General features: G+C 58.4%; 51 protein-coding genes and 1 tRNA gene (1 of these 52 cut by a window edge). 26 read left to right on the top strand and 26 right to left on the bottom strand.

Translation table 11 applies throughout. The features are described 5' to 3' along the window. Positions 1 to 665: 665 nt before the first annotated feature. Complete coding sequence (locus tag E4633_RS17100; RefSeq protein ID WP_135871991.1) at positions 666 to 1307, top strand: hypothetical protein; 642 nt, start codon at positions 666 to 668, stop codon at positions 1305 to 1307. Positions 1308 to 1523: 216 nt separating this feature from the next. Here the strand turns inward: E4633_RS17100 and E4633_RS17095 are convergent, their stop codons facing one another. The 7 genes from E4633_RS17095 to E4633_RS17065 form a co-directional block, all read right to left on the bottom strand. Next, entirely contained in the window at positions 1524 to 2222 is a 699-nt protein-coding gene (locus E4633_RS17095; RefSeq protein ID WP_135871990.1) for a class I SAM-dependent methyltransferase, read from the bottom strand. A gap of 170 nt (positions 2223 to 2392) precedes the next feature. Then, positions 2393 to 3310 carry a hypothetical protein gene (locus E4633_RS17090; protein ID WP_135871988.1) on the bottom strand — a complete coding sequence of 306 codons (918 nt, stop codon included), beginning with the start codon at positions 3308 to 3310 and terminating at the stop codon, positions 2393 to 2395. Positions 3311 to 3660: 350 nt separating this feature from the next. After that, entirely contained in the window at positions 3661 to 4323 is a 663-nt protein-coding gene (locus tag E4633_RS17085; protein WP_135871986.1) for a hypothetical protein, read from the bottom strand. Positions 4324 to 4813: 490 nt separating this feature from the next. Continuing rightward, positions 4814 to 5554 (bottom strand): hypothetical protein, encoded by a 741-nt coding sequence (locus E4633_RS17080; RefSeq protein ID WP_135871984.1) that lies wholly within the window; start codon positions 5552 to 5554, stop codon positions 4814 to 4816. Positions 5555 to 5744: 190 nt separating this feature from the next. Then, positions 5745 to 6680 carry a 5'-nucleotidase gene (locus E4633_RS17075; protein WP_135871982.1) on the bottom strand — a complete coding sequence of 312 codons (936 nt, stop codon included), beginning with the start codon at positions 6678 to 6680 and terminating at the stop codon, positions 5745 to 5747. A gap of 187 nt (positions 6681 to 6867) precedes the next feature. Then, a complete protein-coding gene (locus E4633_RS17070; RefSeq protein ID WP_198419467.1) occupies positions 6868 to 8034 on the bottom strand; it encodes a M48 family metallopeptidase in 1167 nt (388 codons plus the stop codon). A 281-nt stretch (positions 8035 to 8315) separates the two neighbouring features. After that, positions 8316 to 8576: a hypothetical protein gene (locus E4633_RS17065; protein ID WP_135871980.1), complete on the bottom strand. Its 261-nt coding sequence runs from the start codon at positions 8574 to 8576 to the stop codon at positions 8316 to 8318. A gap of 89 nt (positions 8577 to 8665) precedes the next feature. Here E4633_RS17065 and E4633_RS17060 point away from each other — a divergent pair, with 89 nt between their 5' ends. Together E4633_RS17060 and E4633_RS17055 are read left to right on the top strand one after the other, a co-directional pair. Beyond that, positions 8666 to 9640, top strand: a complete 975-nt coding sequence (locus E4633_RS17060) for a hypothetical protein (RefSeq protein WP_135871978.1) — start codon at positions 8666 to 8668, stop codon at positions 9638 to 9640. A gap of 98 nt (positions 9641 to 9738) precedes the next feature. After that, positions 9739 to 11394 (top strand): ankyrin repeat domain-containing protein, encoded by a 1656-nt coding sequence (locus tag E4633_RS17055; protein ID WP_135871976.1) that lies wholly within the window; start codon positions 9739 to 9741, stop codon positions 11392 to 11394. Positions 11395 to 11477: 83 nt separating this feature from the next. Here E4633_RS17055 and E4633_RS17050 read toward each other — a convergent pair whose 3' ends face one another. The 3 genes from E4633_RS17050 to E4633_RS17040 all read right to left on the bottom strand — a co-directional run bounded on the left by E4633_RS17050 (position 11478) and on the right by E4633_RS17040 (position 14360). Beyond that, positions 11478 to 13286 (bottom strand): hypothetical protein, encoded by a 1809-nt coding sequence (locus tag E4633_RS17050; RefSeq protein ID WP_135871974.1) that lies wholly within the window; start codon positions 13284 to 13286, stop codon positions 11478 to 11480. 1 nt (position 13287) lies between these two features. Then, a complete protein-coding gene (locus E4633_RS17045) occupies positions 13288 to 13530 on the bottom strand; it encodes a hypothetical protein (RefSeq protein WP_135871972.1) in 243 nt (80 codons plus the stop codon). Positions 13531 to 13781: 251 nt separating this feature from the next. Further along, positions 13782 to 14360 (bottom strand): recombinase family protein, encoded by a 579-nt coding sequence (locus tag E4633_RS17040; protein WP_135871970.1) that lies wholly within the window; start codon positions 14358 to 14360, stop codon positions 13782 to 13784. Between the two features lie 624 nt (positions 14361 to 14984). On the opposite strand from E4633_RS17040, the gene E4633_RS17035 reads away from it, so the two are divergent. After that, a complete protein-coding gene (locus E4633_RS17035) occupies positions 14985 to 15170 on the top strand; it encodes a hypothetical protein (protein ID WP_135871968.1) in 186 nt (61 codons plus the stop codon). Between the two features lie 15 nt (positions 15171 to 15185). Here the strand turns inward: E4633_RS17035 and E4633_RS17030 are convergent, their stop codons facing one another. After that, complete coding sequence (locus E4633_RS17030; protein ID WP_135871966.1) at positions 15186 to 16556, bottom strand: site-specific integrase; 1371 nt, start codon at positions 16554 to 16556, stop codon at positions 15186 to 15188. An 83-nt stretch (positions 16557 to 16639) separates the two neighbouring features. Beyond that, positions 16640 to 16737 (bottom strand) — tRNA-Sec (locus E4633_RS17025). Between the two features lie 246 nt (positions 16738 to 16983). Between E4633_RS17025 and E4633_RS17020 the strand changes: the two genes are divergently transcribed. The 7 genes from E4633_RS17020 to galU all read left to right on the top strand — a co-directional run bounded on the left by E4633_RS17020 (position 16984) and on the right by galU (position 20956). Beyond that, a complete protein-coding gene (locus tag E4633_RS17020; RefSeq protein WP_135871964.1) occupies positions 16984 to 17313 on the top strand; it encodes a YggT family protein in 330 nt (109 codons plus the stop codon). After that, positions 17310 to 17756 (top strand): DivIVA domain-containing protein, encoded by a 447-nt coding sequence (locus E4633_RS17015; protein WP_135871962.1) that lies wholly within the window; start codon positions 17310 to 17312, stop codon positions 17754 to 17756. The genes E4633_RS17020 and E4633_RS17015 overlap by 4 nt, the downstream gene beginning before the upstream one ends. After that, positions 17757 to 18071, top strand: coding sequence for a DUF167 domain-containing protein (locus E4633_RS17010; RefSeq protein ID WP_135871960.1), 315 nt, complete (start codon positions 17757 to 17759; stop codon positions 18069 to 18071). Next, entirely contained in the window at positions 18068 to 18526 is a 459-nt protein-coding gene (locus E4633_RS17005; RefSeq protein ID WP_129127656.1) for a CBS domain-containing protein, read from the top strand. Before E4633_RS17010 ends, E4633_RS17005 begins: the two co-directional genes overlap by 4 nt. A gap of 85 nt (positions 18527 to 18611) precedes the next feature. Beyond that, a complete protein-coding gene (locus tag E4633_RS17000; RefSeq protein ID WP_135871958.1) occupies positions 18612 to 18851 on the top strand; it encodes an FmdB family zinc ribbon protein in 240 nt (79 codons plus the stop codon). Between the two features lie 182 nt (positions 18852 to 19033). Then, positions 19034 to 19879 carry a bifunctional methylenetetrahydrofolate dehydrogenase/methenyltetrahydrofolate cyclohydrolase FolD gene (folD, locus tag E4633_RS16995; RefSeq protein WP_135871956.1) on the top strand — a complete coding sequence of 282 codons (846 nt, stop codon included), beginning with the start codon at positions 19034 to 19036 and terminating at the stop codon, positions 19877 to 19879. A 210-nt stretch (positions 19880 to 20089) separates the two neighbouring features. Beyond that, entirely contained in the window at positions 20090 to 20956 is an 867-nt protein-coding gene (gene galU, locus E4633_RS16990; protein WP_135871954.1) for a UTP--glucose-1-phosphate uridylyltransferase GalU, read from the top strand. On the opposite strand, the gene E4633_RS16985 is transcribed toward galU, so the two are convergent. Further along, positions 20953 to 21798, bottom strand: a complete 846-nt coding sequence (locus E4633_RS16985; protein WP_135871952.1) for an energy transducer TonB — start codon at positions 21796 to 21798, stop codon at positions 20953 to 20955. The genes galU and E4633_RS16985 overlap by 4 nt on opposite strands. Before the next feature lie 218 nt (positions 21799 to 22016). On the opposite strand from E4633_RS16985, the gene E4633_RS16980 reads away from it, so the two are divergent. From E4633_RS16980 to E4633_RS16925, 12 genes are all read left to right on the top strand, one after another. After that, a complete protein-coding gene (locus tag E4633_RS16980) occupies positions 22017 to 22829 on the top strand; it encodes an electron transfer flavoprotein subunit beta/FixA family protein (protein WP_135871950.1) in 813 nt (270 codons plus the stop codon). 83 nt (positions 22830 to 22912) lie between these two features. Next, positions 22913 to 24241, top strand: a complete 1329-nt coding sequence (locus tag E4633_RS16975) for an FAD-binding protein (RefSeq protein ID WP_135871948.1) — start codon at positions 22913 to 22915, stop codon at positions 24239 to 24241. 61 nt (positions 24242 to 24302) lie between these two features. After that, on the top strand, positions 24303 to 26291 hold the full coding sequence (locus E4633_RS16970; RefSeq protein ID WP_135871947.1) for a heterodisulfide reductase-related iron-sulfur binding cluster: 1989 nt from the start codon (positions 24303 to 24305) through the stop codon (positions 26289 to 26291). A gap of 21 nt (positions 26292 to 26312) precedes the next feature. Further along, complete coding sequence (locus E4633_RS16965; protein ID WP_246038194.1) at positions 26313 to 27428, top strand: CapA family protein; 1116 nt, start codon at positions 26313 to 26315, stop codon at positions 27426 to 27428. 16 nt (positions 27429 to 27444) lie between these two features. Further along, entirely contained in the window at positions 27445 to 28131 is a 687-nt protein-coding gene (locus E4633_RS16960; RefSeq protein ID WP_135871945.1) for a type 1 glutamine amidotransferase, read from the top strand. A gap of 117 nt (positions 28132 to 28248) precedes the next feature. Then, the gene (locus tag E4633_RS16955) at positions 28249 to 30696 is read left to right on the top strand and encodes a response regulator (RefSeq protein WP_135871943.1); all 2448 of its coding nucleotides are present in this window, start codon (positions 28249 to 28251) and stop codon (positions 30694 to 30696) included. Continuing rightward, complete coding sequence (locus E4633_RS16950) at positions 30690 to 32822, top strand: putative bifunctional diguanylate cyclase/phosphodiesterase (RefSeq protein WP_135871941.1); 2133 nt, start codon at positions 30690 to 30692, stop codon at positions 32820 to 32822. Before E4633_RS16955 ends, E4633_RS16950 begins: the two co-directional genes overlap by 7 nt. 447 nt (positions 32823 to 33269) lie before the next feature. After that, on the top strand, positions 33270 to 33608 hold the full coding sequence (locus tag E4633_RS16945) for a P-II family nitrogen regulator (protein WP_129127667.1): 339 nt from the start codon (positions 33270 to 33272) through the stop codon (positions 33606 to 33608). Positions 33609 to 33658: 50 nt separating this feature from the next. Further along, positions 33659 to 35191 carry an ammonium transporter gene (locus E4633_RS16940; RefSeq protein ID WP_135871939.1) on the top strand — a complete coding sequence of 511 codons (1533 nt, stop codon included), beginning with the start codon at positions 33659 to 33661 and terminating at the stop codon, positions 35189 to 35191. Positions 35192 to 35457: 266 nt separating this feature from the next. Next, on the top strand, positions 35458 to 35907 hold the full coding sequence (locus tag E4633_RS16935) for a ferritin family protein (RefSeq protein WP_135871937.1): 450 nt from the start codon (positions 35458 to 35460) through the stop codon (positions 35905 to 35907). Further along, positions 35897 to 36706 carry an inositol monophosphatase family protein gene (locus E4633_RS16930; protein WP_198419466.1) on the top strand — a complete coding sequence of 270 codons (810 nt, stop codon included), beginning with the start codon at positions 35897 to 35899 and terminating at the stop codon, positions 36704 to 36706. The genes E4633_RS16935 and E4633_RS16930 overlap by 11 nt, the downstream gene beginning before the upstream one ends. Before the next feature lie 164 nt (positions 36707 to 36870). After that, the gene (locus tag E4633_RS16925) at positions 36871 to 37326 is read left to right on the top strand and encodes a universal stress protein (RefSeq protein ID WP_135871933.1); all 456 of its coding nucleotides are present in this window, start codon (positions 36871 to 36873) and stop codon (positions 37324 to 37326) included. On the opposite strand, the gene E4633_RS16920 is transcribed toward E4633_RS16925, so the two are convergent. The 12 genes from E4633_RS16920 to E4633_RS16865 form a co-directional block, all read right to left on the bottom strand. Beyond that, positions 37316 to 38110 (bottom strand): sugar phosphate isomerase/epimerase family protein, encoded by a 795-nt coding sequence (locus E4633_RS16920; RefSeq protein WP_135871931.1) that lies wholly within the window; start codon positions 38108 to 38110, stop codon positions 37316 to 37318. The two genes, E4633_RS16925 and E4633_RS16920, sit on opposite strands and share 11 nt — an antisense overlap. Positions 38111 to 38118: 8 nt before the next feature. Beyond that, positions 38119 to 39384, bottom strand: a complete 1266-nt coding sequence (locus E4633_RS16915) for a putative nucleotidyltransferase substrate binding domain-containing protein (RefSeq protein WP_135871930.1) — start codon at positions 39382 to 39384, stop codon at positions 38119 to 38121. A gap of 154 nt (positions 39385 to 39538) precedes the next feature. Continuing rightward, the gene (locus tag E4633_RS16910) at positions 39539 to 41059 is read right to left on the bottom strand and encodes a VC_2705 family sodium/solute symporter (protein ID WP_135871928.1); all 1521 of its coding nucleotides are present in this window, start codon (positions 41057 to 41059) and stop codon (positions 39539 to 39541) included. Then, positions 41052 to 41375, bottom strand: a complete 324-nt coding sequence (locus tag E4633_RS16905; RefSeq protein ID WP_129127675.1) for a DUF4212 domain-containing protein — start codon at positions 41373 to 41375, stop codon at positions 41052 to 41054. The genes E4633_RS16910 and E4633_RS16905 overlap by 8 nt, the downstream gene beginning before the upstream one ends. A gap of 65 nt (positions 41376 to 41440) precedes the next feature. Then, positions 41441 to 42658: a DUF294 nucleotidyltransferase-like domain-containing protein gene (locus E4633_RS16900; RefSeq protein WP_135871926.1), complete on the bottom strand. Its 1218-nt coding sequence runs from the start codon at positions 42656 to 42658 to the stop codon at positions 41441 to 41443. 203 nt (positions 42659 to 42861) lie between these two features. Further along, complete coding sequence (locus E4633_RS16895) at positions 42862 to 44856, bottom strand: solute symporter family protein (RefSeq protein ID WP_198419465.1); 1995 nt, start codon at positions 44854 to 44856, stop codon at positions 42862 to 42864. 16 nt (positions 44857 to 44872) lie between these two features. Next, complete coding sequence (locus E4633_RS16890; RefSeq protein WP_135871925.1) at positions 44873 to 45184, bottom strand: DUF485 domain-containing protein; 312 nt, start codon at positions 45182 to 45184, stop codon at positions 44873 to 44875. Positions 45185 to 46060: 876 nt separating this feature from the next. Further along, positions 46061 to 47110, bottom strand: a complete 1050-nt coding sequence (locus tag E4633_RS16885; protein ID WP_135871923.1) for a hypothetical protein — start codon at positions 47108 to 47110, stop codon at positions 46061 to 46063. 32 nt (positions 47111 to 47142) lie between these two features. Then, entirely contained in the window at positions 47143 to 47394 is a 252-nt protein-coding gene (locus E4633_RS16880) for a hypothetical protein (protein ID WP_129127679.1), read from the bottom strand. 71 nt (positions 47395 to 47465) lie between these two features. Next, positions 47466 to 47663 carry a hypothetical protein gene (locus tag E4633_RS16875; RefSeq protein WP_135871921.1) on the bottom strand — a complete coding sequence of 66 codons (198 nt, stop codon included), beginning with the start codon at positions 47661 to 47663 and terminating at the stop codon, positions 47466 to 47468. Positions 47664 to 48050: 387 nt separating this feature from the next. Next, the gene (locus E4633_RS16870) at positions 48051 to 49433 is read right to left on the bottom strand and encodes a sigma-54-dependent transcriptional regulator (protein WP_135871919.1); all 1383 of its coding nucleotides are present in this window, start codon (positions 49431 to 49433) and stop codon (positions 48051 to 48053) included. A gap of 38 nt (positions 49434 to 49471) precedes the next feature. Beyond that, the gene (locus tag E4633_RS16865) at positions 49472 to 51442 is read right to left on the bottom strand and encodes a cache domain-containing protein (RefSeq protein WP_135871917.1); all 1971 of its coding nucleotides are present in this window, start codon (positions 51440 to 51442) and stop codon (positions 49472 to 49474) included. Positions 51443 to 51677: 235 nt separating this feature from the next. Between E4633_RS16865 and E4633_RS16860 the strand changes: the two genes are divergently transcribed. Continuing rightward, complete coding sequence (locus E4633_RS16860; RefSeq protein ID WP_135871915.1) at positions 51678 to 52559, top strand: DUF2156 domain-containing protein; 882 nt, start codon at positions 51678 to 51680, stop codon at positions 52557 to 52559. Between the two features lie 13 nt (positions 52560 to 52572). Here E4633_RS16860 and mnmH read toward each other — a convergent pair whose 3' ends face one another. Further along, the gene (mnmH, locus tag E4633_RS16855; RefSeq protein WP_135872374.1) at positions 52573 to 53595 is read right to left on the bottom strand and encodes a tRNA 2-selenouridine(34) synthase MnmH; all 1023 of its coding nucleotides are present in this window, start codon (positions 53593 to 53595) and stop codon (positions 52573 to 52575) included. Between the two features lie 363 nt (positions 53596 to 53958). On the opposite strand from mnmH, the gene secA reads away from it, so the two are divergent. Beyond that, complete coding sequence (secA, locus tag E4633_RS16850) at positions 53959 to 56835, top strand: preprotein translocase subunit SecA (RefSeq protein WP_135871913.1); 2877 nt, start codon at positions 53959 to 53961, stop codon at positions 56833 to 56835. Positions 56836 to 57005: 170 nt separating this feature from the next. After that, positions 57006 to 57458: the start of a bifunctional glutamate N-acetyltransferase/amino-acid acetyltransferase ArgJ gene (gene argJ / locus E4633_RS16845; protein WP_135871911.1), read on the top strand. 723 nt of this gene lie beyond the right edge of the window; only the first 453 of its 1176 coding nucleotides appear in the window; its start codon is at positions 57006 to 57008; the stop codon falls past the right edge of the window.

Below are 57458 nucleotides of genomic sequence, written 5' to 3'. Positions count from 1 at the left end.
GGGTATGCTCATAAGTCCGGACAAATTAGCGGAGACTATATACTTGTTCCGCAATGAAGTCAATGGCCTGGACTCACCTTGTTGCGGGATGATAACTGGGGCGGAAAAACGCTCGAAAGAATGGGATTCCTGATCAAACGTCGCATTAACCTTTCACACCTTTGGGTGACCTTCATCCACTTTTTCTTCGCCCTTGATACGTTGCCGGCGGATGTTGGCGCGAAGGTGCGATGGTTTGAAAAGTGAGGCGTTCACCTTCATCAATGCGATTGAACATTTGAAAAGGTTCGCTGAAAGTTTGGCAAACTTTTCCTCAACCTTGACCACTCAACTGCCAGTCGCGATGAATCCCAATGATATCGGTCTCCTGCAGCGCGCATTTTGGGTAGGAGTTTGCGAAGCAAGCCGAGAAGTTTGATGACAAGTCTGCGGCGCTTAAAACAAGCATGTCTTCGGTCAGATGAAGGACCCGCCGATATGTTCAGCGGACCAGACTCCATAGCGCGAATTGCCCACCCTTTTGCCACTCCGGTGTTTTTAGCGTCAGGATGTCACGAGGGTGGGCCAGCCATCCCTGGATGGCGACAATAAATTTGAGACTTGCAATTAAAAAAGGTTAAATTATAATCTCCTCGAGACGTGATCACAGCAGCCTAGGAGGAAACATGCTAACCGTGCTAGCACCTGACTTTGGCTCTACCGCCCGGGAGACGGTAGAAATGGGCAGGACCATCAAGGTCATGCTGCTAAACCATGATCACCCCAACTTAAAGCCTTGGCCCACGTGGCTGAGGTCCCCGGAAGGTTTGGGCGAGGACGCGGACTTTTTAGATGCGGCCATAGCCCGAGCTCAAAACCATGACGTGTCGATGGTGAAGGAGAGAGACGAGTTTCATGAACTCTTGAAGAAGCGGTTGGCGAGGATCGGTCAATATGTTGAAGTTGCCGTCGAAGGCGACAGGGACGCACTGAAGAGGGCGGGGTTCAACGTTCGGCCGATACAAGTTAAAAAAAGCTTTTCGGGTCCTCCGCCCGCCCCGGAATTCTCAGTTACCCATGGGAAGGAGTCCGGCACCTTCTCAGCCAAGATCACCAGGTATCCGGGCGCCAAGAGCTACCGGGTTCAGATCACGGATCAGGATCCGTCCACCAATCCCACTTGGCTCGATGTTGATGACTTTCCCCTTGCCTCGAAGATCCTTGTTTCCGGAAGGGAGCCCGGCAAGCTGTATTGGCTCCGTGCCAGCATCTTCTCCTCCGCTGGTCGCGGCCCTTGGTGCCTTCCTGTCAGCATCAGGTCTCTCTAAGATAGCATTCTGAGAACCATTTCTGTGCCCCCGTCCGTCTTTCGGACGGGGGCGTCTTCGTCTCAGTTGGGCGGAGTTCCACCCTGCATCGCCAGGGAGCCTGGGGTCAGGTCTTTATTCTTGAATCTCGGCCCTCGTCAATATAAGAAAATCAAGAAACAAGACCTGCCCCCCAGGCCCGTGACCCCCAGGCCCGGTGGGGTGAATAAGCACCGATTAAGAGGTTCGCTTGGCAAACCAAGCGTGAATCAAACCAGCTTGAAAGAATTGTACCGGAGGGCCGAAGCCTCCTGATGAAATAATGGAAACAACAGATGCTGGCGACAAAACTGCTACGTCTTTTGCATATGTAGCTCTCATTCGACTTAGCCCTTCATCTGACGCATCTGATGGTGCCATGGCACTGTGCCAGACTCGAAGGAGTGCGTCATAACTTTCTGCCGCTATTTCAGCTGACAAGTCGGCATTCACCAAAACTCCTTCCGGCTTGAGCCGTTCAGCGATTTGTAGGAAGAATTCTGAGCGAGCTTTCTCCTCTAAGATGAACTGAGATACAAGAAAGCATGTTGCTGCATCATGCTTCTTTCCGGCTGGAAGCGAATCAAGATATCCTTCATGGAAATGGCATCGAGAGGCTATCCCCGCTTTTTCTGCTTCACGACGACAAACGTCTAGCATTGCACTGGAAGGCTCTACCGCTGTAAATTGCCATCCATGAAATTTATTGGCCAAGTGAAGTAACTCCTTCCCCGTACCAACACCGACGCAAAGAACTCTAGCCTTGGCCGGCAATCCGGCAAATACAGACTCCAGAAGAAAATATAGTCCATTGTAAATTGGTGCCATTCTTGTCCATTGCTTATTGTAGCTTGAGGCCTGTTGATCAAATACTGCTTTAAGCTCATCGTTGTTCATTTTTTTCTTGTCACCTTGTTTATTGAACTAGTAATTGACCGGTTAGGGAAGTTTCCTATACAGGGCCGGAAGGGACGTGCTTAAGTTCCGTAAGTTACGTCCACCCCACGGAACAAGGGGGCACGTATAAGTCCCCTTTAGTTACGTCGCCTTTAGTTACTTGATTTCCTCTATTTCGACCAGAACTTCACGCTGGTATCTTTAATTTTACGCTTATCGGCTTCCTCAGCCGTTAGCTCTTTGATGTTCAGATTATCATTGATGCATTCGATGCGGTAATCTTTACCATCTTTTGTCACGCCTCTACCTATTTCCCACACCACTTTGCTTTTTCCGATTCCCGAGTCCAACTGTTTCTGAACGCTCTGTACTATCGGTGCATTTGATCCCCACTTGTTATTTTCCTTCACCCAAAGAACCGCCTTGGAGCAGGGCATCTCGTTGTTTGCGCTCGCTTCGTACGATGTAGTCAAATTAGGGGCTTTAACCGAGTCAGTGGCGGACACTCGCAAAGTGCCATCCGGCTTCAAGGGAACGAACCCCACATCTCGAAGCCGGCTTAAAATCCTGTCTATGAAAACGTCAGCCGTCTTGTCATTGATGATCGCGTAGCTTGATTCGCTATAGGTAATCGAACCGCGCCATACGACTTTTCCCTGCAAATGATCATAAATATGTGCCGCCATATCGATGTTGGTGTTGCCGTCCCGTTTCCTGATATTGGCGTTGCTGGGGGTAATGGTGAGGAGGTAGGGGAACTCTTTCAACTGCATGGGGGACAAGGTTTTCGGTACGCCTGACGATTCGTCCACATTGAGGTAGGCCTTTGCTTTAATACCGTTTTGTGTGAATACCTCAGGAATCCTTTTATGGACAACCGCAAATACCTTTCTCGTGGTGCTGTTTAAAGTGTTGATGTAAGGCTGTTCACTCTTGTCTATTGCCCTGAAGTTCTTGCTCTCAAGGACAACTACTATTTCTCGAATAGGTCCGGCAATATTTGCGGTCTTTTGTCCAATTACTCTCGTGTTAGAGCAGCCGGACATAAAAACAAAAAACAAAACCAGTAAAATGCAGATCTTGGACACTTCATCTCCCCGTTTTAGTTTTTTCTCTTGTTTCGGTTTCGTATTCAATATTGTGACTGGCGGGTTAATAAGCCCCTATCCAGGACGCCGGTCGCTTATAAGTAACTTGTTCCCTATACAAGCAGTGTGGGGAAGAGGGCTTGCCCTCATTCTTATTTGGTGTTCATCCGCGTACCCCCATCTCCGCGTTGGGGAGTAGGGGGACGTTGCTGAGATTTTGACTTTCTGTCTCTGTTGCTCCTGTAAATCTCAATATCTCAGCAATCTCCCCCCGAGACAAGCACGTCCCCTTTAGTTATGAGTCGCGGAGACCTGGTCCACCCGCTTGGTTGGCAACTCGTCATCGCCAACTACTTACACAACTTACCACTGTCCCCACTGTCCCAATCTGGTTTTCCATCTTTGTTCCTTGCTTGGTACTTGCCGATCACATAATCAAGATTCCCACCTCCGATACTACACGCAAAGTCGTAAGCTGTCTCAAGGAACCGGCGGCCTCCATTTATGTCGATGAACAGTTTCCTGACTGTAATGTCTATTGGAACTTGATAGTCGTCGTCCTGATATCTGATGAAAGCGACGCATTTCGTGTACTCTTCGCTACTTGTCCTTACTGCGTCTGAGGCCAACACTTCGAGATTTAGTAACCCTCGTTGGCTAAAAAGTTCAGGATCCCACTTGGATATAAAATATAGAATGTCATTGATGTGGTAATAGAGGTCTGCTCCCCGCATGCGGTAAATGGCATCGACTCCTTTGCTTCCTAGGATCATTGCGTCTCGCCATTCATCTCTGGATTCGTCATGAAAATCCTTGCCGTCGCATTCAAAACCAATTTTCACGCCTGATGCTTCAGCCATAAAATCAATACGAAAAGTGCCGCATATGGTCTTTACTTCATATTGAGGAACAAGACTAATAGTAGGGTCTAGATATTTTGTGATGTGGTATGCTAAATCATCTTCAAGTGGGCTGTCATATGGTGGGTTATATATAGGCTTTTGGGAACGCATGATTAATTATTCTCCCCAATTTGGAGTCAATATCCTTAACTAAGCATTATTTTTGCCGGTCAACGGGGTGTCGGGTTGACCCGCGACGGGGTGCTGCTCAGCCCAAGGGCGGTGTCCAACCGACTAGTCGGGAGTAGGGAGCACTGGGGCCAGGATCGGCATTAGGACGTTCCAGTCCGCTCAAATGTCCAAAAGCCTAGTCTGACCCCGCCCGACTCGGGACTGTCATCAGTAACTCAAGGAACTCAAGCACGTCCCCTTCAGCCCCGTAGACGCTTAACCTACGTTGTTGGCACACCTCGCAACTGTTCTTCCCAACCGAACTTGCTGCTGTCGCTGATGTATCCCTTCCGCTGTCATCCCGAGAGCCTGAGGGGGCAGGTCTTGTCTTTGAATATGCCAGCAATGTCAAGGTTCAAGACCTGACCCTCCTGCTCAACCCCTTCAGCCCAACTTACCACCGTCCCCTTAGCTTGTCTTTTTTATCACATCAAAAAGTGTGTTGCCGCTTCGAGGTCTCGTGTTTTATGTCATTGATAATAAATTGGTAATATTCTGAGATAGTCTTTTCTGAATTGTATTTGATGGTTTGAGGATGCCATGTCCGGTAACAGACGGCTCCACTACTCCTAAATTTCCATAGCGCCTTCTTTTCAATTACCTTTATCGTATCGCAATTAGGTATAAACTTTTTTAATACACTGTCGTAGGTGTGGCTTGTGGCGAAAATGATAAAATCTGGCTTCAATAATTCTAGTTCGTTGACAAAAAGTTTTTTTGAAAAATTTAGTAAGTGTTGAGAATGATCTTTAGAATTTCTTGAATATGCTTTGCCATCTTGTTTGAAGTCCATTTTCATCAGATTGTTACAAAGAAGAGAACCTCTTACATTGCCGCATAACTCTTTACGAATTTTTTTATACTCTACAAAAAATCTATTATTCCACCTTGGTTCCTGTGTAATTTCATGATCGTACCGTTGCAGCATTTTTTCAACGCCATGCAGATCTGCTATAAAATCATTAAAGGTGTTACGTCCACCCCACCCGTTTGTCTCTTTGCCAACATACATGATTTTTAAATCTGCGGCTAAGTAGGTGTCAGGCACACTTACTAGAAATGGGGAGGATAGCTCGTGCATCTGGGCTTCTGAAAAAGGATTGTCTTTGCGAAGAGCAGCAATTTCAGTAAAGTAAAAGGATGCTAAAGCTTCTTTCACCCGATCATACATTTTGATCTCCGTAAACGCGGCCAACGGTGTGGGGACCACCTGCCCATTAGCGCTTGTGTGACACCGCCTGATTATGTGTCGCTCTTTAGGTCGTACAACTCCTAATGTAACCTCTTAAGACTAGCTGAGACATCAGACTCAGTAGTGAATGGATTTTATCTTCTCCTGCCGATCGTTTATAGAAACTCAATTACTCAATGGAGACGTTAGTAATTCCGAATGGGATATGAACAGATGGTAGTACACTAGCCGCTGGTTCCAAATGTAATTTTTGATCATCAAAAAAGATATGTGGGTCTAACACTTCTAATACCTTCTTTTTCTCGATGCCTCCAAGGAAAAAAGCCTCATCGACGTTTATATTCCAAGTTCTCATTGTGTTGATAACCCGTTCATGAGATGGGGCGCTTCGTGCGGTTACAATAGAGATACGGAGTTTAGGGACATATGATACGTCTGTTGAAGCTCTCTCCTCTTCCATTTGTTGTATCACTGAAATTTTTTCTAGAAATACTTTCAAAGGCCCAGGATTATGCGCAATATGGGCCTTGTCTGTTTCATGTTGGTGAAATTCGTTAAGGTCATGTGTTTTTTGGTACACGGCCTCTGCTTCGTCATCAGCCAAAACACCATCGAAGTCGAAAGCTATCCGAAGTTCTTTATCTTCAACGTTATCGACTATTCTTGAATCGAGGACTTGGCCAGCTGGATAGCCAGCAAGTATTGCTTGTCTAACATCGAGTTCATTAGCTGAAAGGAAAAGGCTTATATTTAAAGCAGGAATATATTTATGCGGGCTCCTCCCTTGGAGAAAAACAGCCCTTGTCATACCCAGTTCATAATGCGCTATGGAGTTCATGACTCTTAGACCTGTGTCTGGACTGTTTCTAGACATCAGCACAACCTCTATGGGGGGATTGACGAGGTCTAGCTCATTCAAAGAAAGCAGACGCTTGATAAAGGGGAAAGCCACCCCCTGCTTTAACGGAACCCCCTGATTTTCTCTTTGAAATTTCCTATAGCTTTCAGGCCCCTCTGTGCGATAAATGGTGTCGGACTCGCTGAGGTCAAAAAGCGCGCTAGATGCCAACCCAATTACTAATCTGTGTTCCAGATCGTAAGGCATAATTACTCCTTATTTTTCTAAAATTGAGGCAAAGGGAGGGGGGGAATCCTTTTTCTGGCAACCCAAGACAGATATTGGCTTGAGCCCCAATCGCAAAGCTAACTGTTTGGGGCCGGGCAATGAGGAGGGCATTCTTCAGAGTTTGGCTGTAGCTGCGTCTTTGCAAATCTCAACCTCCCCTATGTTCTTACCTGGCGTTCATCTTGCTCACTCCCATCTCCGCGTTGTGTGCTTTTGCCTTGGCTTGATACTGGGCGAACTGGGGGACGGCTATCGCGGCGAGGATGCCGATGATGGCTACGGTGACGAGGACGCCGCCGGCTGATCCGCCTACTCCCATGCGCGGCATGAAGAGGGCGAAGAACCAGGCGAAAAGGCTGCGCTGCGGGGGGGCTGCGAACGGGTTGTCGACTCGGGCGGCTCGCTTGACGAGCCAGGGGTAGTCGGAGATGAGCTCGTGCAACGACATCCAGAAACCGCTGCTTTGCTCGATCTGATTCAGGTAGGCTTCCACGTTGACTTCGGACCAGAGCTTTTCGCCGGCGGACAACGCGATCAGTCCTTTGAGGGCGCTCTCGGTGCTGTCGCAACAGGCTCTGCCGTACTGGTCGCAGGTGTACTCGCGGGCACGGGAGTAGGCGGCTCCTATCAGCGGGAATAGGCTTGCGGGCCAGAGGAAGGGTGCCCACTGCAGGTGACTCTGTTTGATGTGTCCGAGTTCGTGCCCGATGTAGAAGTTGATCGCTTCGGGACGGTCGGACATGGCGTTGATGACGTTCGTGTAGAGCACGACGAAGTTCCTGCCCAAAAACCTCGTGGCGAAGGCGTTCAGAAAGCCACTGCCGTTGATCAGGTAGGCGTCGGGAGGGTCACTCAGGCCGAGCGTCTTGCAGCAGGTGAGATGCCGGTTGTAAAGGTCGGGGAACTGGGTGGGGGAGAGCTTGATGCCGTTGCCCTTGAGGTGGGCGATGAGTGCGGATTGACCGATCAGGAGGGCGATGCCCAAAGCGGGCAGCATGAACGCGAAAACGCCTTTGGTCGCGAAGAGCAGCCCCAGCCAGTAAATCGTTGCCACCACGGCATGGATCGTAAAGAGGCGCTCCTCCCGGTGGTAGATGATGGGGCCCAGGTTGACGTTGGGGATGCTGCCGGACGCTTTCTTCGAGGATCCGCTTGGGCCGGACGTCCATTTGTCATAGACCACGTGACACTTGGGACATGACGCCGCATCGAAGATGGCATCGGACTCCTGCCTCTGGTAGCCGCACTTGGGACAGTCTCGAGTCGTCTGCACTTTCGTCGTCGATGCTGCGACGGCGGGTGGCGCCACCTCGTCCGTGATCGGCTCTGTCAACGGCAGAGTCGCCGCATCCCTTGAGAAAATGAAGCTGGTTTTGCATCTGGGACAACTGGTGACCGTCGCATCGGGCGGGCATTTGTCGAAGGGGACGGATTTACTCAATCCGCACGAGGGGCACGTTACGGCGACTGGACGAGAATTCATTCCAATAACCCTTTCTTGTACTGGAGTAGACAAAGAAAAAGCCCTTGGTAGTACCAAAGGCCTTCTTCATGGAGGTAGGGTAATGGCGGAAGCACATGGGAATCGAAGAAGTTCGCTTCGCTCAGACCCACCTACAGGGAAATAATCTCACCATTATCACCGGTTACAACCAGCATAACCACCAGATCGTCTAACAGGCTTAAGCCTTGGATCGTTCTCTTGTGTTCCCTTTTGCTGTTTTTTTGTGTAGCAAACTGTGTAGCAAAATAGCAGGGGAGGCGGGGGAAGTCTATTGTTTTAATGTACCACTCAGCTACTTCAGCCTTTGAGCTGATTGCTGGGCCATAGGGCAAGGCTGTGATTGCAGTCCTGAAGGGCTCTACCTTAAACATTACTAAACTCTTGTTTGGATAATGCATTTTATGTTATGGATGACGTTGCTTAACTTTATCTGCAAAGCTTCCTAACATGGGTAATGCTAATGTCTTCTAGATTCTCAAAGTTGCAAATAAATGCCATTGTACGGGCAGAAAAATACGTCAACAACCTTCGCTTTAACTGTCTTTATCCGGGCTGCGCAGAAAAAGCTATCAGTTCCCACTCCCAACAAAAGGAAAGGCAATTACGGTCAATCGCAGTTGACGGACACGTATATACCCTCGCGCCTAGTGTCACACAAGTTTTTAAGATGAAGGCAGCAAACGATCAACTACAAGTTAAACGAGTCGGTATAACAAATGCTTCCACCTTCTATGGATTCTGCCGAAAGCACGATAATGAACTATTCAAGCCAATCGAATCCGATGAAGTAAACCCAGATAACAAGCAACATCTAACTTTACTATTCTTCCGTGCACTTTCTTATGAGTATTGCATGAAGAGAAAAGTTCATCTACTTCTTAGGAAAAGACGGGAGCTTATTTCTCAAAATGGTCAACGACTGGTCCCGTCTGAAATGGAACTTGGCTTCGAGGCATGGACCTCTAAAAAATGGCCGGTTCTGTTTAGCCAGATTCTTTCTGCTTTACAACAGGATCATGACGGCGGTGTGAGGTCGGTGGTCCACCAAATCGGACGCAACATTGGTGTGTCATGCTGTGGAGTTAGCGGTGTAAGAGGTGAAACACTGTCCGACATAATGAATACCCAAGATTTGCGCTCAATGCCACCACTGTATGCTTTCAACATAGTGCCTTACACTGACAAAACATTTGTTATTGTAACAAGCTTCGCTGAACATTCTATAGAGGTCAGTCATCACTTCGGGGATGTTGAGAACATGAATCAACTTGAAAGTTTGGTGAATACACTCGCCTTCTACAACTGTGAGGACCCATGTATAAGTCCTGCTCTGTGGGAGACCTTGAGTATGGAGGAGAAGGAGTTTGTCCAATTGTCAATTAGGCATCCTAGTTATCGTAGCAGTAACTTGGTCCCGAGGATTATTAAGCTTTAGCTGTAAGCAGTTCTTTATTTAGAAGCTATCAGGCACAGTCCATAAGCAGGAGCATTGGGATAGTCTTCATTCCTTACATTACGTGAGTATGGAGTTATATGAGCAATCAGGACCTTACGGCAAGATACTTCATTGCAGAGACAGCAGTCTGGTTGCTAGGGGCAATCCTTTTAATCTCCCGCTTCTTCGGCCTTGCAGCATCCCAGCCTTTGCCATTGCTTAACGTAACGTTGGAGAAGCATCAGGATTTCTTCAGAGTTGTTGCAATACTTCTCTTCGCTGCAACATTCTATCTTCTCCTGGAATGGAAGCTATCTTCCCAAGAAGCACGTCGCCCCTACGTGACTCAAATGCGGGTCGTGGCGACCACACTCTTTTCATGTATATCGTTGTGGTTTTCGTACGATGTTATCTTTGCTAAGACTGTCTTCGCAGGAACATCACCCGCCTGGTTTCTTGGCTTCGCGATAATTGGCTCTCTTTTAGGCGGAATAGTCTCCACATTAGTGCTAGCTTCACTCATGATTCGCACACCCACTGAAGCTAAAGCTATTAAACTTCCCCGTGTACCTGTAGCGACTCGCGCTCAATACATGGGGTTGATTCCACTAGCTTCACTTCTGCTCATTGCGTACTACGTGCTTTGCTATACCTCCCCAGATGGTGTTAACGGAGTAGGTTTGTTTTTAGTTGTTGTCCCCTTCTCTTCCATTATCATTGTTGACTTCGCCTCATTATGTTTGAAGCAAGATGAAGATGGAGAACGTCTTCCCTACGCAAAGCGTATAGCTTCGCTCAAAAGGGCTTTTGACTCGCACGACTACTCTTACTTTCTAAACAATCATGCTAGCGAGCTTGCAGAGAAACATGGCATCCCAACAACGGCGCCCCCTGAGGCAATACAGTCGGCTATGCAGAAGGAGTTCTCCGTCGAATTCCCTTCTGCTTCCATGCGCTTCCATGCACAAACACTAGAGGAGTTTCAGCTTGAGTTGTATTCTAAGGACGGCAACGATGAAAATCTAGCACTGGAGAATCACGGGGTCAGAATACATAAGCATCAAGGCAAGAAGGGCAACCTTCGGGTACTTGTTATTCCTGACGAGCAAGGAGAGGAACCAACACAAATAGAAGTTCCGACGGCTCTTGTTGAAGCCCACGCTGAAAAGTACCAGTTGATTCACCCTATGGATGCTGAGGTGCCGTTCCAGAAGGTCATGTCTTATGCTATTAACCAAGCCGTGATACAGACTATGTGTAAAGAACAGCCATCATTGCTTGCAAGGGCAGCTATGTCAGGTGAAGAGGACTTGGTAAAGGAACTACTAAGTCAGAACGTTGATGTTAATGAGCAAGCAGCTATCGGTTGGACAGCCCTATTATCAGCTGCGGCACAGGGGTATCCGAAGATAGTGGAATCTTTGCTGGTTGCTGGGGCAAACCCAGACTTATGCAACTTGGCAGGCAACACACCTCTACTTTATGGCGCACGTTATAATAACATAGAGGTTTGTCGTCTCCTTCTTGAATACGGAGCCAACCCTGACATTCAAGATAAAGGCGGGATGACTGCACTGATGAAAGCAACTAGGTTTGGATTTCAAGACATTGCAGAGTTATTGTTGAAGGAAGGAGCTAGTACTGACATCAAAGAGTGCAATGGTAAGACTGCCTTGGACTTCGCGCACAAGTTTAAACAAGGAAAGATTGCAAAGATGATACGTCAAGCTGCTAAGCAGAGAAATAAACCTTAAAGCCTTGTTTCCTGTCCCTGCTCCCGCTACTCACCAAGGGGCGGGGCTTGGTTTTCACGGGTCGGACAGGGTACTCAATCTCCTTAAAGAGAAATACTTATAGGAATCTGATTACCTTTGGTAAAGCTCTCCACAAGCTCTCGTAAATAGCTGGTATCACAGAAAAAATACTGCCCATTGCTGCGTTTCTCGATAGAAATGCTGCGATCCTGTAGTGTGTCGGTGAAGTCAACATTTTCAATGATGTCCCTTTTGAAGTTGGATTTCGTCATTCCGAGATGTCTCCCTACATCTGCACCGCGTACCTGCTGCATACCGCTACGGATCATCTCCGTTATGTACTCAAAGGCAACCTGTCTCGGCCCCTTGAGAGCATTAGGAGTTGTCACCCACCGCTTTACTGTACACTGCGGGAAGATACGAGCTATCTCTTTGTCAGACAGAACTCCTTTAGGAGCTATCAGCCACAACCTAGCTTCTGGACAGCCAGCGCCTTTCGACTTTCGGGGAGTTGTCCGACACCCAGCTTGAAGAAGATGATGTGCATGCTCTCCATGTCGGAGGTGGTTCGATGTTTCCGGTGGCAAGGCACCATCGCTAGTCTTTAGCCCTGCTGCGGCCCTTGCAAGAGCTTCATAGTCTTCTGACCGGTAACTCATTATCCCGGTGATGATCATGTTAGGAATGTCCTTATACTCGTTGGTAGCGGTATGTAGACCGTAATGTGTGAACTTCACCCGCTCAGGTCGCGTCACCTTCTCAATGATGTCGGCTTCAAGCTCGGGGTTACTAAGGAAGCGCAGCACAAGGAACTGCTCGTTGGGCCGCGAGTTGATTACTTTCACTATCTCCGTTACATACACCTTATTACCATTTGCTTGATAAGCTGACTTCCCGCTGCGTTGACGCCAGACGTGTACAGTTAGGTTGCTGTAGTCCTTAGCCGCTGACTTCAGCCGAACTAGGTTCTTCCTGTACTTTTGTTGAAGATCGTAAGTTCCTCGCACCTCACCGGAAGCATCTGTTACGAGACAAGGAAGAAAGTCCTCCGGCAAAGTATCATCACAGTCAATGGCAACGTGTCCGCGCTCAGTTGCCTTCACCGTTAGTTCTCGTCCAAGTATCTGTAAAAACACATTGGCTACATCTCTTGCTTCTACGGAACCCCACTTACAGGCGGTTAAGACCCTTTTAGCGCCTTCCTCAAGGTCCCGCATGTAATAGACATCACCGTTTGCACAGCTCAAAAGCTCTTGGGTGATTTCCTCAATAACGCGAGCTACCCCCGGAGAGGTGTCGGACAGTTCATCAGGAACCTTGGCGAGTTTACGAACAGCCAGCTTTAGCCCTACCCCCATCGTCATACTTTCGTCGATAATCCGGATTGTCCTAGGCTTGTCCCGGAAGTACAGCCTGGACATGTCGCTGAACTTTTGCCCTAGCTGTCCTAACCTCGTAATCTGTTGCTTCGTTGTTAGCAGTACAAGAGCCTCATTGATTCGGGTGCTACCTAGCCCCATTTCGTTCAGCTCTCGGTTACTGCTGTGGTTTGCAACCTTTACAGCGAACAGGTGCCTAGGGAGGTTCATGTCCTTAACCATCCGCACGATCTCCTCATGTCTATCAAAGCACATGATTACCCCCTGCTCTCGGTACATCTCCCGGCATTGAATATAAGACTGTACGGATGTGGTTACTGCGGTGGACTTGCCGATTCCAGGGTGCAACGAGGATAAGTACATCTTCTGTTCAAGTTTCCCTTCCGCCATAAGGGTCAGTGTGTGTGGTATGTCATGGAGTGCCGCAAGTTGTTCAAGTGAGGGTGTATGGCCTATCTCCTTGAACCTGTCCTTCAGTAGCTGAAATGCGCGCTGCGTCAGGTTTGAGTACATCCTACAGCACCCCCTTTGCTGCTCGTTTCGCTTTAATGATGTCTTGCCCTATGGCTTGCGGTGACATCACTTCAAGTTGCTCAAGATGTGCCCTAAGAGCACGACGCACGATAACGGAGTTGCTGAAATCTTGTCCGTGTTTGTGGTACGCCTGCTTGCACCCGCAAAGAGCTGCATAGGTGAGAGGGTCGAGGTTAAGGTGATACTGGCTGCCGGAACGCTTCTGAGTCTGCTGCTGATTCATTTGTATTGCTCCTTGTGGTGTAGTCCGTTGGTGTATTGGCTCGGACGAGGTGTGTGGTTGTCGGCTATGTCACGAAAAACAGATACGCGGGTGAAGGCGAGGTATCCTTCCTCCATGTGGCGGAATGAGTCGGCCTGAGGTGAGTTCTGCTGAAACAACAAAAGGCACCTTTGCGGGGTGCCCTTGATGTCCGTTATGAGGTTTTAGATTCGCCGGGAGGGAGTGCGGGAGGTGTTTTTCTATAAGTGGAACTAAATGCTGGTGGGTAGCGTCGCGGTGGCTCTTGCATCCTTGGCAATACGGTACACTGACGCAATCCCGATGCCTAGGCGTTCTGCTGTAGCCTCCTTGGTCAGCCCTTCACCTAGGAGTTGCATGACATCTGCGGCCTTTTCCCGTGCTGTAGGCTTCCGGCCCTTGTAGGCTCCGGCATCCTTCGCAAGCTGGATACCTTCACGCTGACGCTCAAGCATCATCTCCCGTTCAAACTGGCCGATTGCGCCGAGCATTGACAGCATGAGCTTTCCTGTCGGTGAACTGGTATCAAGGTTGATGTTTAGCACCTTGAACGTAACCCTCTTTGCTTCGAGGGTATCAACAATGTCCAACAGGTGCTTAGTGCTCCGAGCCACACGATCTAACTTGCAGACAGTGACGGTATCACCCTCGCGGACGTAATCAAGCATAGCTGCCAACTCAGGGCGATCTTGCTTAACTCCTGAAGCCTTCTCTTTGTAAATCCGTTCACACCCTGCGGCGTTCAGTTGTGCTAACTGCGCCGTTAGGTCTTGGTCAAGTGTGCTCACTCGTGCGTATCCGATGATTGCCATAACTCCCCCCTCGTTTACTATCACTAGGATCAAAGACACTGTGACAATAACCTATCAAAAGTCGATTGTCAACTCCTGTGATAGCCTAGGTGCCACCCCCTGCTAACTATCGCAAGGGCATGGCCTAAAGATAGGCAAGGGGGCCGTTGGACCTGTGGCTCTGTTGATACCGGTGTCTGTCGTTCTGTAAGTGCGACCGATCGTCGGGCTTGTTCTGTAAGAGCAACCTTTACTGTTTAAAAGTAAACGCGCGTGCGTGGCGGGGATCGGGATGGCTCCGGTAGGGTACTCACAGGCTCCGTCAAGTCGTGTCTTTCCAAGCTCAGCATGAGCCGGACCACTGGTATCGACCCGGACCTAAAGACCCGCTACAGGGCAACCTCGTTCGCTGCATCACTCTGTCATGCGCGTGACCGCTCCCGCTCTCGGTGCAGGCTTACATGGGGGAACCCGCGCGCGTTACTCAGTCAGAACACCCTCACGTAGTAGCAGGGTCATTTCAACATTGGTAATTCATGGCTTCCACCAAGTAGAGCGATCAGGTCAAACGCTTTGACTTACAACCTCTACTTTGCTATCAGTACGACACCCGAGCGTAAGTTAGACACTTTGGAGGTGGCACCAATGGAGCAGGTTTGGCATAGGACACATGCGGCAGTTAAAGCCAAAGAACCGGCATCAGTGATAGGAACTATGCTGTTCAAGACTATGCTGGATGCTGAGTATTCTGCTGATGACATACGGGGCATAGCAGATGTCATGACCTCCCTTGCGAAGCTTGAGGCCGAGCGGGAAGCTGGTACCTTGTGATGCCTAAATAGGACTTCACTTTGTCGAAGTTGTTACTGGATAACTCAGCCTATTCATTGCCTCAAATAAAGCCTTTGCTCTGTACCTCTTGCCGTACCTTCCCGTGGTGATGTTCCCGTTAGCGTGCCCCATGAGTTCAGAGATAATGGCTTCCTGTTCTCCTTGTTGCTTCAGAGTATCGGCAAAAGAATGTCTGAGGCTATGGAAGCTCTTGAGTGGGTCGGTGGTTACATGCTGGCGGTTAAACCGCTGGAACCACTTGCCGAAAGCATTGCCGTAACCGTCTTCCTTTCTCCAGTGCAAGTTCATCCATAACCGGGGGTGTCCTGCTACCTTCATGCTGGCTACATGGTCTAGGAACCCAAGGCTAATAAGGGTGGGATGCACCGGGACTATTCGCTTGCTGGAAAGGGTCTTCAGCTTCTTATCGCCCTCGTCATTAACATCAAAGCACCAAACACCGTCAATCTCTTTCACGTCCTCGGTGTAAAGCTGGCAGCTTTCATCAAGCCGTAAGGCCGACATCATTCCTACCAGGGGCACCCAATACCGTTCCGGCTTGTTCTCCTTAGGTGGCAAGTTCGCGGTGATCCTCTTCAAGTCTTCAGCGGTATAAGCCTTGCGCTCCTCATCGGGGCGTCTCTTCTGTTTGATCTTTAGACCGACAGCAGGGTTAGAGGTCAAGTAGCCTTCCTTCATGCAATGCTTCATGAGGCTGCTAAGGCGGGATATGTGTTTGTTGACCGTGGTGATGCTCATCGGTGGCAAGTCCGGTGAAGGGGAAACTTGAATCAGTTCCAACACCTCTCTTGCCGTCTGTGTTGGGTAGAGCTTGAACAGGTTAGCAGGGAGTACGATCAACTTGTCCCGAAGACTCCTAACCGCTAGTCGGTCCAGACTGGCAACCTCTGCGTCACCAAGAAGGTCGAGCATGAGACGATACGATCCTTCATTCTCCATCCTTGTCTTAGCCCCCCATCCGTTCTTTCGGTCGTTCACGTACTGGTTGACCGCGGTGGATAATAGCATGGGCGGTGACGGTTTCAGTGACGGGCACGCCACCGGCAGAGAGTCGGTAGGAGAGGGCGCACAGGGGGCGTCAGGGGCACGGGAAAAAGTAGGTGAGGGGGTAGCCTTGCCTTTTCGGTTGAGTGTCCTGTCGATGGATTCTCGGGCCTGCTCTCCGCTTATGAAGCCGGACCTGTACAGCGTGAACGTACTGAAGATGTCTTTACGGAAGGGGAGGGCGGCTAGCCTTGCGGCCTTAGCATCCGTGGTCTTGAGGGACTTCACTAGCTCAGTAGCGGGGATTACAGCGGTAAGGTCTGAGGGGATGCGGATACGGACGTGGTAGTGGCCGTTCCTGTTGAGCAGATAAGACGACATAAGCCCTTTTCTCCTGTGTAGCAAAACAGGATACAAAAGAGCTTAGAGGTTAAAACTGTAGTGACTTCAGCAAGTTAAAGTAATGGCGGAAGCACATGGGAATCGAACCCACCTGGGAAGTTTCTCACCCCCCACACCGGTTTTGAAGACCGGGCCGCCCACCAGCGACGGTGGTGCTTCCTCATTGATTTTCTTGTCGCACTTTTTAAATCATCTCCAACTTTAAGTCAATATATAAAATCGGATATGAAAAAGCGCCGCCTCTTCCGGGCACCCTCTCTTTCGTCTCCTTTATTTGTTCGCCTTACAAAAATGTTCTTAGTTTTGCTGATAGTTGCGCCTATCCGTATACCCCTGCTATGCTTGACAAACAATCGTGTTTTCTGTATAGCTTGGCGTGCTTACTACCATCTAAAGAGGGGGATGAATGATCCTGTTCGCCAACATACTCTTGGCCCTTGCGAAGATCATCGAGTTGGCCAACGGTCTTTTAACCGTGTACAAGTACATCCTGCTCGCCAGTGTCATCATCTCCTGGGTCAACGCCGACCCTTACAACCCCATCGTCAACTTCATCTACCGGGTCACCGAGCCTGCGCTGCGCCGCATCCGCCGCTACATGCCGGACACCGGCATGCTCGACCTCTCTCCGCTCGTACTCTTCGCGTTGATCTACCTCGTGCAGATCGTGGTCTTCGACACGGCCTACAGCTATCTCATCATCTACAGTAACCAGCTCAAAGGGGGTGCCCTGTGAAGATAACCCCCATGGACATACAGCAGCAGCAGTTCAAGGGAAAGATGCTCGGCGGCCTCGACCCGGAGGACGTGGATGCCTTCCTGCAACTGGTGGCGGGCGAGATGGAGGAGCTCATCAGGGAGAACAACGACCTGAAGGAGCGCATCAACCGCAACCAGACACAGATGACGGAGATGGAGGCCCGCGAGTCGCAGCTGCGCGAGACCATGCTGGCGGCACAGCGCATCACCGAGGAGATGAAGGCGAACGCCCAGAAGGAGGCGCACCTTATGATCTCGGAGGCTGAGCTCAAGGGAGAGCGCATCATCGCGGACGCCGAGAACAAGCTGGTGCAGTTGAACAACCAAATCCAGGAGCTGAAGAGGGACAAGCTTCAGTTCGAGTCGGGCTTCAAGAACCTCCTGGATACCTACTATAAGCTGCTCGCCCTGGACAAATAAATGAACGAAGAGACGGTACGGGTAACACGCACACCTGAGGGGCTCCTCTTCACGGTGCACGTGCAGCCGCGCGCCTCGCGCAGCGAGATCTGCGGACCGAAGGAAGGGGAGCTCAGGGTACGGCTCACCTCGCCGCCGGTGGATGACGCCGCGAACAAGCAGTGCGTTGAGCTCATAGCGAAGAGCCTCGGCATCGCCAAGTCCAAGGTCAGCATCAAGTCGGGCGCCAAGTCCCGGCACAAGGTGGTCAGAGTACAAGGGGTGGAGCAGGATGACCTCCTGCCCTTATTCAAATCGGAGAAGGAGCAGCAATGAAGGCGAAAGACATTATGGTAACGGACGTGCCGTCCATCACCACCAAGACCACGGTGGGTGAGGCGGTCCGGATCATGAAGAGCAACTTCGGCGACGAGAGCTTCCTGAACGCCGCACCCGGCCTGATCGTGGTCAACGAAAGGGGGGGACTGGCGGGGATCCTCACGCCCTTGAGCATCATCACCGCCATCATGGACGACGCGCCGGAGGGAAAATCCGACCCCGCCTTCTTCGGTTCCCTGTGCGACCGCATCAAGGATCTCCCCACCTCCGCCATCATGGAGCACCAGCCCATCTCGGTCACCCAGGACGCGAGCGTCAGCGACGTGGCGAGGCTCTTTCTCACGCACCGTTTCCAGAGAGTACCCGTGGTGGACGGCAAGAAGGTGGTGGGGATCATCTACCGCTCGCGCCTGCTCTTCGCCATCAGCCAGAGCCTGATCGTTGCCTCTTGACAAAAACGGAGCCGGCTACTTATATTTGTTCCTGCGCCCGGCCGTTCGCGTCAGACGCCAAGTTTCATAGGAGGTTGTAAAAGCGATGCCACTTTACGAGTATCAATGCAAAAGCTGCAACGAAACCTTTGAGTTGCGCCAGAAGTTTTCCGACGCACCCGCCACGGAGTGCCCCAAATGCGGCGGCTCCGTTGAAAAGCTGATCTCCCAGTCCGGCTTCTCCCTGAAAGGGGGAGGGTGGTACGGTGACGGCTACAGCGATTCCAAGGCGGCCCCTTCCTGCCCCTCCGGCGGGGGATGCGCCGGTTGCCCTTCGGCCTCCTGATCACGCCATGAAACGACAAGGCCCCCGTACCCGCGGGGGCTTTTTTTGTCCCCCGTTCCCGGCAAAATCCTTTACAAAACCTTCCGTTTTAATTATTATCGACAGCTTAAAAATCTGAGCCCGGCCCGCCCGCGAGGACGCGCCGCGCCTGCATATTCCAGCGGAAAGAGGGGTACACGTTCATGGCGAAAATCATCGACGGTAAGGCCATCGCGGCAAAGATCCGCGCCGAGATCAGCGCAGAAGCGGCACGACTGAAGGAGCGGGGGATCGTCCCCGGGCTCGCCGTGGTGCTTGTCGGGGAAGACCCGGCGAGCAAGGTCTACGTCTCCATGAAGGAGAAGGCGTGCGCCGATGTCGGGATCTTCTCCGACGAGTACAAGCTCGCGGCGGAAACGAGCGAGGAGGAACTCCTCACCCTCATCGACAAGCTGAACAACGACCCGAAGATCCACGGCATCCTCGTGCAGCTGCCGCTTCCGAAACAGATCAACACCGAGAGGGTCCTCGAGGCGATATCGCCCGAGAAGGACGCCGACGGCTTCCATCCCTACAACGTTGGGCGTCTCGTGATCGGTAAGCCGCTCTTCCAGCCCTGCACCCCTTACGGCGTCATGGTGATGCTCAAGGAGACGGGTGTCGACCTGACCGGCAAGGAGGTCGTCGTGGTCGGGCGCTCCAACATCGTCGGTAAGCCGGTCGCCTTCATGTGCCTGCAGCAAAACGCGACGGTGACGCTTTGCCACTCGAAGACCCGCGACCTCGCCGCCAAGGTGGGGCAGGCGGACGTGGTGATCGCTGCGGTCGGTGTTCCCGAGATGATCAAGGGGGCCTGGATCAAGGAAGGTGCCGTGGTCATCGATGTGGGGGTTAACCGCGTGGGCGAGAAGAAGCTCGTAGGCGACGTGGAGTATGCAGCGGCCAGCGAGCGCGCCTCGGCGATCACCCCGGTTCCGGGCGGCGTCGGGCCGATGACCATCACCATGCTTTTGCAGAACACCCTGGAGTCGGCGAAGCGGGGGATGTAACGCAGCGGGATCAGACGCTTGATGCCTAAATTTCAACCGGCGAGCACCGGGAACAAAGACAAATCCCCCCCGTCCCCCCTTCGCAAAGGGGGGGCGCGAGCTCACCTGCGGCGCTTCGTGGGAACACACCGGGCTCTTCGGAATTCCCGGATGAACCTCCCGCAAGGGGAGGGGGGATGAATCAACCAGACATGAGCAAGGAGTATTGCGATGCGCGTTAAAAAGGCCGTTTTCCCGGTCGCGGGGCTTGGCACCCGCTTCCTGCCGGCCACAAAGTCAACACCCAAGGAAATGCTTCCGCTCATCGACAAGCCGCTCGTCCAGTACGTAGTGGAGGAGGCGGTCGCCTCGGGGATCGAACAGATCCTCTTCGTCACCGGCCGTGGCAAGAGGGCCATCGAGGACCACTTCGACATCTCCTTCGAGCTCGAGTCGCTGCTTTACGAGAAGGGGAAGGATCACGAGCTGCAGCAGGTGCGCGAGATCGCGGAGATGGCGAACATCTTCTTCGTGCGGCAGAAGGAGGCGCTGGGGCTTGGCCACGCCATCCTCTGCGCCAAGGAGTTCGTCGGGGACGAGCCTTTCGCCGTACTTCTGGGTGACGATATCATCGACGCTCAGCAGCCCTGCCTTGCCCAGCTCCTCGAGACCTACGAGAGCTATCGCTCACCGGTCCTCGCCCTGGAGCAGGTCCCCATGGAATCCATCTCTTCCTACGGCTGCGTGCGTGCGAACCACCTGGCGAACCGCGCCTACGAGGTGCTCGACCTGGTGGAGAAACCGCCGGTCGCCGAGGCACCGTCGGATCTCGCCATCATCGGCCGCTACATCCTGACGCCGGGGATCTTCCCGATCCTCGAGACCCAGGAGCCGGGGAAGGGGGGCGAGATTCAGCTCACCGACGCCATCAAGACGCTGTCGCGCCAGGAGCCGATCTACGGCTGCCGCTTTGACGGGATACGCCACGACTGCGGCGACAAGCTAGGATTTTTGAAGGCGACGGTGGATATGGCGCTGAAGCGCGATGAGTTCAACGGGGATTTCGAGGCGTTCTTGAGGCAGCGACTGGGCTGCTAGTGCAGCCGGCCGCTGCCGCTGCCGTAGTGGAAGAAGGCGATCAGCTTGAAGTTTTCGCCGGTGTACCCCTTGGGGAAGGAGCCGATCGGCCCGAGGGCGTTCAGGGTGCGCAGCACCTCGTCGTCCAGGATCTTGCTCCCGGAACTTTCCAGCATGTCGACGCGGACGATCTCCCCTTTGCGGTTGAAGGTGATCCTGACCGGCGTCGTCCCCTCGATGCCGCGCATGAGTGCCGCCTGCGGGTAATGCCAGACGCCGTAGATGGCGGTTTCCAGCCGGCGCAGGAACGAGCCGAACTGGATGTCGTCGGTGTTAAGAAAACGGGTATCCCCTTCCTCGACTTCGCTACGGTACTTTTCGCGGTAGCTCTCCTCAAGGCGCGCTAGCTTGGTCGCGCTTGGGAAGAGCTTCGCGCGGTCCAGCGGGGCGCTTTTGGGCTTGAAGATACCCTGGCCCGGTGCCGCCTGTTCTCTGGACGGCTGGGGCGCCGGGTAGGACGGCTCACGCGTTGCCTGGGAAGGGCGGTTCGGTTGGGGCGGAGCGCTTTTCCTTTGCGGCAGTATCCGGTCTACCGCATCGCTCGCCTTCGGGGCCATCTCCCTGACGACGCGCTGCGGAGTTTCCGAGTACCTCTTGATATCGGGTTTGGGCTGCGGCTTGATCTCCGGTTTCGGCTGGGGAGGGAGCTCCGGAAGGTCGGTCAGGTCGACCATGGTTGCTTCCGGGGGCCTTTTGTCTTGTCCGGGGGGGATTAACGTGATAACAAGATATACCGCCAGGTGGCACAGCAGCGAGAGCAGCAGCAGGTAAAGGAAGTTTTTCTCGACGTATCTATCTGACATGTATCTCCACCCGTGACTGATCGGGTGATGTGTTGGCGCTGAACCTCGCGTGATGGTAGAAGATCATTTCGCAAAAAGCAAGGGGTTTGGGCAGACAGTTTCGCGCCTGACGGCGTGCCCTCCACCCCTCAGTTTTTTACCGCTCCTTGACCTAGGTCAACTTTTTTCCTGAAATCTCTAGTAACGTTAAGACATAAAAATTCACTTCCGAGGTAGCCATGCTCGTAGTGGTGTGCGTTAAGCAGGTCCCAGATACCACGCAGGTACAGATCGATCCCGTCACCAACACCCTCATCCGTGAGGGCGTTCCCTTCATCGTGAACCCCTACGATACCCATGCCGTGGAACAGGCGCTCCGTTTCAAGGACCGTTACGGCTGCCGCGTGGTCGCCATTTCCATGGGGCCACCCAACGCCGAGGCGACGCTCAGAAAGGCGCTCGCCCAGGGGGCAGACCGGGCCGTGCTTCTCTCCGACCGGGTGTTCGGCGGCGCCGACACGCTCGCCACGAGCAAGGTGCTTGCCGCTGCCATCGAGCGCCTAGCCAAGGAGGACGAGGTCGGCGTGGTGATCTGCGGCAAGCAGACCATCGACGGCGACACCGCCCAGGTGGGCCCCGGCATCGCCACGCGTCTGGACTTCGCCCAGCTCACCCTGGTGGACCGGGTCGACGAGCTCGACCTTTCCGCCCGCAGGATCAAAGTGAGCCGCAAGCTCGAGGGGCGCCACGAGCACGTCGAGGCACCGCTTCCGGTACTGCTCACCGTGGTGCGCGAGTTGAACCGTCCCCGCTACCCGACGGTCGCCATGCGCCTCGAGTCGGCCGACGCGCAGGTGGAGGTGTGGGACAACAGCGTGCTCGGGCTTGACGTGAACACCATAGGCCTCAAGGGCTCCCCCACATGGGTAAGCCGCATATTCTCCCCCGAGAGGGCCAAGGGGGAGATGCTCGGGGACGGCGCGCACGACCCGGAAGGGGCGGCCCAGCTCCTCATCGACAAGATGATCGAGAAGGATCTCTTGGCGCTTTAATTCAAATTCACCACCTGGATTCGGGCGACCGGGAGCCGGAATAGGCGAACGATCGTCAGCCAGGAATCATCAAGGAAGAAGCAATGACCGATGCTGTGAAACCACCGAAAAAACCGCGCGGCAAGGCGCAGCTTTTGGAAAACAAGTGCATAGCCTGCGGCGCCCGCTGCCAGAGCGCCTGTCCGGTTGACGCGATCCAGATGAACGACGCGGGCGAGCCGATCATCGACCCCTCGCGCTGTATCGGGTGCGTCAAATGCGTGAAGGTCTGCCCCGTGCAGGCGATCGAGATGGCCTTCACCCCGGAGGAGCTGCGCATCCTTCAGGAACTCGCCGCCGCCTCCGGTGGAGAGGTCGTGGAGGAGGACCCCGAGGAGGCGGCACTCAAAAAGAAGCTCGCCGCCTACCGCGGCGTCTGGGTCTTCATCGAGCAGACCGAAGGGGAGGCCGCGAAGGTCTCCTGGGAGCTCCTGGGGAAAGGTAAAGAGCTCGCTCAGGCGAGGAAAGCGCCGCTTTGCGCAGTGGTCATGGGCGACAACGTGGAGAAGCTCTGCGCCGAGGCGTTCGGCTACGGCGCCGAGACCGTGTACCTCATGGACGCGCCGGTACTGCGCCACTACCGTACCGAGGCGTATCAGAAGAGCCTCTGCGCCCTGGTGGAGAAGTACAAGCCGGAGGTGATCCTCATGGGCGCCACCGGCCTTGGGCGCGATCTCGCCGGCGTCGTCGCCACCATCCTGGCCACCGGGCTTACCGCAGACTGCACCGGCCTCTCCGTCGACGAGAAGGGGAACCTGATGCAGACCCGTCCCGCGTTCGGCGGCAACATCATGGCCACCATCGTCTGTGACAAGTTCCGGCCCCAGATGTCCACGGTCAGGCCGCACGTCATGCCGATGCCGGAGTTCGATCCGCGGGCTAAAGGAGAGATCGTACGCGAGCCGGTGCCGATCGCCGAGAATGACGTCCAAGTGAAGGTGCTCGACATCCTCATGGACGGCGGCGGCTCCAAGGTGGACATCGCAGGCGCGGAGTTCATCATCTCCGGCGGGCGCGGCATGATGGCCAAGGAGAACTTCTCCATGCTCGAGGAACTCGCCGAGGTCCTCGGCGGCGTGGTCGGCGCTTCCAGGAGCGCGGTCGACGCCGGCTGGATGCCGCCGGACCGCCAGGTGGGTCAGACCGGTAAGACGGTGCGCCCGAAGGTGTACATCGCCTGCGGCATCTCCGGCGCGATCCAGCACCTGGTCGGGATGCAGGACTCGGACGTGGTGATCGCCATCAACCGAGACCCCGAGGCCCCCATCTTCGAGGTGGCGAGCTACGGCATCGTAGGCGACCTCTTCAAGGTGATCCCCGCGCTCACGCAGAAGCTGAGGACGCTGAAAGCGGCCCGCTCCGGGGCCAAGTAGCCGCAAGAGAAAAAGAACCCTGCTAGCGGCCATTGGCCGCAAACGATACGAGGTACCACCCATGCAAACCGCCATCTTCACGACGCTTCTGGTCGCCTCGCTCCTGTTTTTCGCCTGGAGCGTCTACCGCCGCCTGTCGCTGGTCCTTCTGGGACTGCCCGAGGAGAGGTTCGACCAGCCGGGGCGCCGTCTTTCCGAGATGTTCCTCTACGCCTTCGGGCAGCTGCGCGTCATCAAGAAGCCCTTCGGCCTGAACCATTTCGTCATCTTCTGGTCCTTCGTGATCCTCGCCATCGCGAACGGCGAGTTCCTGGTGAACGGGGTCTTCCCGTCGCTTAGCCTCGCACTTTTGCCGGAAGGGTTGCACCGGGCGCTCCTCGTCGCCTTCGACGTGGTGTCGCTTCTGACCCTCTTCGCCATCGTCCTCTCCTTCGTGCGCAGGATCGTGGTGAGGCCGCCGCAGCTTGACAGCCTGTACGTGAAGGGGAGAAGCCCCGAGGCGTTCGCCATCCTCGCCTTCATCGCGCTTTTGATGCTCGCCTACTTCGGGATGCATGGCGCCATCATCGCGCAGGGTAGGGAGGCCGTCGCTTCCGCCATGCCGGTATCCACCGTGGTGGCCGCCTGGCTCACCCATGCCGGCGTCGATCTTACCCTCGTGGAGCGCGTCTCCTGGTGGGTGCACGCCCTCGTGCTGATAGCCTTCATCTGTTTCCTGCCGCTTTCAAAGCACATGCACATCCTGACCGCGATCCCCAACTGCTATTTCGGGGCGCTCGAGTGGCCCGCCACACAGCCGCGCGAGACCTTCGAGAAGGGGGCGGAATACGGCGTCGGTAGCGTGGAGCGCTTCACCTGGAAGGACCTCTTCGACTCCTTCTCCTGCACCGAGTGCGGCCGCTGCCAGTCCGCCTGTCCGGCCTCCATCACCGGCAAGCCGCTGAACCCGCGTCAGGTCGTGCACGCCATCAAGACGAACCTTTTGGAGAACGGCCCGGCGCTGAAGGAGGGAAGAAAAGGGACGCTGCCGCTCATCGGCAACGAAGGGGAGGGGACCAACACCGAGGACGCCATCTGGTCTTGCACCACCTGTGGCGCCTGCATGGAGGCGTGCCCGGTCCTTATCGAGCAGATGCCGAAGATCGTCAAGATGCGCCGCCACCTGGTGGAGACCGAGTCGAAGTTCCCCGAGGAGCTTTTGAACCTCTTCGAGAACATGGAGCAGCGCTCCAACCCCTGGGGGATCGCCCCGGGCGAGCGTGCCAAGTGGGTCTCCACCCTTCCGGTTAAGCCGTTCGTGGCGGGTGAGACCGAATACCTTCTCTACGTAGGGTGCGCCGGTTCCTTCGATTCCCGCGCGAAGCAGGTGACCGTGGCGCTCGCCACCGTCCTGAACGCGGCCGGGGTCTCCTGGGGGATCCTCGGCAAGGACGAGAAGTGCTGCGGCGATTCGCTGAGACGCCTCGGCAACGAGTACCTCTTCGATAAGATGGCTAAGGAGAACGTGGAAATCTTCCGCGAGCGCGGCGTCGCCAAGGTGATCACGCTCTGCCCGCACTGCCTGACCACGCTGAAAAACGACTACCGCCAGTACGGCCTCGAGCTCGAGGTGGTGCACCAGAGCGAGCTGATCGCCGACCTGATCAAGAAGGGGCGCATCAAGCTCGACGGCAGCGAGAAGAGCCTCGGCAAAATCGCCTACCACGACCCCTGCTACCTAGGGCGCCACAACGACATCTTCGAGGCGCCGCGCACCGTGGTCCAGGCCGTCACCGGCAGCGCACCGCAGGAGGCCGAGCGCCACGGCCGCAACTCGTTCTGCTGCGGCGCGGGCGGCGGGCGCATGTGGATGGAGGAGTTCATCGGCGACAGGGTGAACCATACGCGCGTGGACGAACTCCTGGCCGAAAATCCGGACACCGTCTGCGTCGCCTGCCCTTACTGCATGACCATGATGGAGGACGGCCTGAAGGACCGCGGTGCGGCCCAGGTCAAGGTGCGGGACGTGGTCGAGGTGCTCGCCGAAGGGCTCTTGCACAAAAAGGGTTGATACCGTGCTCCCCCTTCCGGGGTGCCCAAAAAATGGGGCGCCGGGAGGGGGAGTGCATGCTTTGCAGGCAAAAGGAGAACCCCGCTGACCCCGCTCACCCCATGGCGCACCGCCGTCGCGATTTTTTTCTTCCTTCTCATCGCCCACACCTCCCCTCCGGCCGAAGCCGCCGGGAGGACGGTGACCATTGCCGCGGTCGGCGACATCATGATGGGCACCGACTACCCGACCCCGAGGCTCCCGCCGCGCGGCGGCCGGGACCTCCTCGCCGCAGCCGCACCGTTTTTGAAGCGCGCCGACCTCGCCCTCGGCAACCTCGAGGGACCGCTCACCAAGGCGCAACTCCCCGGAAAAGAGCCCATTCCCGGGCGCCGCTACCTCTTTCGCACCCCCCCATCCTACGTTCGCAACCTGAAAGAAGCGGGCTTCTCCATGGTCTCGCTCGCCAACAACCACGCCCGCGATTTCGGCCCGGAGGGGCTCGCCGAGACGAGGCGCGCCCTCGAGGAGGCGGGGATCCTTTTCTCCAGCAAGAAGGGGGAGGTGGCCCGCTTCGACGTGCGCGGCGTGAAGGTCGCCGTGATCTCCCTCTCCTACGGCTCGGCGCCGCGCTCCATCGTCTTCCCGGCACAACCCCTGCGGGAGATCGCCACTGAGGCGCGGCTAAACGACATCGTCATCATCTCCGTGCACGCCGGTGCCGAGGGGCGCGGGGCGCTGCACGTCTCCCCGGGGATGGAGCGTTTTCTCGACGAACCGCGCGGCGACCTGGTCGGCTTCGCCCATGACGCCATCGACCGCGGCGCCGACCTCGTGCTCGCGCACGGGCCGCACGTGCCGAGGGGGCTGGAGCTTTACCGCGGCAGGCTGATCGCCTACAGCCTCGGCAACTTCGCCACCTGCAGCGGGGTGAGCGTCGCCGGGGAGAGCGGCTACGCGCCGCTTATCACCGCCGAACTCGCCGCCGACGGCTCCTTCGTTGCGGGGAGCATCGAGTCGTTCCGGCAGTCTCCCGGCACCGGACCGCGCCCCGACCCGAAGCGGCGTGCCCTGCGCCTTATGCGCAGACTCTCGGCCGAGGATTTTCCGGACTCCCCCATCGTCTTCGGGGAGCGGGGAGCGCTCGGCGTAAGGTGATAAAGAAGGAGTTATCATGTTTCTCATCGTGCAAAACGACCCCAACTGCCCGGCAGGCATGCTGAACCAGGTCCTCGAGGAGGCGCGCGTTCCTTACCGCACCGTTTGCGCCTTCGCGGGGGACCCGATTCCCGACCCTTCCGGCCTCACGGCGGCGGTGGTGCTCGGGGGGGAGATGGGTGCGCACGACACGGAGCGGCACCCGCACCTTGCGCGCGTCATCGCTTTCATGCGGGAGGCCGTCGCCGCGGGGCTGCCGCTACTCGGCATCTGCCTCGGCGGACAGCTTCTCTCGCACGCCTGCGGCGGCACGGTGAGTTCCCCATCACCCCACGGCGAACACGGCATACACCACGTCGACCTCAACGCTGCGGGCGCCGCCGATCCACTCTTTGCCGGCGTCGGCAACCCCTTCGTCACCTTCCAGCTGCACAACGACAGCTTCACCACGCCCCCCGGGGCGACCCTCCTCGCCTCTTCCCCCGCCTGCCCGGCGCAGACCTTCCGCCTCCCCGGGCGCATCTACGGGGTGCAGTTTCACCCCGAGGTGGACCGCTCCATAGTGGACCTCTGGGACGGATTCTTCTCCCCGCGCGCCGAACACCTCTCGGGCTTCATCGCCGCGGAGGAGACCTTCAACGCAGCATCCCGTACCATCCTCGCCAATTTCGTATCCCTCTCGCTCTCTCCTGCACAACCTTGAAATAGCCGACCCTTTATTGTAGAGTTCTAACGTTTGTGCTCCGGGCATCATTAAAATCGCCCCCTGCCCGGGGGCGCGGCTGTAGATCTTCCTCCGGAGCGCGACCGAGGGGGTGCCGTGAAGCTTCCGTGGCCGGGTCAACACTGCCTTAAGTCCAGACTGATCGCACTGCTTCTCGTCGGCAACGGGATGCTCCTGCTCGGGCTCGCCGCGGGGTGTCTCTGCTACCGCCTCCTGATCCCCGCCTCTCCGCGCCTTCCCGGTGCCGATGCGCCGCTCATACTCTTCGCCTCCCTGCAGTTCATCTTCGCGTTTTGCGGCCTGGCCGCGCTCTCGGGTCTCCTCTCCCAGCGCATCGACCGGCTCATCTCGGACCCCATCCGCCGGCTCACCGAGAAGATGGAGCTCGTCTCGGCAAGCCAGGACTACCGCGTGCGCGTGGACCCCGAGGTGGCGTCGGGGGACGAGCTCGGCCTTCTTTTCGCCTGCTTCAACAACATGCTGGCCGAGATCTCGGTGCGCGACGAGCGGCTCGCGCTGCATTCGGAGGAGCTGAAACTCGAGGTGGCCGAGCGGACGAGCGAGCTGCGCAGCGTGAACGAGCAGCTCGAGGAGAGCCTCAAAAGCGTGCGCCACGCCATGCAGTCGGCCCAGTCGGCAAGCCGCGCGAAGTCGGACTTCCTGGCCCAGATGAGCCACGAGATCAGGACCCCGATGTACGGGGTGCTCGGCATGACCGAACTCCTCTTAGGAACCGGCCTCACCAAGGAGCAGGTGCGCTACGTGGAGACGGTACGCCGCTCGGGCGAGGCGCTTCTTTGCATCATCAACAACATCCTCGACTTCTCGAAGATCGAGGCGGGGCGCATGGAGCTCGAGAACATCCCCTTCGACCTTCCGCAGCTGGCCTCCGACGCGGTGGCTATCTTCGCCGAGGATGCGGCGCGGAAAAGTCTCGAGCTCTCCCTGGAGCTGGAGCCGGGGCTCCCCCGGATGTTCATCGGTGACCCCGGCAGGCTGCGCCAGGTGATGGTGAACCTCCTCGGCAACGCGGTGAAGTTCACCCCCCGGGGGTGGGTCCGCCTGACCCTGTCCCTCGCCGAGGAACCGGCGCTCGTGCGCGTGAGCGTGGAGGATACCGGCATCGGCATCCCGACCGAGGCACGCGAGCGCATCTTCCGCCAGTTCGCCCAAGGGGACGAGTCGATGACCCGTAAGTACGGCGGTACCGGCTTGGGGCTCGCCATCGCCCGGCAGCTGACCGAGCTCATGGGGGGGGCGCTCGAGGTCGAGAGTGCGCCGGGGGAAGGGGCGCGTTTCAGCTTCACGGCCCGCCTGCAGCTCCACGAGGAGTCCTCGCGCGCCGAGCGCTGCTGTGCTGCGCTGCGCGGCAAGAGGGTGCTCGTGGTGAGCGACGCGCCGCAGCTAAGCGAAGCGGTGGCGGAGCAGCTTGCCTCGTGGGGGGTGGAGCTGGAGAGCGCGGGGGACGCGCCTGGGGCGCTCTGCCGCCTGGTGGCCGCCCCCTTCGACCTCGTCCTGATCGATCGGGGGGTGTCGGGAAGCGGCGCCCTGGAACTCGCCTGTGCCATCCGGGCCCTCCCTGAGGGGCGTTCCCTGCGCCTTCTGCTTCTCGATGAAAACGAGGAACTGGCAGGGGACCCGCGCCTTGCCGGGGTGGAGGCGACCTGTTATCCACGCGGCGGCGTGCGCGAGGAAGGGCTATACGGCGCCGTGGTGGCCGCGCTCGGGATGGAGGAGGATGAGCGCCTCGAGGCCGGATGCTGCGGGGCCACCCCGCCGCGCCTGCGCCGGGTGCTCCTCGTCGAGGACAACGTGGTGAACCAGGAGGTGGGGAAGGGGATGCTGGAGAGCCTCGGGTGCCGGGTGAAGGTGGTCGAGGACGGGCTTGCCGCGGTGGAAGAGGTGCAGCGCTGCGGGTACGACGTGGTCTTCATGGACTGCCAGATGCCGGTCATGGACGGGCTGGAGGCGACACGGCGCATCAGGGAGCGCGAGGGTGCAGCTGGGGGGCGGGTCCCGATCGTCGCCCTCACCGCCCATGCCATGAAGGGGGACCGCGAAGCATGCCTAGAGGCCGGGGCGGACGACTACATCTCCAAGCCGTTCAGCCGTGAGCAGGTTGCCCGGGCGATGGAGCGGCTCTTGCGGGGGACGGCGCCGCAGCATGGGGAAACGCAGGAGGCCGAGGTGATCTCCCGCGACAGGATGAGCGGCGCCCTCGCCATGATCAGGACCCTGCCCGGCAATCGCGGCAAGGAGGTGCTGCGCAAGGTCGTGGACCTCTACCTTGCAAGCACGCCTGCGCTGTTAAAGACCATGCGCGAGGCGGAGTCCGGGGGGGATGCGGAGAAACTTAAGGCGGCGGCGCACAGCTTCAAGTCCTCGAGCGCCAACCTAGGCGCCTTGCGCCTGGCCGGGGTCTGCAGGGAACTGGAGCGATTGGGGCGAGCCGGCTCGACCGAAGGGGCGCTTCCGCTTTTGCACGAGGCCGAGGAGGAGTACCGGCTGGTACGCGACGCGCTCAAGGGAGGACCGCTATGCTGACCAGGAAGAGCAAGCGCGCAACCCCGCTGGTCATGGTGGTGGACGACGACCAGGCGGTGCGTATGCTGGCCCGGGAGGCCCTGGAGAGCTCCGGGTTCGTCGTGCGCGACGCGGAAACCGGCGAGCAGGCGCTGGAAGATTTCGCCCTCCACGACCCGGACATCGTGCTCCTGGACGTCATGATGCCGGGGATCGACGGCTTCTCGGTCTGCTCCGAGATAAGAAACACCGATGCCGGGCGCGACACCCCGGTGCTCATGATGACGGGGCTGGACGATCTCGCCTCCATCGATTCAGCCTACGAGGCGGGGGCGACCGACTTCATCACAAAACCGATCAACTGGCACATCCTGGGCTACCGGGTGAGTTACATGCTGCGGGCGAGCTCGGCGCTCGAGCAGCTGAGGGAGAGCAGGGCGGGACTTGCCCACGCCCAAAGCTTAGCGCACATAGGAAGCTGGGAATGGGACCTCTCCAGCGGCGAGATCCGCTGCTCCGAGGAGGTGTACAGCATCTGCTGCCTCGACCGCGAGCAAAACAGGATGAACCCGATCCTGGACCTGGTGCACCACCAGGACCGCGCCTTCGTGCAGGGCTCCCTCGATGACGCGGTCTCCAGGCGCACACCCGTCAGTTTCGATTACCGCATCCTGATCGAAGGAGGAGAGCGGGTGCTGCACGCGGAACTGGCGACGGTTCTGGACGACGCGGGGGACGCCGTCTGCCTCACCGGGACCATCCAGGACATCACCGAGAGGAAGCGGGCCGAGGAACAGATTCGGCTCCTCGCCTACTACGACGCCCTGACCGGGCTCCCCAATCGCCGCTTCTTTCAGCAGCAGCTGGAACAGGCGCTCATCTACGCGAACCGCAACGACCGGATGCTTGCCGTCCTTTTCCTCGATCTGGATCGCTTCAAGCTGGTGAACGACACCCTGGGGCACGGGGTGGGGGACCGCCTGCTGCAGGACGTGGCGGACCGCCTTTTGCGCTGCGTGCGCAGAAGCGACTGCCTCGCCCGGGCCGAGCAGGATGATTGTCCCCCGTCGCTCGTGTCGCGCCTCGGCGGGGACGAGTTCACCATCATGCTGTCGGACATCGAGCACTTCCAGGACGTGGCCAAGGTCGCCCGGCGCATCCTGGAGGCGGTCTCGGTTCCCTACTCGCTCGAGGGGCAGGAGGTCTTCGTCTCCACGAGCATCGGCATCAGCCTCTACCCCTTCGACGCCACCACGGCGAGCGACCTCATCAGGAACGCGGACGGCGCCATGTACCAGGCGAAGGAGCAGGGGAGAAACGGCTACCAGATCTACGACGAGTCGATGAGCGCGAAGGCGCTGGAGCGGATTATCCTGGAAAGCCGGCTGCACAAGGCGATCAAGGAGGGGGAATTCATCCTCCACTATCAGCCCCAGGTCTCCAATGCCACCGGGGAGGTGGTGGGGCTTGAGGCGCTGGTGCGCTGGAACAGCAGGGAGCTCGGCATGGTCGAACCGTCGCGCTTTCTCCCTCTTGCCGAGGAGATCGGACTGATCATCCAGATCGACCAGATCGTGATCGCGGAGGCGTGCCGCCAGCACAAGCTCTGGATGGACGCGGGGATGCCGCCGGTTGTCATGGCCGTGAACATCTCCGGGCAGCAGTTCATGAAGAACGAACTCCTGGACGCGGTGACCGCGGTCCTAAAGGAGACCGGTCTCCCTCCCGAGTTCCTGGAGTTGGAGCTCACCGAAGGGGTGCTCATGGCCCATACCGAGCGGACCGTGAAAACGCTGCAGGCGCTGAAAGGGATGGGGGTGCGCCTCGCCATCGACGACTTCGGCACCGGATTTTCATCGCTTTCGTACCTGAAGCGCTTTCCCCTCGACGTCCTCAAGATCGACCGCGCCTTCATCAAGGACATCACCACCGAGGCGGACGATGCCGCCATCACCCTGGCCACCATCGAGATGGCGCACACCCTGAAACTCCTGGTGATCGCGGAAGGGGTGGAGACTCGGGCACAGCTTGAGTTTCTGACCGACCACGGCTGCGACATGTACCAGGGGTACCTGTTCTGCAAGCCGGTCCCCCCCGAGGAGATCGCGCGCATGTTTCTCCTCCCTCCCTCCTCCGACCCTGCCTAAAAAAAGGTCATCGCTGCCGCAATAGTCACCCGCTTCGCCGCCCCGTATACGGGTGCGTGTTGTAAAGCCTCGTAGTATCCGCTATTTATGGATGTCGCTTCGTGATGGCATGGCCTGTGCTAAAACGTGATCAGACACGGCACGATGGCGTGCTGGACAAGGCTTTCCCGCCCGTTTAGGCAATGGTGCAGGTCGTGGTGGAGGGCATCATTATTGGGAAAGGGGGACTGTTTTCAAGGCTGGACCAGAAGCTGTTTATTCGACGTTGAACAAAGGCAAGGGCATCGAAGCCTTCACGGGCCTGAAAAGAGGGTGAAACCCGTTTAACCCGATTGATGCTATGTCTGCAAGCCGGCGAGCCGGCCTGCCGAATGTTCTGCAAGCATGAGTACACGCTGTGTACTGACGACGAAATCCACCGCCATCACAAAGAAGAGGAGGCACGCGATGAAGCTGATCGAAGCAATCATCAAGCCGTTCAAGCTGGACGAGGTGAAGGACGCCCTCAACGAGATCGGGATCGAGGGGATCACCGTGAGCGAGGTAAAAGGGTACGGCCGCCAGAAGGGGCATACCGAACTGTACCGCGGCGCCGAGTACGTCGTGGACTTCATCCCCAAGGTGAAGATCGAGATCGCCGTGGCCGACGAACTGGTCGCCAAGGCCGTAGCCACCATCGAGGAAACCGCCAAGACCGGCAGGATCGGGGACGGCAAGATCTTCATACTCCCGCTGGAAGACGCGGTCCGCATCAGGACCGGAGAGAAGGGCGACGAGGCCGTCTAGGCCCTAGCTGACAAGACCCATCCATAACAAAACGATCAATGGAGAGTGTTATGATACGTGACATTAAAAAGGTTAAGGACGCAGCTACCCCCGCTTCCAGCTGCCTCGCCATGAAACTCGGCAAACTGGCCCTTCTGGGCAGCCTCATGCTCGTACCGGTCCTCGCGATGGCCGAGGAGAAGGCCGCCGATTCCGCCTCGGCCCCGGCCGCGGCAAGCGCCGTTGCCGCCCCGGCCACGGCACCCGCAGCACCCGCCGCAACACCGGCCGCTCCCGCAGCCGCAGCCCCTGCAGCCGCCGCACCGAAAAACGTCGACCCGGTCCTCAATACCGGCGACACCGCCTGGATGCTGGTCTCCGCCGCCATGGTCCTTTTCATGACCCCCGGCCTCGCCCTTTTCTACGGCGGCATGGTGCGCCAGAAAAACGTCCTCTCCACCATGATGCACTCGCTGGTGGCCATGGGGATCGTGGGGGTGCAGTGGGCCATCATAGGTTACTCGCTCGCCTTCGGACCGGACATGGGGCACGGCCTTGTCGGTAACTTCAGCAAGGCGCTGCTTGACGGGCTGATCACCTTCAAGGACGGCAACGCGGTTTACGCGCTGTTCCAGAACGTCCCGACCGAGCCGGGCGCGATTCCCGAATACGTCTTCGCCATGTACCAGGCGATGTTCGCCATCATCACCGTGGCCCTCATCTCCGGCGCCCTCGCTGAGAGGATCAAGTTCTCCGCCTACTGCCTCTTCGTGCTCCTCTGGACCACCCTGGTCTACGACCCGCTGGCGCACTGGGTCTGGATGTCTGACGGCTGGCTCTTCAAGATGGGCGCTCTCGACTTTGCCGGCGGCACCGTCGTTCACCTCTCCTCCGGTATCTCGGCCCTGGTGGTGCTCTCCTTCCTCGGCAAACGCCACGGCTTCCCGACCGAGCGCATGGCTCCGCACAGCTTGCCGCTTACCCTGCTGGGCGTAGGTATCCTCTGGTTCGGCTGGTTCGGCTTCAACGCGGGTTCCGCCATCGTTGGCGCCGGCTGCTCCGACGCGGCGGGTGGGCTCGCCGGCCTCGCCTTCATGACCACCACCATCGCCCCGGCCGCCGCAGGCCTCACCTGGATGATCGCCGAGTGGATTCACGCCGGCAGGCCGTCGGCACTGGGCTTTGGCTCCGGCGTCGTAGCGGGCCTGGTCGTGATCACCCCCGCAGCCGGTTTCGTGCAGCCGGGTGCCGCCATCCTCATGGGCATCGCAGGCGGCCTGGTCTGCTACGGCGGCGTGATGCTGAAGGCGAAACTGAAATACGACGACTCCCTGGATGCATTCGGCGTACACGGCGTGGGCGGCACCACCGGCGCCATCCTGACCGGCGTCTTCGCCACGGTAGGCGCCACCGGCCTCACCTCCGGAAACATGAAGCAGTTCGTCACCCAGCTGATTGCGGTTGGTGCGGCTGCAGCATACGCGGTGGTGGTGACCTTCGTGATCGCCCTCATCCTTGACAAGACCATCGGCCTGCGCGTCGAGAAGGAAGACGAGATCATGGGCCTCGACCAGACCCAGCACTCCGAGACCGCTTACAACTAGTCCTTGTAAGATTCAGCAGCAGTGATTTTGGAGGGGGGCGCAAGCCCCCCTTTTTTATGCCCGGACCCTCAGGCAGGCGAACTTTAAACACCGTTCCCGATGCCGCAGGGGGAAGGGCGGGGGAGCTGACTCGCGGCGGGGTGGGCCTGGAACTCTGCAACTCCTTGGCACTGTCGCACCGCCAAAAAAATGATCTAGCGTTTTGAAATACCGAGATTTCCTGTTACTGTTTTCCAGCCGTAACAGATCGATCTCGGGAGGCGATTATGGATTCGAGGGACATGGTGCTCCGCAAGGAAGGGGACGGCAGTGGGTACTACGAGCGCTGCAGCGCCGAGGCGGGGATCGCTGGGCTTTCCTCCATCTTCAGGATGTTCAGCGAGGACGAACTGCGCCATGCGGGGGCCCTGCGCGCATTGAGAGACGGCGGCCGGGTCGATCTGCGCCAATCGGCGACGCTTCAGGGGGCGAGAAGCATCCTGCGCCGCCTGTCGGCGGAGGAACTCGGGCGCTACCGCGGCGACCTCGGACTTTACCTGAACGCGATGCAGTTCGAGGCACTTTCCGCTCGCGCCTGCGCCGACCTCGCGCGTGAGGCGCTGCACCCCTGGGAGCGAGAGCTGTTCCAGACCATGGCCGAGGAGGACGAGATGCACTTCACCCTTCTCGAGGAGATGCGCGAACTTTTGAAGGACGGGAGGGATGATGTCTACTGAGGGGCTGCAAGCGATGCTAGACACCGCGGTCACCGCGGCGCGCCAGGCCGGCAGGCTGCAGAAGGAACGGCTTTGGGGCGAGTTCACCTTCGACTTCAAGGGTGAGGTGGACATCGTGACCGAGGTGGACCGAGCCTGCGAGGAACTCATCGTGAGCCGGATCGCTGCCGCCTTCCCCGGTCACAGCTTCCTCGCCGAGGAGAACCTCTACGCCGACGGCGACCCCGCCTGGCGCTGGGTCATCGACCCCCTGGACGGCACCACCAACTACGCGCACGGCTTCCCCTGGTTCTGCGTCTCCATCGCCCTCGAGCATGAAGGAGAGCTGACGCTAGGGGTCATCTACCACTGCATGATGGACGAGCTCTTCACCGCGGTACGCGGCGGCGGCGCCTTCCTAAACGGCAAGCCGATCCGCGTCTCTTCGCGCAAGCCCCTGCGCCACTCCCTGATCGCGACCGGCTTTCCCTATGACGTAGCGCGAGGCAACGAGAACAACTTCAGAAACTTCTTCGAGCTGCAACTGGCCGCGCGCGGTGTGCGCCGCGCCGGGGCCGCCGCCCTCGATCTTGCCTACGTGGCCGCCGGGAGGCTCGAAGGTTACTGGGAGTGCAAGCTGAAGCCGTGGGACGTGGCGGCGGGGTCGCTTTTGGTCAGGGAAGCGGGGGGGATGGTAACGAACCACAAAGGGGAGCCGCACCGGATCGGCGACCACCGCATCCTCGCCAGCAACGGGCTCATCCACGAGGAGATCGAAGCGCTCCTGGAGCGGGCCGAAAAGTCGGCGCCGCTTCTTTAAGCGGCAGTTGGATTTTGGAAAAGGCGCTCTTAGGAGCGCCTTTTTTTTGCTTTGACGCAAAGGAGTGCCGGCGCCGGTCGCTTCTTAAAATCCTGTAGGAAAAAACGCGGCGATGTTATATAGTTGTGCAGCTTTTCGCCCACCCTGACAGCCGGAGGATCCTGATGCTTAACCTGCGCAAGAAAATCCTGGTGGCCATAGACGGTTCGCCGCTCTCGGACAAGGCCGCCGAGGAGGCGGTGCGTTTCGCATCGGGGATCCCTAGCCAGTTCAAGAGCAAGGTGTACGGGCTCCTGGTGCTCCCCAACGCGCCGCGCAACACCTTCACCGACTTCGTCCCGGCCCGCCCCATAACGGAGCAGGAGAAATGGGGCGAGTTGAAGGAGCGCATCTTCTACGTCGTGGAGAAGATCGCAGCGGAACTCGACGTGCCGCTCGAGACGGCCGTCGTCTACGGAGACCCCGCCGAGGAGCTGATCCGCTTCGCGCAGAAGGAGGAGATTGACGTGATCGTGATCGGGAGTACCGGCAAGGGGTTTTTGAAGCGAAAGCTGCTGGGGAGCGTCTCCCACAAGGTGGTGCGCGACGCGAAATGCTCGGTCTACGTGGTCAGAGGGTAGCCTTGTCGGTCTCCTGCCTTAGATAGGCGAGGATCTCCTGCAGGCTTTGGATGATGATCTGCTCACCCTTGGGAAACTCGTGGGGTGAGAGCTCCAGGGTCAGGATGTCGTTGTACTCGGTGTTGCGCAGGTGGTTCAAAAAGCGGGTGAGCGGCAGGATGCCGTGTCCCGGCAACAGGTGCTGCCTGCCGTGGCCGTAGTCCGAGAAGTGGATGTTGCGGATCCGTCCGCTGTTGTAGCAGAGGTAGAAGTCGTTGATGAAGTTGGCCCGCCCGCTCCCCATGTGGGTGCAGTCGAAGGTGAGAAAGAGGTTCCTTTCGTGCAGGAACTCGATCAGCTTCTGGGTCTCCGAAAGGATGTACCCGTTGATCCGGTACTTTCCGGTCCACGGCATGTTCTCCAGGGTGAGCGTCACCTGGTCCCCCCCCACCTCCTTCTGAAAGTCCTGCATCCGGTAAAGCCAGCGCCAGTAGGCGAACTCGCACCCCATCCATGACGGCGGGTGGAAATTCACCAGCCCTATGCCGCATTCCGCGGCGATCTCCACGCAACGTTTCAATGAGTCGACCGGACTCCCCCAGCCATCCAGCTGCAGGAAGGGGGCATGGATGGAGAATATCGGCATGATCTCAGCGAGTTCCTTCACCAGGCGGCGCGAGTTCACCTTCTGGAACTCCTGGTTGATCACCAGTTCCACGCCGTCGAACCCGGCCTCCCTCGCCATGGCGAACGCCTTGGGAAGCGGGAAGATGAAGAGCGTTCCTGCGGAGATGGAAATCCTCATGCCCGGTCCTATACCTGTCCCACCATGTTCTGGTAGGCGATCTTCTGCAGGTTGAGCACTGCTTCCAGCGCTTCCCTGAGCCGTGCGTCCTGTTCGAGGGCGAAATCCTCGGGGTTCGCATATCCGCCGGGCCCCTCGCTGCGGATCTCGTTTTCGATACGCAGCGCGAGCAGGCACTGCAGCGCCTTCAAGAGCCGTTCGGCGAGGTCAACGTCCATGGCGCCCCGGTACAAGAGCGCACGGATACGCTGCAACGTTCCCCCTTCATGCACTTGGGCCTTCAGTGACAGGATGCGCACGAGCTGGACCAAAGGCGAGAGGGCAAGCCTCTCGATGTCGATCTCGCCATGGTGCTCGCCTTGCTCAAGGCGCCAGCGCCCGAAACGGCCGAGAGCAAGCGGCAGGCTGATCACGCGCCGCGCGAGCTGGAAGAAGGGATCGCGCCCGAGTTCTTCTCTTAGCGCGAGGGTCGCCGCGCCGACGGCCTGGTCGGCGAGCGGCTCGAACCCGGCTACGTAGGCAAGGTCAGCCATCGACTCAAGGCGCCATCGCCATTCCGGGAGCGGGGTGGCGCGCTGGCGCTCTGCCGCGGCGAATGGGGGGAGTGGGGCCGGGGAGACGGGGGGCGTTTCACCTTTGTCGTTGCCGTTTTTCAGAAGCGAGCGCCATTCGGAGAGGGAGCCGTGCCACGGGGTCTCCTGCTCGCCCAGAAGCCCCGATTGCTGTAGCGCCAGGGTGAACTGCCGGCTGAACAGGTAGAATCGCTCGGAGTCGAGCTGGTGCAGCAGGAGGTAACGGTTCCTGCTGTAGAGGGTCTGTTCGCCGCGTGCCCTGTCGCCGGAAACGAGGAGGGCGTAGACCGGCGCCGTTCCCTGTCCCAGCTCGCGCATGCGCTCTTCGGCGAGCTCCGCCGTCTTTTTCAGCACGAGGTCGTGCAGGCGGCTGCAGGCGCCGCAAAGGGCGAGGGGAGAGCCGCGGCGCCGGAAGTGGGCCGCCGCGAGCTCGCGGTAGCGCTGCTGGGGCGCCGCGAGTGCTGAGGCCGTTTCCGCGCGGGCGATCTCCCCCTCGACGGCGGCAAGCTCCTGGTCTAGTTGCCCCTCGTAGTCGAGTTCCGCGCGCAGCGTGTCCATCAGCGCCGTGAGAAAGCTCTCGGCGGCGCGGGATGAGCTGCTCTCCCACTTGCGCTCCAGGCGCGTTTTCAGATTTTCCAGCAGCTCCGTGCTGGCCCGCCAGGTGAGGATGTCCTCCCCTTTGGATCCCAATAACATGGGCATGAGTACCCCCCAAGAACCGTTCAACGTTCAGCGTTCAGCGTTTGAACCTCTAACTGCTTTACTCCAGGAAACCTGTGCATTCTAAGTTGCTTTCGGACCTCATGGGTGCTGCGCGGGAACGTTGAACGTTGAACGCTGAACGTCCGTTTGGTTTTCAATCCATATGCCCGTGGACCTCCTGCTCGAGGAAGCTTCTCATCTCCTCGGGCGGGGGAGGGGTGGCGAGCGAAACGGCGATCATCACCAGGATCACCAGGGGCGTCCCGCAAAGGGCGGACGAGGTTACTGGGAATAAGGCGGCGACGGCGGGGAAAGTTCCGCCGAAAACGGGCTGGGCCACGGTGCAGAGCACGCCGGTCAGCATACCGGCGATGGCGCCGTAGCGGTTGGCGCGGTCCCACCAGATCCCGAGAAGAAAGAGCGGGAAGATCGTGTTTCCCGCCAGGGCGAAGGCGACCGCGGTGATCTCGGCGATGAGCCCGGGCGGGTCGAGCGCGATGATGAGGACCAGCGCCGCAAGCACCAGGGTCCCTCCCTTGGCCACCTGCATGCGCGCCCGCTCGCTCGCGCGCGGGTTCAGGAAGCTGTAGTAGATGTCGTGCGAGATCGACGACGCCCCGGTCATGAGAAGCCCCGCGACGGTGAAGAAGGCGGCGGACAGGGCCCCGGCGGCAAGGACGCCGACGAGCCATCCCGGAAGTCCCGCGGCGACTGCGGTGTTGAGCGTCACGACATCGGCCGCGGCACGCGCCGCCTCAGGGGAGGGAATCATGCCGCGGCGCGCCTCGATGAGCCTGCCGAAGACGGCGAAGGCGGGGGCGGACCAGTAGACGAGGGCGATGAAGAAGAGCCCCCAGACCACGCTCCAGCGGGCGTCACGCACGTTGGGGACGGTGTAGAAACGGGAGAGGACGTGGGGCAGCCCTCCCGTGCCGACCATGAGGGTGAAGCAGAGCGCACACCACTGAAAGAGAGAGTCGTCGGCGAAGGGGAGGGTGAAGTCGATGCGGAACTCGCGCCATAGGTCGGTTAGCGCACGCCCGTAGCCGAACTGCGGCAGCACCCAGAAGTAGCCTAGACGGCGGGCGAGCCACATGAGCGGGACGATGAAGGCGACGCAGATCACCAGGTACTGCAGCTGCTGGTTGCGCGGCACACCGAGCACCCCGGAGATGACCAGGTAAGAGACCACGGCAAGGGCCCCGTAGGTGACACCCTGCTCGTACCCCAAGCCGAACATGAAGGAGAAGATGAGTCCGATCCCCTTGAACTGTGCGACGCAGTAGATGACCGAGATGGCGATGGAGATCACGGCGGCGATGAGGCGGGCGGGCCTGGAACCGTAGCGCTCGCCCACGAACTCGGGGGTGGTGAACTTGCCGAAGCGTCTTATCTGGCTCGCCAACAAGACGAGGAGCAGCACGTAGCCGCCGGTCCAGCCGATGACGTAGGCGAGCCCCTGATAGCCGTGCAAGTAGATGATCCCGGCAAGTCCCATGAGGCTCGCAGCACTCATCCAGTTGCTGGCGATGGCGGCGCCGCCGCCGATGCGGCCGGTGAAGCGCCCGCCGAAGCCGTATTCCTGGCTCTCGCGCGCTTTCTGCCTCAGTCCCACGAGGATGAAGGAGAGGAGCACCAAGAGGACGACGAAGATGGACCAGGACGAGTCATTCATAGCTTCTGTCTCGCTTGCGGCTGTGGTACTCGGTGATCCGGTCCACGTAGACGTTGAAGATGATGCACAAGAAGATGAACCAAAGCGGAAGGAACTGCCCGGTGAACCAGAAGTGCAGCGGGAGGTTGAACAAGGTGAGGCGGGTGAGGAGGCTTCCCGCACCGGTCCCGCGGCAGGCGTAGACCAGGAACTGGAAGCCGAAAGTGCAGACGACCCAGCCGAAGAGGATGGCGAGGATGATCAGCACCTCGTCCCGCATATGCCCCTTCTTGGGGCGGAACAGGTTTACCTTGGAGCGCTTTTCGGGACGGCTCATGTCTCCTCCCTTGACGGATGGGCGACCGCCGCGGTTGACGCCGAAAGGGCGTCGGCACGGCGGCTCTAGAGTATGGAGAAGTTCGTGTGTATCGTCTTTTGCAGGTCCTCGATCAGAAGGAGCGCCTGCCGCATCCGCTCCCGCTCGTCTGAGGGGAGCGAGTACGGGTTCAGGTAGTAGGCGTTCTTCTGGATCCCCTTGATGACCTTTATCTGGAGCAGGATGCGGTGCTTGGTGAGGATGCGGTAGGCCGCGACGAGCCCGCGCGCCATGTTGGCCGAGAAGCTGTGCTCCTGCTCCAGGAGCTCGATCCTTCTCACCGTCGAGGTGGCGGGTATCGCCTGGTTGATCGCCAGGATGCGCACGTTCATCACGAGCGGCGCCCAGGCGAGGAGCTTCAGGTTGAAGGCCCCCTTGTGCTCGCCGCTTCCCTCGGTCCAGAAACGCTTTAAAAAGCCGAGCGCGAGCTTCATCTCGGTGGCCGCCTTGGCCATCCCCCATAGCGCCATGAAGTAGTCCTGCAAGAGGGCGCGGATCAGTGAGACCAGCCGGCCGGCAAGTTCCTCGTCACCCGCAACGAACCGGGCGTCGGAGAGGACGATCAGGTCCATGAGGTTCTTTCCGTAGTCCTCGGCCTCGTAGCGCACGATGGCGTGCAGGCGTCGCTGCCACTGCGAGATGGAGCCGCGCCAGTTGTCGTTGGAGGGCATGATCCCGCCGGTGCACTTCTTGAAGCCGATCTCGGCCAGCCTCTCGACGAGGACCCGGCTGTACTCGGCGAAGTAGCGGTCCGCCTCCTCGCCCCCTTCGTCGGCGTAGACGATGAGGTAATCCTGGTCGGTGATGAGGGTCTGCTCCTCACGACCGTCGCTTCCCATGCTGATCAGGGCGAAGGGGACGGGCGGCGGGGAAGGGAGCTCGGCCGCAACGAGCTCGAGAGCCCGCCGGGCAAGGGCGTCGCGGTACCAGGTGCAGTTTTCGTGCAGCGAGGGGACGGAGTAGAAGCTTAGGAAGCGCTCCATCTCGAGGGCGTTCAGCTCCTCATGGAGGCTCAGGAGTGCGGTGTAATCGGTCTCGGTTTTTACCCGCTCGACCAGGGTCTCCTCTCGTCCGGAGCAGATCCTGAATCTGCCGAGCTCATCGGAGGTCCGCTGCACCAGCCCGGAGAGGAGCAGTTTCATCTCCTCTCGGTCCAGAAGCGGCAGGTAGGCGCGCACCTCCCCCAGCAACTCCTCGAGGAGTGCCTCCTCGCCTGGCTCCGGTGGGTAGGTCTGATGCGGCATGTGCGGCCACCTCTTTAATGTGTTCTGTGGCGATTCTACAGAAAAAAACGGGGATGTAAAACTGTTTTGCTTAAATCGCGGTCACTTTCGACGGCTTCCATGGTTTTCTTCCTCGGCAAAGAGCACGGAAGGATTGGAGCGCGGGTAAAAAAAATTGGGGAAGGTTTCCCTTCCCCAATTCCTTGCTGTGTTGCTGCTGCTTGCTAGTGCTCGACTGCCTTGGCCATACCCAAACCGGTGTTCTGGCGGACATAAACCTCGTCGAACATGTCTTCGGAGCGCCTGCTCGGGAAGGCGAGGGCGCCCAGGATGGCGGCCATGAAGCCCAGCGGGATGGAGATGAGGCCCGGGTTCTTCAGGGTGAAGAGCGGTTTCTCGAGGCCTACCATCGAGGTGCCGGTCTGCTGTGCGTCCACTTTGGCCTTGGCAAGCGCCTTTGTATCCTTCTCGGACAGGCTCTGTCCTGCGGGGAGTGCCGCCTGTTTCTTCTCCATGGCCACGATCACCTTCTTGGCCCCTTCGGCGACCACTTTCGGGTAGGTCATGTTGGGGGATACCATCACCAGTGCGATGGAGGCGACGGTGCCGACCAGAAGACCGGAGATGACGCCGGCGGTGTTGAACTTCCTCCAGAACAGCGAGAGGATGACGACCGGCAGGTTGCCGGAGGCGGCGACCGCGAAGGCCAGTGCCACCAGGTGGGCGACGTTCTGCTTCTCGGCGGCGAGGCCGATCATGATGCCGCAGGCGCCTACCACGAAGGAGGTGATGCGTGCCGCGAAAACCTGCTCGTGCTGGTCGGCGTGGCCGTCCTTGATCACGTTCACGTAGATGTCGTGGGCGATGGCCGCGGAGGCAGCGAGTACCAGGCCGGAGACCACGGCAAGGATGGTGGCGAAGGCGACGGCGCACAGGAAGGCGAGGAAGAGGTCGCCGACGATCGGCGCGATGTCTGCACCCATCTGCTGTGCCAGCATCAGGGTCGCCATGTTGCCGCCCGGGTCTACCGAGGTGATGCCTTGCGGGGTCAGGTGGATGGCGGCGCCGAAACCGAGGAGCGTGGTCAGGATGTAGAAGCCGCCGATGATGAACATCGCGATGATGACGGATTTGCGTGCGGCCTGCGCGGTCGGCACGGTGAAGAAGCGCATGAGGATGTGCGGCATGCCGGCGGTGCCGAGCACGAGTGCCATACCCAGAGAGATCTGGTCAAGCGGGTTCTTCAGGTAAAGGCCGGGCTCGAGGAAGCGCTGGCCTGCGTCCACGCCGGAGAGGATGACGCCGTCTTTAAGCACCAACTTGGAAACGTGGTCCTGGATCTCCGGGCTAGCCACGATGGTGGAGAAGAAGCCGATCGGGTTAAAGCCTGCCTTGACCATGACCAGGACGGAGAGCAGGAAGGCGCCGGCCATGAGGAGGCCCGCCTTGATGATCTGAACCCAGGTGGTGGCGACCATGCCGCCGAAGACTACGTAGCCGACCATCAGGATACCGACGCCGATGATGGACATCTTGTAGGGGATGCCGATCAGAAGGGCCATCAGTTTCCCCGCACCTACCATCTGGGCGGTGAGGTAGAAGGTGGAGACGGCGACGGTGGAGATGGCGGCGAAGGCGCGCACCGGCTTGGGCGAAGTCCTGAAGGAGAGGATGTCGCCAAGGGTGTACTTGCCCGCGTTGCGGCAGGGCTCCGCGACGATCAGGAGCACGGTGATGTAGGCTACCAGCCAGCCGACCGAGTACATGAAGCCGTCATAGCCGTACAGCGAGATGAGGCCGGAAATACCGAGGAAGGAGGCTGCCGACATGTAGTCGCCGGCGATGGCCCAGCCGTTCTGGGTTCCCGTGATGCCGCCACCCGCCGCATAGAAGTCCGATGCGGTCTTGGTCTGCTTGGCGGCCCAGACGACGACCCCCATGGTGATGGCGATGATCACGAGGAACATCCCGATGGTGATGGTCCTGTTCGTTTTAAGTTCTTTCTTTGCCGGTGCCGGTGTGGCGGGGGCAGGTGTGGCCACTGAAGCGGCTGCGTTGGGCGCGGGTGCTGCTGCCGTCGCGGCGGGTGCTCCCTGGGCTGCGGGTGCGCTCATCGCCGGGGCTGCGCCGGCTGCCGGTGCCTTCTGCTCTTCAGCGTAGGCGGCTGCGGCTACCGAGAGGGCCAAGCTGGCTGCTATGAATATCTTCTTGATGGTCATGTCCTGTCCTCCTTTCCTAGAGATGTAATTCGTCGATCAGTTCCCTGGTCAACCGGTCAAAGTCCTTGTTGGCGACATGCGAGTAGTAGAGTGCAATCCCCCAGGAGACGAAGAACTGGGAAAGCGCGAAAATGTACCCGAAGTTTACTACGCCGATGATCTTGACCTTGAAGAGTCCCGGTGTGTACGCCGCCCCGATGGGGAGCAGGAAATAGTACACGCAGGAGAAAATCCACCATCCGAAAAGGAAGGCCGTCTTCTTGTGATGCAGTTCCACGAATTTAGGATTCTTTGCAATTGCTTTCCAGTCGTACTGTTTTTCTGCCATGGTTGTCACTCCTTTCTAGGGTAAGATGCGTTGCGCGGCGGCGTCCCGCCCCTGTTGTTCCTACTCTTCGATAAATCCCCCTTTCCATAACTGATTTCGTTTCTAAAATTCCCGATGCTGTTTTGCTAAATTTTGTTAAAGCGTTCTGTTTTGATTCAAAAAACGCCATGTTGTCGGTTTTACGTGTTTTTTAAGCTGGTTTCTGGTCGAGGTTTCCGCCTGCCTTCCTCGGTACGGTTTTGCATCTGATGTATACGTGTATTTCTTGTACCACACGCATGGTAAATGTACAATAAAAATAAACAGCGTTCTAAATATTTTGATCACTAAAAAAGCCGAAAAGCGGACATCTGGTCGAGTGCAAAACCTTATATTTATTGCATTAAATGCCAAACCAGGTGGTAAATTATTTTTTATTATTGTTTGGTTAACCGGTGCGCGTGCATCATTTGACAAGTTTTGTATGGCTGTTTTGCGGGTCACTCAAACGCTGTCGCATTGTTGTGTCAGACATTTTGAACGACTCAATCTCGCGGGTTTTATAGCATGGGCGGACACTATCCTGCCTCTAAACGGCAACAAATCTCTGTATCTTTGAGGGGCGATGACGGCATTTGAAGGACGTAGGCGGGTCGAGATAGGGCTGTCAGCTGCACTGGTGACTGTCATTTGAAACTCAGGTGAGATCAAAAAACGAGCAGTAACGATGGAGTAAAAAGCGGCACTACACTTAAAGCAGATCAGACGTGGCGTTTAAATGGTGGATATTGTCACGGTGTTTTATTAAGCTTGCGTCGAAGCCGTTTTTACGACAAAAAAAGAGGATGCCGATGCCGGTATCCTCTTTTATTCAGTGTCTTCCAAAGCTAGTAGCAGTTATCTTCGTCCCAATGACAGTGGCCTGGCCGGACCGTTCATCCGTATTGCGGCTGCGAACTCCATCCAGAAGATGAGGTAGATGGAAACCATGAGCGAGAGGCCGATGTTGGCGTTCTCCGGCCCGAGGGTTTTTGTGAGGATCGGGGAGGCGAAGCCGGCGCCCAATGTCCCGGTGGCGCGTTCCAGCAGGTAGAAGACGGGGAGGGTGATGAGGGTCCCTGCCACCATGATGGCGATGCCGCGTCCTCGCTTGACCCAGTACTTGGGGGAGAAGCCGAACATCCTCATGAAGATGACGACGAGGATGATCCAGACCGAGTAGTCCACCGCCGCGTCAGGCAGGGCAAGCTTGTTCTTGACGAGTGCCACTTCGAGTATGGTGACCGCGAAGAGGAGCACGAACATCCAGTTGAACTTCTCGTTCGCCTGGGTCTGCCAGTTGCGGCTGTCCGGCGCCGCGGTCTCGCGCATGGAGTGGTTCGGGGTGCCGAGGGCCGAGAAGAGGATGGCGAACCAGATCCCCGCGTTGTGGAAGAGGAGCGAGGCGTGGTTGCCGGCTACGTTGGCGATGCGCGACATGGGATCCCGGGCGAAGTCGGCGGCGATGCGCATCAAAAAGAGGTTCACGATCACCGAGCACATGATGATGACGGTCAGGGTGAAGATGCGCCTTGGCAGCAGATAGGGATCGATGCGGTCCGGAAAACCCAGGATGAAGGCGAACCAGATCAGGTACATGATGAGCGGGATGCCGAGACAGATGCCGTAGACCGAGTTGCCGGCGAAGTCGCCGTTTTGGGCGTAGATGATGTACTTGTCGTCGCGCTCAGGGTCGGTGTTCACCGCCTGGACCACTTCCTTCGGTACTTTCTTCACGTGCGGCAAGAGGCCCATGGCGTACCAGCCGTGGTCACCCTGGGTGGTATCGACGACCCAGTACTGATCCCCCATCATCTCGTCCAGCCCCTGGAAGATGCGCAACGAGAAGACGGCGCAGGTCACGACGACGACCAAGAGAAGTATCACGTTTGTCAATTTCATCGGCATGTGAAGTTCCTCCGCATCGACGCCCTGTGGGGCTATTCCTTGTGGGTGGTCCAGAACATGGAGACCGCGTTCGCTGCAAAAAGGCCGTAGAGCCACATGGTGTTCCAGGCCGGGCCGGACCAGTGGCTGCCGCGGCCGCCGCCCACCACGCCTGAGGCGACCACGATGCCGATCAGCGCGGTGAAGGCGACCATGGCGACGGCGCGCAGGATCGCGCTGTTACGCCAGGTATGCCGTTCCAGTTCCTCGAGTCTAGCGAGCAGTTCTAGTTCTTTTTCACTCATCGCCGTTCTCCTTTTACAACAAATCACAGTGGACTAAGCGGTGATCCGTCCGCCTGGCTGAACCCGTCGGCTCACACCAGGCAGAGATTCGGATCGAGCTTTCCGACCGGAACGCGGTCCGAGAGCTCCTGGTACTTCAGGCATTCCCTGAATCGGCAGCTGCAGAACATGATGATCTGCTTCACGTCGTGCGGCGAGATGTAGCCGCAGCCTACGTCGCAGTAATCGTCATTTTTGCCGAAGAAGGGGCAGACCTTTGTTTCCTGCATAAGACCTCTATTCCTTTTTCAAAGCAGACGCCCTCAGGCAAGAAAGGGGTGACGTAAACAGGATTAGCAACTGCCGTACCAATTTGGTGTTTACCTGCATCATCGGATCTCAAACGCTTTCAAACCGGTGGGTTACCGCATCGCGGGGCGGGGACGCGGCGGAGCTTCGCTGGGGTCTTTTTGCAAAAACGCGAAGAAAGCCGAAAGGGGAGGGGCGTGGTTACCGATGGTCAGCTTCGTAGGGCTTTTTGCCTTGTTTCATGTAAAGGTGAGTGATATCGGCGGTTTTGGCGGGTAGGACGCGTCGGGGCTAATGAATTTGCAAGGCTGCAAGTATGGCGGCGCCCCTTTTTGCAATGATGCAAAAAAGAAACGCCGCGGGCAGGACTAGCTGTTGTACTCCTCTTTCCTGATGGCGTACTTCTTGATCTTTCGGTAGATGGTGGCCATGTTGGTCCCCGCCTCCTTGGCGGCGGCCTCCACGTTCCCCTGGTTCTTGCGCAAGAGGCCTCTCAGGTACTCGGTCTCGAAACGCATGAGCGCCCTCGAGTAGTCACCTTCATCGGCCGTAGCCTCGGCGCCCCCCTCGGAAGGGATCACCTCGATGAACTGGGAGAGCACCGGCAGGGTGATGTAGTCGCTGCTTTCCATGGCGATGCAGGCCTCGATCACGTTCTTCAACTGGCGGATGTTGCCGGGCCAGGAAAAATCGACCGCCGCCTCCATGGCGTCGTGGGCGAGCCCCTTTATGTGGGTGCCGAACTTGGCGTTTTGCAGCGAGATGAAGTGGGCGGCGATGAGTGCTATGTCGTCGCGTCGCTCCCTGAGCGGTGGGAGGTTGATGTTGACCACGTTCAGGCGGTAGAAGAGGTCTTCGCGGAACTCCCCTGCCTTCACTGCCTGCTTCATGTCCGCGTTGGTGGCGGAGAGGACGCGGACGTCGACCTTGGTGGGGGTGGGGTCCCCCAGGCGGTTGAACTCCTGCTCCTGGAGAAAGCGCAGCAGCGTCTTTTGCACCGTCATGGGAAGGTTCCCCACCTCGTCGAGAAAAAGTGTCCCGCCGTCGGCGGTCTCCAGCAGGCCGCGCCGGTTCTCCGCGGCGCCGGTGAAGGCCCCTTTCTTGTAGCCGAAGAGTTCGCTCTCCAAAAGCGAGGCGGGGAGGGCGCCGCAGTTTATGGCGACGAACTTCTTGTCTTTCCTGGGGGAGTTGTAGTGGATCGCCTGGGCGATGAGCTCCTTGCCGGTTCCGGACTCGCCGGTGATGAGCACCGAGGTGTCGCGCACGGCGAGCTTCTCGACCCGCTCGAGCACTTCCTTCAGGGCCTTCGACGCCCCGATGATGTTGCCGAAGTTGAAGCGCCCGACGAGTTCTTCGCGCAGTTCGCGGTTCTCCTCCATGAGGCGGGTGTGCTGCAGCGCGTTCTTCACCCGGTACAACAGCTCCTCGGGCTCAAAGGGCTTGGTGAGCATGTCGTAGGCCCCTTTTCTCAGGGCCTGGATGGACATCTCCACTGTGGCGTAGGCGGTGACCATGATCACCGGGATGGCCGGGTCCTTCTGCTTCACCTTCTGCAGGAGCTCGAGCCCGTCCATCCCCGGCATCTTGATGTCGGTGACGAGGAGGTCCCACTGCCCGGCCTGGAAGGACTCGGCCGCCTCGAAGCTCCTCGTGAACGCGGAGACCTGGTAGCCGTTGTCGGAGAGGACCGCCTCCATCATGCGGCAAAGCCCCTCCTCGTTGTCGACCAACATCACCCGTTTTTTCGTCATGGTGCCACTCCGTTATCCGCGCGCGGCGCGGCGTTTTCCTAACAGTATTCGTCCCTGTTGATGGGAAGCTTCACCTCGACGGTGGTGCCGACCCCCATCTCGCTGGTGATCTCGATCTTGCCGTGATGCTGCTCCACGATCTGTTTGGTTATCGCGAGGCCCAGGCCGGTCCCCTTGACCTTGGTGGTGAAGAACGGTTCGAAGATCTTCTCGATGTGCTCAGGCGAGATCCCCGCGCCGTTGTCGCGGAACCTGAGGCAAACCCATTCGTCTTCTACGGCGGCGGTGCTCACCACGAGTTCGCCCCCTCTCTGCATGGCGGCGCCCGCGTTCAGAATCAGGTTTATGGCCACCTGGCGCAGTTGGTCGCCGTCGACCATGACGCGAGGCAGGGAGAGGTCGAAACTCTTTTGCACCGTTACGTGATGCATATCGGTGTGGTTCGCCGCGAAGTCGACGATCTGCTCCAGAAGGTCGTTCACGTTGGTCTCCTCGAGGACCGGCTGCGGGGTCCGGGCGTAGGAGAGGAGGTCCTGGACGATCTTCTTGCAACGCTTGCTCTCGCGCTTGATCTCGTGGATGAACTTGTAGTTCGGGTCCTCAGGCGTCAGCTTCTTCTCGATGTAGGCGGCGTATCCAAGGATCACGCCGAGCGGGTTGTTGATCTCGTGCGCCACACCGGAGGAGAGGACGCCGAGGGACGCCATTTTCCCCTGTTGGGCAAGGTTCGCCTCGAGCTCCTTGTTGTGTTTGATGATCTTGGTCATCCGGTTGAAGGCGGTGGCGAGTTCGCCCAGCTCGTCTTCCGAGTCCACCGGCATGGTCTCGTCCAGCCGCCCCATCTTGACCCTCCTGATCACCTCGATCATCCGGCTGATCGGCTCGGTCATCACCCGCGAGGCCAAAAGCACCATGAACACCGCCAGTACCGAGACGAGGATGGTGAGCACCACCATGCTCTCGAGGATGCGCCCTTTGATCGCATTCGCCTCCTGGTAGAACTCCTCCTCGTAGGAACCCACCGCAACGATCCAGTTCCATGGCTCGAAGTACTCGTAGCGCACGATCTTCATGCGGGGCACCTCGTCCCCCTTGTTCTTCCAGGGATAGCGGATCCAGCCGTTTTTCCTTTCGCACATCTCCTTGATGAAGTGCTGCCCGTTGGAGTCGGTGGCGTTCAGGAAGTTCTTCCCCTCCCCGGTGGGGTGGATCATGAAGTTCCCCGAGGTGTCCATGGCGTAGATGTAGCCGGTCTTGCCCACCTTCTTGCTCTTGATCTTCTCCTTTAGCGCCTCGAAGGAGCGCCGCTCGAAGGCGACGTCCTCGTAGGTCTCCTCGAGATAGCCGCCGGCGGCGATGATCCAGTCCCATTCCTTTAAGTAGCGGTACGCCACCATCTTCTTTCTCAGCGACTTGTCCCCGAGCGCCGCGTTTTTCCAGGGGTAGACGATGTACAGGATCTCGCCAGGCTTCGAGCGCTTCGCCTTTTCGATCATCTCCCTGATGAAGTAGCGCCCGCTTTCGTCGCGGCTGTCGAAGACGTTTGCCCCCTCCTGCGCCACGTGGACCTTCAGCTCGCCGCGGCTGTCCATGGCGTAGATGTAGCCGGTCTTCCCGACGTTCACCTTCAAGAGGGCGTTGCGCGCCTCGCGCTGGGCCGTCTTCAGATCCATCCGTCCGGTTTTTTGGAGGTTCTGCTGGCTCTTTACGACGTTGTAGGCAAGCTCGGTGACCGTCTGCAGCTCGTCGTGGAAGGATTTCTCCTTGTCCTGCTTGTAGACCTGGAACTGCTGGTAGTGGGAGTTCAGGAGGTCGACCGTGAAGGAGGCCATGTGCTGCAGGTCATCCTTGCTGGTCTGGGTGATGCCGAGGTAGGCCTGTTTGGTCGAGATATAACCGATGATCCCACCCACGAGGAAGATGGGGATGATCACAAGGGGGAGCACCAGAACCACCATCTTCCAGCGCAGCTTCAGGTTGTTGATGAAGTCGAAGAGGTATCTCTGCACGGCTCCCCCGAAAAATGGGTTTTCTTTTTGTGCAAATGGTGGAAACTATCTCGTGTGCAGTTAGTGCGTTTATCGCCGTGTTTACTGGCATTGCACTGAGACAAACACTTTTTTGCAAACACTGCTGACAGTGTAACGGCGATACTACCGTATACGGTATGGCAAATGCCAGTCCTTTTTTCGCATTTCTGCAAAAAAATGAGTATACTGTGACATATTTTTTCCGGAGAGCGCCATGGAGATTCCGCAATATCCCGGCTCGCGGGGCATCACGTTGGAGGACAAACCCCTCCTGGACCGGCTTTTTTCCGAGCTGCAGCCGCGCGTCTCGGAACTCACCTTCGCGAACCTTTACCTTTTCCGCAAGGCGCACGAATATCGCCTGACCAGAGTTGGGGACGCCGTCCTCGCGCTCGGGCGGGGCTACGACGGCACCCCCTACTTCCTTCCACCTTTCGGCGGCGACGTCAACGCGGTCGCCCTGAAGCTCCTCGATGAAGGGCTCACGCTTTACGGCGCAGACGACGCTTTCCTCGCGCGCCATCTCCCATCGGAGCGCTTCGAGGCGGTGCCGGACCGCAACAATTTCGACTACCTTCACGTGAAAGAAGAGATGGCGCAGCTAAGCGGGAAGCTCTACCACAAGAAAAAGAACCGGGTGAACTACTTCGTGAACCGGCACCGGCACGAGGTGGAGCTCTTCGCCGAGCGGCACGTGGCGGGATCACTCGCGCTTCTCGAGGAGTGGGGGAGGGTGAAGATGGAGCTTGCCCCCGCCGGGTCGGTCCGGGGCGAGGTCGAGGGGTGCGCGGAGGCGCTAAGGCTGCATGGTGAACTGGGGCTTTCCGGGGTCGTGGTGCTTGTGGAAGGGGTGGTGCGCGGTTTTGCCATAGGTGAGCGGCTGAACCGGGAGACGGCTGTCTGCCACTTCGAGAAGGGGGACAACTTCATGGAGGGGCTTTACCAGCTCCTGGACCGGGAGTTCTCCCGGCTGCTTTTCACCGAGTGCACCTATCTGAACCGCGAGCAGGATCTGGGGGAGGAGGCGCTCCGGCAGGCGAAGCTCTCCTACCACCCGGTGGAGCTTCTCGCCAAGTACCGGGTGCGGAGGCGGTAAGCCTTCCTGGCGGCTACGTCGTCCGCGCCGCCAGGCGCTCTTCCAGCTCTTTTGCCGCCTGGTCGAAGTCCTCCATGCAGAGGTCGAAGTCGGCGTCCCAGGTGCGGTTTTTGTAATAGACCTTGTCGTAGTAGTCGATCACCAACCCCTTCATGAACTCTTCCATTTCCCAGCGCTCCAGATTCTCGCCGAGTTCATCGCAGCGCTTGCCCCCAAGCTTCTTCCTGATGCGCTGCAGCGCCGTCGCCATTTCCTCCTTGTACTCGGGAAGGCCGTACTCATCGATCAGACGCGCGACACGGGTTTCCAGCGAGGCATGGCACCATACCCTGATCCCCTGCGCCATCTGCTGGTAGAAGTCGCCCGGAAGCGAGACGCGCCCGATCCGCTCGCTCTCCCCCTCGAGGATGAGCGGCTCCCCTTCGGGCGCCCTGCGGCAGGCGTCCCATAGGAGGGTCTCGAAGCGCTTCTGGGTGAGGTCCTGGTTGAGCCCAAGCTGGCCGAAGGCCGAACCGCGGTGGCAGGCGAGTCCCTCGAGGTCGAGAGTGGAGCGGCCGCGCTCTTTCAGACGCTGCAAAAGCGTGGTCTTGCCGATGCCGGTCATGCCGTGCAGGACGATGAGCGGCACCTTGGGCGTGAAAGGGGTGAAGTACTCGCCGACCACGTGGCGGAAACTCTTGTAGCCGCCGATCAACTGGGTCGCCTTGAAACCGGCGAGGTCGAGGATGACGGTGACGGTCTTGCTGCGTAGTCCCCCGCGCCAGCAGTAGACGAGGATGGGGCGTCCTGCCGCGGCGTCCGCGATCTCCTGCACCATGGCGGGGAAGCGGTGCGCGGTGAGCTCCAGGCCGCGGCGGCGCGCCGCGTGGGGGCCGTCCTCTTTGTGCAGGATGCCGATCTCGACCCGCTCCTCGTTGGTGAGCAGCGGAACGTTGATGGCTCCGGGGATGTGGTCCTCTACATATTCAAGAGGGGTGCGGACGTCGACTATCAGGTGGGTGTCGATAAGTTCTTCGTTGAACGGCGTTGTTTCCACGTACATTGGGCTCCTTTTCCGGCGGCCCATTATAGAGATGCGTCAGGGGGAATGCAAGAACGTCCGCACAGGCCGACGGATGGAGCTCCTCCCCCTGGAGGGGGGAGGTCGGGAGGGGGGTGGGGCACCCGGGCAGGGTTGGCACGTTTTGGCAGGACGCTGCGCGCCCCCTCCCTGACCCCTCCCCCTCCGGGGGCGGGGTCAGGGAGGGGTTGTCGGCCGAACGGGGGAGGGGACTGCCGGGCGATATTACACCCGGAAAACCCTGCAAGACTGGCGCCTTTTCAGTTGAGGGATTCTCACTTTTATGGTAGCGTACACTGTTTTTTTTATCCTGTTTTGACTGCTAAGGAGATTTCATAGATGTTTGGCGCGCTTATAAAGAAGTTTGTCGGGAGCAAGAACGAGCGGGAACTGAAGCGTCTCTGGCCTATCGTGGAACGCATAAACCAGCTGGAAGCGGAGACCGTCAAGCTCACCGACGATGAACTGCGCGGCAAGACGGCGCAGTTCAAGGAGCGCTACGCCAAGGGGGAGAGCCTCGACGCGATGCTTCCCGAGGCGTTCGCCGTCTGCCGCGAGGCGGGCAAGCGCGTTCTCGGCATGCGCCACTTCGACGTGCAGTTGATCGGCGGTATGGTGCTCCACGCAGGCAAGATCGCCGAGATGAAGACCGGCGAGGGTAAAACTCTCGTGGCGACGCTTCCCTCCTACCTGAACGGCATCTCCGGCAAGGGCGTCCACGTCGTCACCGTGAACGACTACCTCGCCAAGCGCGACTCCGATTGGATGGGCCGCATCCACAAGTTCTTAGGGCTCTCCGTGGGTGTCATCGTGCACGGCCTCGAGGACTGGGAGCGCCGCGAGGCCTACGCCGCCGACATCACCTACGGTACCAACAACGAGTTCGGTTTCGATTACCTGCGCGACAACATGAAGTTCGACCTGGCCGACTACGTCCAGCGTCCCTTCAACTTCGCCGTAGTCGACGAGGTCGACTCCATCCTCATCGACGAGGCGAGGACCCCGCTCATCATCTCCGGTCCGACCGAGGATTCGACGGATAAGTACTACATCATCGACCGCATCATCCCGATGCTGAAAAAGGGTGAGGTGGTCGAGGTCGAGGCCAACACCCTCTCCGGCAAAAGAAAGACCTACACCGGCGATTTCACCGTCGATGAGAAGGCTAAGAGCGCGGCCCTGACCGAGGAAGGGGTGCTGAAGGTCGAGCAGCTCCTGAAGATCGACAACCTCTACGATCCGAGGAACATGGAGATGCTGCACCACACCCAGCAGGCGCTCAGGGCACACGCCCTGTTCAAGCGCGACGTGGACTACGTGGTGCGCGACAACGAGGTCCTCATCGTCGACGAGTTCACCGGCCGCCTCATGCCGGGGCGCCGCTGGTCCGACGGCCTGCACCAGGCCATCGAGGCGAAGGAAGGGGCGAAGATCGAGAACGAGAACCAGACTCTCGCCACGATCACCTTCCAGAACTACTTCCGCATGTACGACAAGCTCTCGGGCATGACCGGTACCGCCGACACCGAGGCGGAGGAATTCCACAAGATCTACAAGCTGGACGTCGTGGTCATCCCGACGAACCGCCCGCTTTTGCGCCCGGACTTCCCGGACGTCATCTACAAGACCGAGCGCGAGAAGTTCGACGCGGTCATCGCCGAGATCAAGGAACTGCACGAGAAGGGGCAGCCGATCCTGGTCGGCACCATCTCCATCGAGAAGTCCGAGCAGCTCTCCGAGCTCCTGAAGCGTGAAGCAATCCCGCACTTCGTTCTCAACGCGAAGCAGCACGAGAAGGAGGCGGAGATCGTCGCCCAGGCGGGCCGCAAGGGGATGGTCACCATCGCCACCAACATGGCCGGCCGCGGTACCGACATCGTTCTGGGTGGTAACCCGGACGGGCTTGCGCGCCAGGAGTTCGGCGGCACCCCCGAGGTGAAGACCGAGGAGGTTCTCGAGGCGATCGGAAAGGCGATCGACGAGGAACAAGACGAAGCAGCGATCCTGCGCATGCTCGAGAAAGACTTCGGCAGCATTTTCCCCGTGGTCGATCGTCACGTGAAAAACGGGTTCGACATCGACACCGACCAGCTCGAGCCGCTGCTCTTCGCCGAGTACAAGCGCCAGTTCGATCTCCTCGTGGATAAGCACAAACCGGTGTGCGCCGCGGAGCACGACGAGGTGGTCGCTCTCGGCGGCCTGCACATCCTCGGCACCGAGCGCCACGAGTCGCGCCGTATCGACAACCAGCTGCGCGGCCGTTCCGGCCGACAGGGGGACCCGGGTTCCTCCCGTTTCTACCTGTCGCTGCAGGACGACCTCCTGCGCATCTTCGGTTCCGACCGTGTTTCCATGATCATGGACAAACTCGGCATCGAGGAGGGTGAGGCGATCACCCACGGCCTGATCACCCGCGCCATCGAGAACGCGCAGAAGAAGGTCGAGGCGCACAACTTCGAAATCAGGAAGCACCTGATCGAGTACGACGACGTCATGAACAAGCAGCGCGAGGTGATCTACACCCAGAGGAAAGAGATCCTCGCCGGCAACGAGATCAGGAAGAGCTTCGCCGGGATGCTGGAGGAGACCGTCACCGACGTGGTGCAGGCCTTCGTCATCGACCGTACCCCGGCGCGCGAGTGGGACTGGCAGGGGATCACGGACACCGTCTTCAAGCTGTTCGGCATCCACCTCGACCTGACCCCGGAGCTTTTCGATCGCATCACCCCGGTGAACTTCGAGGATACGCTTAGAAGCAGCACCCGTGACCGCTTCAACCAGAAGGTCACCGAGTTCGGCGACGAGCTCATGGATCACCTGATCAAGGTGATCATGCTGCAGGTCATCGACACCCAGTGGAAGGACCACCTTCTCTCCATCGACCACCTGAAAGAGGGGATCGGCCTGCGCGGCTACGGTCAGAAGGATCCGAAGCAGGAGTACAAGCGCGAGGCGTACCAGCTGTTCATGGACATGATGAACCGCATCCGTCAGGAAGTAGTGGAGAAGATCTTCTGGGTGCAGATAGGCCAGGAGGAGGATCTCGCTCAGTACGAGCTGGAGCAGCCGGAGCAGAAGATGGTCTTCAACCTCGTCGAAGAGGAGGCGGAAGAGGCCGCGTCGAAGGGTACCGCGAAAAGTGCGCGCAACGCGGGGAGAAACGATCCTTGCCCCTGCGGCAGCGGCAAGAAGTACAAGAAGTGCTGCGGCAAGTAGTTAACTAACAGGCGTTCTACGTTCTATGTTCTAAGTTCTAAGTTGAAGGCGATCACGGACGGCCGGATTTGCCGGTGCCCAGCCTTTTACTTAGGACGGAGAGCATGAAGTTTTTAAACGTAGAACCTAGAACGTAGAACATAGAACGTGTTCAAGCTTCCGGGGGATTTATGAAAGGTTTTCGCTTCTCCGCCGTTGAGGCGGCCATCAAGAAGCCGGGCCGGCTCGACCTGGCACTTATATTCTCCGACTACCCCGCCCAGGTGGCGGCGGTCTACACCACCAACAAGGTGCAGGCGGCTCCGGTCCTCATCTCGCGCGAGCGCTCCAAAAACGGCAGGTGCCGCGCCCTCCTCGTGAACAGCGGCAACGCGAACGCCTGCACCGGCGAACAGGGGATGGCCGACGCACTCGAGTGCGGCAGAAGGACCGCTGAGGCGCTCGGCCTCTCAGACGAGGAACTCCTCATCGCCTCCACCGGGGTCATCGGCCAGCCGCTCCCCATGGAGCGCTTCAAAAAGGGCATCCAGCCGCTCGTCGACGGCCTGGACCACGGCACGCTGGACGACGTGGCCCGTGCGATCATGACCACGGATACCTTCGAAAAAATCGAGCGCCGCAGC

The sequence above is a fragment of the Geomonas terrae genome (genome assembly GCF_004791675.1).
Taxonomy (GTDB): domain Bacteria; phylum Desulfobacterota; class Desulfuromonadia; order Geobacterales; family Geobacteraceae; genus Geomonas; species Geomonas edaphica.
This window is presented reverse-complemented; position numbering and strand designations above follow the sequence as displayed.

Bases quoted from the DNA above. Each gene is read 5' to 3' on its own strand.
- E4633_RS17100 (WP_135871991.1), top strand. From the start codon at position 666: ATGCTAACCGTGCTAGCACCTGACTTTGGCTCTACCGCCCGGGAGACG.
- E4633_RS17095 (WP_135871990.1), bottom strand. From the start codon at position 2,222: ATGAACAACGATGAGCTTAAAGCAGTATTTGATCAACAGGCCTCAAGC.
- E4633_RS17085 (WP_135871986.1), bottom strand. From the start codon at position 4,323: ATGCGTTCCCAAAAGCCTATATATAACCCACCATATGACAGCCCACTT.
- E4633_RS17080 (WP_135871984.1), bottom strand. From the start codon at position 5,554: ATGTATGATCGGGTGAAAGAAGCTTTAGCATCCTTTTACTTTACTGAA.
- E4633_RS17075 (WP_135871982.1), bottom strand. From the start codon at position 6,680: ATGCCTTACGATCTGGAACACAGATTAGTAATTGGGTTGGCATCTAGC.
- E4633_RS17065 (WP_135871980.1), bottom strand. From the start codon at position 8,576: ATGTTTAAGGTAGAGCCCTTCAGGACTGCAATCACAGCCTTGCCCTAT.
- E4633_RS17060 (WP_135871978.1), top strand. From the start codon at position 8,666: ATGTCTTCTAGATTCTCAAAGTTGCAAATAAATGCCATTGTACGGGCA.
- E4633_RS17055 (WP_135871976.1), top strand. From the start codon at position 9,739: ATGAGCAATCAGGACCTTACGGCAAGATACTTCATTGCAGAGACAGCA.
- E4633_RS17050 (WP_135871974.1), bottom strand. From the start codon at position 13,286: ATGTACTCAAACCTGACGCAGCGCGCATTTCAGCTACTGAAGGACAGG.
- E4633_RS17045 (WP_135871972.1), bottom strand. From the start codon at position 13,530: ATGAATCAGCAGCAGACTCAGAAGCGTTCCGGCAGCCAGTATCACCTT.
- E4633_RS17040 (WP_135871970.1), bottom strand. From the start codon at position 14,360: ATGGCAATCATCGGATACGCACGAGTGAGCACACTTGACCAAGACCTA.
- E4633_RS17035 (WP_135871968.1), top strand. From the start codon at position 14,985: ATGGAGCAGGTTTGGCATAGGACACATGCGGCAGTTAAAGCCAAAGAA.
- E4633_RS17030 (WP_135871966.1), bottom strand. From the start codon at position 16,556: ATGTCGTCTTATCTGCTCAACAGGAACGGCCACTACCACGTCCGTATC.
- E4633_RS17020 (WP_135871964.1), top strand. From the start codon at position 16,984: ATGATCCTGTTCGCCAACATACTCTTGGCCCTTGCGAAGATCATCGAG.
- E4633_RS17010 (WP_135871960.1), top strand. From the start codon at position 17,757: ATGAACGAAGAGACGGTACGGGTAACACGCACACCTGAGGGGCTCCTC.
- E4633_RS17005 (WP_129127656.1), top strand. From the start codon at position 18,068: ATGAAGGCGAAAGACATTATGGTAACGGACGTGCCGTCCATCACCACC.
- E4633_RS17000 (WP_135871958.1), top strand. From the start codon at position 18,612: ATGCCACTTTACGAGTATCAATGCAAAAGCTGCAACGAAACCTTTGAG.
- folD (WP_135871956.1), top strand. From the start codon at position 19,034: ATGGCGAAAATCATCGACGGTAAGGCCATCGCGGCAAAGATCCGCGCC.
- galU (WP_135871954.1), top strand. From the start codon at position 20,090: ATGCGCGTTAAAAAGGCCGTTTTCCCGGTCGCGGGGCTTGGCACCCGC.
- E4633_RS16985 (WP_135871952.1), bottom strand. From the start codon at position 21,798: ATGTCAGATAGATACGTCGAGAAAAACTTCCTTTACCTGCTGCTGCTC.
- E4633_RS16980 (WP_135871950.1), top strand. From the start codon at position 22,017: ATGCTCGTAGTGGTGTGCGTTAAGCAGGTCCCAGATACCACGCAGGTA.
- E4633_RS16975 (WP_135871948.1), top strand. From the start codon at position 22,913: ATGACCGATGCTGTGAAACCACCGAAAAAACCGCGCGGCAAGGCGCAG.
- E4633_RS16970 (WP_135871947.1), top strand. From the start codon at position 24,303: ATGCAAACCGCCATCTTCACGACGCTTCTGGTCGCCTCGCTCCTGTTT.
- E4633_RS16960 (WP_135871945.1), top strand. From the start codon at position 27,445: ATGTTTCTCATCGTGCAAAACGACCCCAACTGCCCGGCAGGCATGCTG.
- E4633_RS16950 (WP_135871941.1), top strand. From the start codon at position 30,690: ATGCTGACCAGGAAGAGCAAGCGCGCAACCCCGCTGGTCATGGTGGTG.
- E4633_RS16945 (WP_129127667.1), top strand. From the start codon at position 33,270: ATGAAGCTGATCGAAGCAATCATCAAGCCGTTCAAGCTGGACGAGGTG.
- E4633_RS16940 (WP_135871939.1), top strand. From the start codon at position 33,659: ATGATACGTGACATTAAAAAGGTTAAGGACGCAGCTACCCCCGCTTCC.
- E4633_RS16935 (WP_135871937.1), top strand. From the start codon at position 35,458: ATGGATTCGAGGGACATGGTGCTCCGCAAGGAAGGGGACGGCAGTGGG.
- E4633_RS16930 (WP_198419466.1), top strand. From the start codon at position 35,897: ATGTCTACTGAGGGGCTGCAAGCGATGCTAGACACCGCGGTCACCGCG.
- E4633_RS16925 (WP_135871933.1), top strand. From the start codon at position 36,871: ATGCTTAACCTGCGCAAGAAAATCCTGGTGGCCATAGACGGTTCGCCG.
- E4633_RS16920 (WP_135871931.1), bottom strand. From the start codon at position 38,110: ATGAGGATTTCCATCTCCGCAGGAACGCTCTTCATCTTCCCGCTTCCC.
- E4633_RS16915 (WP_135871930.1), bottom strand. From the start codon at position 39,384: ATGCCCATGTTATTGGGATCCAAAGGGGAGGACATCCTCACCTGGCGG.
- E4633_RS16910 (WP_135871928.1), bottom strand. From the start codon at position 41,059: ATGAATGACTCGTCCTGGTCCATCTTCGTCGTCCTCTTGGTGCTCCTC.
- E4633_RS16905 (WP_129127675.1), bottom strand. From the start codon at position 41,375: ATGAGCCGTCCCGAAAAGCGCTCCAAGGTAAACCTGTTCCGCCCCAAG.
- E4633_RS16900 (WP_135871926.1), bottom strand. From the start codon at position 42,658: ATGCCGCATCAGACCTACCCACCGGAGCCAGGCGAGGAGGCACTCCTC.
- E4633_RS16895 (WP_198419465.1), bottom strand. From the start codon at position 44,856: ATGACCATCAAGAAGATATTCATAGCAGCCAGCTTGGCCCTCTCGGTA.
- E4633_RS16890 (WP_135871925.1), bottom strand. From the start codon at position 45,184: ATGGCAGAAAAACAGTACGACTGGAAAGCAATTGCAAAGAATCCTAAA.
- E4633_RS16885 (WP_135871923.1), bottom strand. From the start codon at position 47,110: ATGCCGATGAAATTGACAAACGTGATACTTCTCTTGGTCGTCGTCGTG.
- E4633_RS16880 (WP_129127679.1), bottom strand. From the start codon at position 47,394: ATGAGTGAAAAAGAACTAGAACTGCTCGCTAGACTCGAGGAACTGGAA.
- E4633_RS16875 (WP_135871921.1), bottom strand. From the start codon at position 47,663: ATGCAGGAAACAAAGGTCTGCCCCTTCTTCGGCAAAAATGACGATTAC.
- E4633_RS16870 (WP_135871919.1), bottom strand. From the start codon at position 49,433: ATGACGAAAAAACGGGTGATGTTGGTCGACAACGAGGAGGGGCTTTGC.
- E4633_RS16860 (WP_135871915.1), top strand. From the start codon at position 51,678: ATGGAGATTCCGCAATATCCCGGCTCGCGGGGCATCACGTTGGAGGAC.
- secA (WP_135871913.1), top strand. From the start codon at position 53,959: ATGTTTGGCGCGCTTATAAAGAAGTTTGTCGGGAGCAAGAACGAGCGG.